This is a genomic window from Saccharicrinis fermentans DSM 9555 = JCM 21142 (assembly GCF_000517085.1).
In the GTDB taxonomy this organism is placed as follows: Bacteria; Bacteroidota; Bacteroidia; order Bacteroidales; family Marinilabiliaceae; genus Saccharicrinis; species Saccharicrinis fermentans.
Genome location: NZ_KI912107.1, coordinates 3,338,475 through 3,396,145, shown reverse-complemented (window position 1 = coordinate 3,396,145; position 57,671 = coordinate 3,338,475). Strand labels below are relative to the sequence as shown.

Sequence of the window (57,671 nt, the reverse complement as noted above, 5' to 3'; positions counted from 1 at the left end):
AAATTAAGTATAACGTTTGATGAAGAGGAAGAACTTCAAGACAATACTACTTATACCTTGGACTTTGCCAATGCCATACAGGATAATAATGAAGGTAACCCTATAGAGTCTTTTGTGTTTTCTTTTTCCACAGGAGAAGTGGTGGATTCATTTGCTATTATGGGTAATTTGTGGGAAGCCAATGACCTGTCGCCAGTGGAAGGTGCTTTGGTAATGGCTCATAAAAACTTGAACGATACAGCCTTTACTCATGATGTGCCGGTGCGTTTGGGGAAGACTGATGAGAAAGGGCATTTTGCAATTCGTAATCTGAGTCCTGGTGAATACCGGGTTTATGCCCTTGAGGATGGTAACCGAAATTATATGTTCGATCAGCCGGGAGAGTACATTGCTTGGTACGATACCGTTGTTTCGCCATCTATGGAGTATGTGCAGATGCCTGATACGGTTGCTGCTGATTCGGTGGTGTTTAATGATGAATTGGTGTATTCCCCCAACGACCTGAAGCTTTTCTTGTTCAAGGAAGAGGGTACTGAGCAGTATCCATTGGGCGAGGAGCGAAAGGATTCCAATACCCTGGCTTTCTTTTTTAACCTGCCTGTTGAGAACTTTAAAGTGGAACCGGTTTCTGAAGAGTCCTTTGATGATGATTGGGCTGTGTTTGAGCCTTCATTGAAAAATGATACTGTGTTTGTTTGGATAGTAGACAGCACCTTGTATAAGAAGGATACACTGACAATGGCCTACTCTTATTTGGGGTTGGATTCATTAAAGAAGCCTGCGACTGTTCAGGATACGATTAAGATGTATTATTTTTCGTTGCCCCAAAAGAAAGAATCGCGACGAAAGAAGAAGAAGGCAAAAGTGGTGGTGAATACTTTAAAAATGAGTAAGTCATCTTCGGCGGTTGATGTATATGATCGTTTTAATTTTATCATGCCAACTCCCATTCAGCAGTTTGATATAAATGGGGTGAATTTATGGGAGAAGGTGGATACGCTGCTGGAAAAAAGAGAGTTTGTGCTCTTGCAGGATTCTTTGTTTAAACGAAGATATTCGGTTCAACCTAAAGATAAATGGATGCCGGGTGCTAATTATTTGTTGACGGTTGATTCGGCAGCAATGAAAGATGTATACGGACTTAGTTGTGATTCTATAGGCAAGCAGTTTAAAGTTAAGGAGCTGGATTCCTATGGTACCATGCTCATTAAAATGGAGCAAATAGGAGAGAACTGGCTGGTGCAATTGATGGATAATTCCGAAAATGTAATACAACAGAAATATGTTCCTAAGTCGGGTAAGTTAGGGTTTCAATATGTGGACCCGGGTACGTATACCTTAAAGTTGGTGGTGGATAAAAATAGAAATGGAATGTGGGATACCGGTCGTTATGCTAAAAAACAGCAACCTGAACAAGTGTTTTATTATCCGGAAAAGATTTCATTAAGAGCAACCTGGGAGCATGTTGTTGAATGGGATTTGGAGGATTTTGATATTTATGATTTTGTAGAAAAAAATAGAAAACCTAAGAGCAGAGCCGATTAATCATTGGCCGATAGTTTGCTTTGGCAAGTTATTGGGGTTGATGGTTGTATACCTGGTGGTCTTTAAAATTTTAATTATGTCAGTACTTGTAAATTTTGCTATGTTCCCCACCGATACGGGAAGTAGTTTAAGCACTCCTGTGAGCAAGGTCATTGAACTCATAAAAAATAGTGGAGTCCAATATCAACTAGGGCCTATGGGAACTACCATTGAAACAGAAGGTATGGAGGAAGCCTTGGATGTCATCAACCAGGCACATACGCTTTTGGCGAAAAATCACGATCGTATTTATACCACTATTACTATAGATGCCCGTAAAGGCGACGTGGGAAGGATGCAGTCAAAGATTCAATCCATTGAGAATAATATTGGCAAGGTTAATACTTGATTTTGTGCTTATGAGATTGAGCTTGAGATGTATGTGGAGAAAGAACCTTATTGTTGTATTGTGTATGTTTTGTGTTGGTTTTACCCAAGGTAAAGCTCAGTGCGATATTGAAAATTATTCTTTTGAAGGGGGTGAAGTGGTTACATATCATGCCTATTATAATTGGCATTTTATTTGGTTGAATGCAGGTATTGTGCATTTTTCTGTAGAAGATAAATCTTATGAGGGTAAGGATACTTGGTTCTTGTCGGCCTATGGGAGGACTTATAGCGGCTATGATAAGTTTATGGAAGTACGGGATACTTTTGAGGCTTATGTAGATAAGGAACGCTTTGATCCTATTTGTTTTAATAGGGTAACAAAGGAGGGCAGTACGGTGGGGCATCATAAATATTGGTTTGATTATGAAAATAAGTTGATAAAGACACAAACTAAAAAAGGTAAAGAAAAGTCTTTTAAGGATAGTGTAATTGTTTTAAAGCCGTGTACAGCCGATCTATTGTCCATGGTATATAAGGCGCGAAATATTGACTATACCAAGTATCAGGTGAATGAGAAAATACCTATTCGAATGATAGTGGATAATAAAATTTACGATTTATATATTCGTTATCAAGGTAAGGAGGTTGTTAAGAATCGTGATGGAAGGAAGTTTCGTTGTTTGAAGTTTTCTCCTTTGTTAGTGCCGGGTACCATTTTTGAATCGGGTGAAGATATGACTGTTTGGGTAACAGACGATTATGCTCGGGTGCCTATAGTGGTTGAGGCAAAGGTTCTGATAGGTTCTGTGAAGGCGGTGTTTGTGGATGCGCTTGGTTTGCGAAACCCGATGACAGCTGAAGTATATGATTAATCTCGGAGCGTTCTATGTGGTCAGTGCAAATAATTAGACACATGGGTAAATAATGGTGTTTTGTACAGGTTAGCAAGGTTTCGCTTATTTTTATATAGTCTTTGCAAGAAAACTCCAAATACTGCGTTGTTCTCATTTTTGAAACAGTCATTTACAATCAGTAAACTCCTTGGTTTCAAAAATATCGAAAGCCTTGTCTTTGAAGCTTTCTTATCAAAGACAGAAAAAACAGTCGTTTTCTTGCAGCCACTATATACAAGCAATTACGCTTACTGTTATATTCCCATAGAGGGTATGGCAACATAAAAGCAGGAACCCTTATCCACTTCCGATTCAGCCCAGATAGTTCCATTCATCAAATGAGTTAGTTTTTTACAAATGGATAATCCCAGTCCTGTTCCTTTTTGCTTGTTTATGCCATCGTGCTGTGCCTGAGTAAACCTGTCAAAGATTGTGTTCATATATTGTTTAGGTATGCCAACTCCATTGTCTTTGACGTAAAAAATAATCTCTGAAGAATCGGTAATGATTCCCACTTCTACGGTTCCTGATTGAGTGAATTTTAAACTGTTGTTAATCAGGTTAGTGAGTATCTGATGGATCTTTGCCGGGTCGCCGCTTAGTACTGCCATATTGCATTTGGCGGTGTTGATTGTTAGTGTGTTGTTGCCTCTTTCGGCTACAGGTTCGAAAAAAGAGACAATTTCTTTAAGCATTGAAGCAATGTCAAAAGGTACTGATTCCACCACTATCTGGCCTGTCTCTATTTTAGATATTTCCAGAACGTCGTTGATGATATTCATTAATTGTAGGCCACTCGATAAAATGATGTTCAAATAATCTTCTCTATGCTTAGGGCTTAAGGTGGTGCTTTTTAATAACTCCGAAAAACCAATTATTCCATTCATGGGTGTTCGAATCTCATGACTCATATTGGCTAGGAACGATGATTTTAGTCTGTCACTCTCTTCTGCTTTCTCTTTTGCCAGCTTTAGTTCTGTGTTTTTTCTTTCTAGATCTTTTTGCGCTTTTTTTCGTTCTCTTAAATCTCTGATGATTGTGAGGTAATAGTTTTTCGATGGTTTGGTGGAATTCATTTCAATAGGAATGCGTTCGTTGTTCTTGCCTATTATATCCCTTTCTAAAATCACCGATTTACCAATGTTCACCATGTCATATTGCAGGGGCTTTTCCTGGAGTGATTCCGGAGCGAAAATATATGATATCTGTCTGTTTAGGAGTTCTTCCTCTGAAAAGCCGGTAATCCTTTCGAAGCTGTTGTTTATTTCAATGATATTACCGTTTTTGTCTCCTATGATGATTCCGTCGCCGGCATTCTCTACCACAGCTTGGTATTTGTTCCCGCTTTCTAGCAATTCTTTGATAGATTTCTTGTAGTCAGATATATCTTTTACCACAATAATTCTTACATCTCGACCTTTAAAAGTATGATTTCTGGAGCTTACTTGAGCATGAAATTGCGAACCATCTTTTTTGACTATGTCTATTTCAAAGGGAGGGTTTCGGGGGTTTTCGATTCTTTCCTGCGCTAGTTCACGATGTTCATCGACTACTACATCTAATGTTGACATGCCCAATAGTTCTTCTTCGGTATAGCCCATCATATCGCACCCCACCTGGTTGGCTTCAATGCAAATGTTTTTTTCTGTAACAAACACCCCTTCTAACACAGTTTCGGTGAGAACCCTGTGTTTTTCTTCCATGGCACAAATGGTTTCTTTTAAACGCACTATTTCTGATAATAGGTGATTGTTACTTTTGTCCATATTAAATATTTCGGTTATGTTTTCTATACTATTTTACCCTCTAATGTGCGTGAATGTTGCCCTCCTTCTACAATATAAATAATTAACTGATCATTTTCCAGTTTTTAAGCTTTGTTGTTTGCTTAAGTTTAAGCCAAGTAAAAGGAGGTAAACTTTGTTTTTAGTTATTAATTAGATAATTTTGCCCCTCTAATTTAGAATTTATCAAAATAGTGTAGTAGATAACAAATTTAAAATATATAACCATGGATAAGAAAACGATTCTTGTTATTCTGGATGGATGGGGGTTTGGAGACAAATCAAAATCCGATGTAATTTCATCTGTAGAAACACCATACTGGGACAGTTTAATTGAAAAATATCCCAATTCGCAGCTTAAAGCTTCCGGAGAATATGTTGGATTGCCAGACGGACAAATGGGTAACTCAGAAGTAGGTCATCTTAATATAGGTGCTGGAAGAGTAGTGTATCAGGATTTAGTGAAGATTAATCGTGCGTGTGCGGATGGGTCTATTGCTAAGAATCCGGAGTTAGAGAAAGCATATAATTATGCCAAGGAAAATGGTAAAAAGGTGCATTTACTTGGATTAGTATCGCAAGGAGGTGTGCATAGTAGTCAGGCACATATTCATAAATTGATTAGTGTTGCGCAAGAATATGGTTTGAGTGATGTCTTTGTGCATGCATTTATGGATGGCCGTGATACGGATCCAAAGAGTGGTAAAGGATTTATGAGTGACCTATTGGCGCATATGGATCAAACAGTTGGTCAGGTAGCCAGTGTTACAGGTCGCTACTATGCCATGGATAGGGATAAACGTTGGGAGCGTATTAAAGTGGCTTATGATGCCATGGTGGCCGGTAAAGGCGAAACAACAACAACAGATGTGTTAGCCGCTATCCAGGCTTCTTATGATGCTGATGTAACCGATGAGTTTATTAAGCCAATTGTTCAGGTGGATGCTGACGGAAATCCAGTGGGTAAAATTGAGGAAGGTGATGTGATTGTGTTCTTTAACTTCCGTAATGATCGCGCCAAGGAATTAACGACTGTGTTAACACAAAAAGACATGCCGGAAGAGGGAATGAAGACTATTCCTCTTTATTACTGTACCATGACCCCTTATGATGCTACTTTTGAAGGAATGCATATTCTTTTTAATAAAGCAAATGTGGAAAATACCATTGGTGAGGTAGTGGCTAATGCCGGACTTAAGCAGTTAAGGATTGCAGAAACAGAAAAATATGCGCACGTAACATTCTTTTTCTCTGGTGGTCGTGAGGCTGTCTTTGAGGGGGAAGATCGTATCTTAGTGAATTCTCCTAAAGTGGCTACCTATGATTTGCAACCTGAAATGAGTGCTTTTGAGGTGAAAGATAAAGTTGTGGCAGAACTAAATGCCAAAAAATACGACTATATTACCTTGAATTTTGCCAATGGAGATATGGTGGGGCATACGGGGGTTTATCCTGCTATTGAAAAAGCGGTTAAAGCTGTAGATGAGTGTTTGGAAGGTGTGATTGAGGCCGCTAAAGCCAATGATTATGAAGCTATTATTATTGCTGATCATGGTAATGCAGATAATGCTGTTAATGCGGATGGTTCACCTAATACCGCTCACTCTTTAAATCCAGTTCCCTTTGTTTGGGTTAGTGAAAGAGCTGGAACAGTTAAAAATGGTGTTTTGGCCGACGTGGCTCCTTCTTTGCTTAAGCTGATGGGAGTTGCGCAACCTGCCGATATGACCGGAGAGTGTTTAATAGATTTGAAGTAATATTTTTAACATAGGATGTAAAGCAGTAATTCTCTGAATTACTGCTTTTTTCTATTTGTAATTTTTTTTTATAATTTCTCGCAACTAGTACTTAATCAAATGATTCAAATTGATGATAAAATAATTAGCTTGGAGCTGTTCACCCAAAAGTTTATTTGCAATATTGCTAAGTGTCACGGTATTTGCTGTGTGGAAGGTGATTCAGGCGCACCGTTGGAAGAGGATGAAGCAAAGATCATCGAAAAAATTTATCCCGACATCAAGCATCTTTTGTCGCCAGAGGCCATTCAAGTTATTGAAGAGGAAGGTACTTCGGTAGTAGATTTTGAAGATGAATTGGTTACTCCAATTGTTCATGGTAAGGAGTGTGTCTATACTTATTTTGATCAAAAGGGAGGGGTGCACTGTGCTATTGAGATGGCTTGGAAACAGGGCTTGGTAGATTTTAGAAAACCTATTTCATGTCATTTATATCCTATACGAACCAAAAAATTAAGTCAGGGAGAAGCGTTAAATTATGATGTTTGGCCTATTTGTAATGATGCTCGTACTCTTGGAGAAAGAGAAGGGGTTTCTGTCTATCGTTTTTTGAAAGAACCGCTTATTAGAAAATATGGTGAGGCATTCTACGAGGAGATGGAAGAGTCGGAAAAAATATTAAATGAGAAAGGTTTGTTGGGTGCTTAGTGTTTTTACAATAGTGATGTTGGCAAGCGAATGGTGTTAAGATAGGCGTGTTTTAAGTGAAAGGATTTACCCAAGCGAAATTATGACTAAAAAGGAACGATTTGAAAAGGTAATTGAGTGGTTTCAGACCAATATGCCGATTGCTGAGACTGAGTTGGATTATTCGAATCCGTACGAATTGTTGGTGGCTGTAATCCTCTCTGCACAATGTACAGATAAAAGGGTGAATATGATTACCCCTGATTTGTTTCAGCGATATCCATCAGCTAAAGAGCTGGCAGAGGCTGAGCCGGCTGAAGTGTTTGACTACATCCGCTCTTGTACTTATCCGAATAATAAAAGCAAACATTTGGTAGGCATGGCCCAAATGCTGATACGTGATTTTGATAATCAGGTGCCCGATGATATCAAAGAACTGCAGAAGCTGCCGGGGGTGGGTAGGAAAACGGCCAATGTGATTGCCAGTGTAGTGTATGAAAAGCCGGCTATGGCTGTGGATACCCATGTTTTTAGAGTGTCGCAACGTATCGGTTTAACAACCAACGCTAAAACTCCGTTGGAGACAGAAAAACAATTGGTAAAGTTTTTTCCGGAAGAATTATTGCCCATTGCTCACCATTGGCTGATACTACATGGGCGCTATGTTTGTATGGCACGATCGCCCAAATGTGCCCGATGTGGGTTACAGGAATACTGCAAATATTATCAAAAGACTAAAATGTCTTCTTGATATCATCAAAAAAGGCTGTCCCCTAAAGAACAGCCTATACACATTATTAATTTATATATGATACGGGAAATTATTTATTTTACTTTTTTAAAATAAACCATACGTCAGGATTGCTAGCACTTGTAAGCTTTACTTCTGTTGGATTATCTTCATCGTCCTGTTCTACTTCGTATGGCGAATTGTCTGTGATTAAATCCAACATAGGCGATAGATGCGTATACCAGCTCCAATTGAAACTAGCACCAACCTTTTGGATATCCAGTTGATTAGATTGACCTGGAACGCCATTGAAGTCTAAGGAGTAAATTGTAATATAAGGGGTTGATGTAAACATAATACCAAAGTAGTTGGAAGTGGCAAGTACACGTCCCATGGTCATTTGCTGAGAGAGTGTTTCTCCATAGGTGTTAAGGTTGGCTGTGTAGGCGCTTACCCATGCGTTCCACGTGGCTTCGGAGGCATTTGCTTCAACACTCACATCTAAAGTCCAAGTGTTTTGATTGAGGTCGATGGGCGGAACTACAATTTGGATTTCCATCTCTCCGTCTACAGCCAGTAATTTGTTGTTTTCCTTATCTAAGGTGAAATCCTGGTATATCTGCCCTAGTATTTCAGTTTGTGCAAGAAATGACAGTCCTTCTGTTGTTATTAAATAAGGTACTGTAAGTACTATTTCTTCATCGCCCTCGGTATACGAAAAAGTAAAATTCCGGTTGGATTCGGATATGCCTACTTCTGTGTCTCCAATGGAACCGACATAGGATCCTCTGCCAATGAAATTAGCATTTTCTTGTATAGTACTGAGGTATGAATGCGCTGGTTGGGTTAATTTAACCATGCGCATGAGGTTGCCCGTTTTGGTTCCCTGAAGGGTAATCGTATCGTTGCTTTCTGACATTAATAAAAACTCATAATCACCTCCTTTGGCATTGTATTCTGAAGAGGATGGAGTTGCATAGTAATGCATAAACGGGTTATAGGTATTAAATGTTAATACGGGTCCTCCGTTTGATATAATATCGTAGAGGGAACTAACGGGTGTAGAAACATCAGAGGCTAGTTCAAAATAGACTGAAACGCTGTCTTTATCATTAAAATCCAGCACGTAGGTATACCCTCCATATGATAAATCCTCGTTGGGAATGTATTTAAAAGCCCAGCCGTATTCAGCGTTTTTAAATGTTTCTTCAAATTCTCCAATCGCAGCTGTTTTTCGCTGTGATGCTGTTTCTTCAAAAAGCATTTCCGCATCATCATCACATGAAAATAAGGTAATGCTTAATAGGCAAGAAACAAGTATTGTATAAATATATTTCTTCATAGCTATTATTCTATTGTAATATTATCTAAATCTTGTTCTGCTAATTTTTCGGCTCGATCAAGGATAGCATCTCTCAATTTGTCGATGTCAATTTCCCATGATTGTAAGAGATAGGACTTGATGATAGCCATTTTTTGATTGAGGATATCGCTGCCGTCTTCACCTGCTTGCTCAAGTATGGCATTCCAGTCGTCAGGAGAGGTGGTAATATAGTGGGCAATTAGTTCAACAAAGTCTTCATTTTCTTCTTTGCTGGAGTAATCACTGATAAAACCTGCCTCAAGAGAAGATGAGTTATCCCATGCGTCATTCCATGCGCCTCCAACATAATCAGTCGATGATATCTTATCAAAATCAGTTGAGTAATCTTTGGTTTGATGTAAGATATGCGAAAATTCGTGAAAGATGGTGCGGAAATAATACTCATACAAGACATCAACATTGGTTACGTCCAGGTTGTTGATGTTATAGAGCGTTATTTTTAGGCCTCCCTCAGCAGTTCCCAGTACAATGGTTCCATTGTTGTTATAGGCTGGAGAACCAACTAACATGATCATTTTAGGAAAATATTTCTCCAGAAAACCATCTGGAGCAACTTCTTCATAGGCATCTAAGCAGAGGTATTTAACCAGATTGGCCATTTTTACTGAGTTCTCATAAAGAGCTGGTACTAATTGATAATCCATGTCTGATTCAATATCTTCGAACCTATACATAAAATTGATGTTGTATGTTTCTCGATATATCAGGTCTAAATAATTATCAAAGGCATTGGATTCGCCTTTTTCTACGGTAATAACACTAGTGCTCATATCTGGTTCTTCATCTTCAGAACAAGCTTCCATTGTGCATATGATCGCAACCGTCATTAGCCAAAGTAAAATTTTGTATTTATTCATTTCATTATAATTTTAACGTTCAACAGTATTCGATGAAACTCCATCAGTTTTCCTTGTGGGTGGAAATGAGAATGAAGTATTCATCCATTAACGCGGATTGGCTTCTATTCCAGCTGAAATAACATCTTTAGGTAGCTGTAGTGCCCTGCGTTCATCGTCTGTACCAAGTACATCGAGCGTTTTTAAGGAACCATTAGGTTGCAGTTGATAGCGAACCACTTCGATTCCATACCTTTTGATGTCGAACCAACGCAATCCTTCATGTATAGTCAATACGCGTCGACATTGTAGTACGTAATGTAAAAGATTCTCCTGTGTTCCGGCTTGAACGGTAAAGGCCGGATTTAGTTTTTTCTTAGAGCTGAAAGTATTTTCTGATGCATAAGGTAGTGCATTGTACAATTCATTAACTTTTTCTAGGGTAGTCTCTGCATAATAATAGGAGTTGTTGCCCTCTCCGTCTTGAGCGATTCCTAAATAAAAATTCCTTGTCCAGTCATTGATGTCATTTAACGCCTCGGTGTTGTTGCCTAGCATTGTGTTGGCTTCTGCTCTAACCAATAATGTTTCATCGGTAGTGAAGGGTATCATGACTGATTTGTGATAACCAATTCCTGCAACGGGATCGGTATATTCAAACATATATGGAATTTTGTATAGTAAAGACTTGTCCAGATTGGTACCTGAATATACAAAAGGTCGGAATAGGTAATTGTTAGTGCTTATGCCAGATTCGTCGTCGTAATCCCATGGCGTTGGGGCCCATAGTGTTTCCGAGGCCACGGCTGCAGAGTGATTAAACCTAGATCCTGTGTAATAGGCACCAAATATTATGCCCAGTGAGGAGGTGGTTGGAATGGCCAGCAGGTTGGCTGGGTCACTAATATATGCATTTGTCACCACATCCGGGTCGCGTGGTAAACTGCCTAGTTCTGACCAGTCTCTTATACTGGATGTAGGATTTGTTGATATTACCTCAGAGGCGTAATCCACTGCTTTTTGCCATTGTTCGTAATATAGGTTAAAGCGTGCTGCAAAAGCATAGGCTGCTTTTTGTGTGAAATAGTAAGAAGCAATTTCGTACATATCGTCACTAATCAATGGCAAAGCAGCTTCAATGTCCGTATTTATTTTTTCATAAACTTCTTTTACCGTCCCCCGTTCGTATTGGGGATTCAGAGACGTTTCTGATTTTTCCATATATGGAATCCCTAAATCGGTGCTACTTGTTGCGGGATCATAATGTTTGCAAAAAACATTTACCAATACAAAATGAGAATAGGCTCGTGTGATGAGGGCTTCGCCCTTTTCGGCCAATAAATTATCTTCGCCTAATTCAGCAATGGCATCAAGTGCTTGATTGGAATGTGCAATAGCACTGTATGCGTTTTCCCAGATGCTTTTTAGATCGTCGTTGTCTGTTTCGGTAACATCTACCCAATTCGCCATTTGTTCTAGGAGGCGATCTGAATATGGATTGGATTCTCCCATGTCCATGATGTTATCGCTGGACAGCTCGCATGCTAGTCCGTAGTTGCCTGTAGGATATGCAGAAACAAGCAATTTTCTGATTTTTGTTTGGCTGTCAACTTCTGCTCTGTTATCAGGTGTCTCGTCTAAAAAGTCATCACAGGATACTGCCAGTAGTGCCAACAAAATGAGATATATGAATTTTATATTTTTCATGCGTTTAATTTTAATTTTAGTTGTAACATATTTTTATGTTATAAGCTTAACCTTAAAGTGAAGGTAAATTGTTTAGGTACAGGTGACGCTACACCTCCAGTGTTAAAGAACTCAGGGTCTTGTCCGTTCAGTTTGTCGTCAGAGTATATCAGAAACAAATTGGTGGCCTGAAGTTTAACGGATAAGGCGCTTACTCCCAGGTTGCTAACTAACTGACTAGGGAAGTCATAGCCCAATGAAATCTCTTTCATACGAATAAAGTCTCCTTTGGCGACTCTTTCTGAAGAGTAATTGTAGGCGTTGTATGCTGTCGCCAAGTCGGATTCTCCAATATTATCTTTTTGCCTAGTGGTGGCAATAACTGGAATATTGGTGTAGGCTTCGTCTCCTGGTCTTACCCAGCGGTTTTTAAACTCACGTGGCAAAGCGGCTAAATCGGAATATTCGCTGCTAAAAAAAGGATCTAAACGCACTACGTTACCAAAGGAATAGGTGACAAATATATTTAGTTTTAAGCCTTTGTAATTGAAGGCATTATTTAAACTACCAATGTCGGTTGGGTCAGCAGAACCAGAATATTCGAGGAAATCAAGGTTGTCACGTTCCTGAAAGTAAATGTCACTAACCGTGATGTCTCCGTTCTGATCCAAAAAAGTAGGTAAGCCTTCGCTGTTGAGGCCTTTAAAAGGGATAGAGAATATGGAGCGTACGGCATAACCTTCGCGGGCAAATCCTGTGCCGCTTACCATGTCAATGACACGTGAAGTGGTTTCTAATTCTGTAATCTCGTTTTTCACTTTTGAATATACAAAATTAGTTGTCCATGAAAAATCTTTGGTTTTTATATTGGTAGAAGACAGGGAGAATTCGAAACCATTGGATTCCATGGAGGCTACATTTCCATATTTAGAGACTTCGCCTCCTAGTCCTTGTGTGTTTACAATGCCAATTAAATCAAAGTTGTCTCTTTTATAAATATCAAAAGTTGTGTTTAACCTATTGTTAAGAAATCCAATCTCAGCACCCAGGTTTATTTCGTGTTTCTTTTCGTAGGTTAACTCACTGTTTTCAAGTGATTCTATTTCGAGAGCACTCTCTTTTACCCCAGCACTGGGTCTCCATGGTGTCGCGCTTCTGATATCTACTAAGGAATTGGTCACATCATAAGGACCGCGATCGGCTGTTAGACTGTAGGATGCTTTCAGTGTGAAGTGGGTCAGTGCTGATCCGAAGTTATCGAAGAAGCCTTCTTCGTGTGCATTCCAAGCACCCGATATATTCCATGTAGGTAACCAGCGTGCACTTGTTGATTTTCCTAATTTATTAGAACCTTCGTAGCGCAAGGTGCCGTTGAGTGTATATTTACCTCTATAAGAATAAGTGGCATTGCCAAAAAAAGCGATATTTCTATAGCGTGTATTGCTCAATTCGTAGTATAGGTTGTTGTCTTCTACCCCTTTCTTAAATAGTTCGTAGGAATAAAAGGGGGTTTCACCCATTGAATATTGCATTCCCCATCCTGTGTTTCTGGTCTTCTTACGATCTGCAGAGTTTACCTCCATACCTCCATATAAGTTAAGTATGTGAGAGTCGTTATACACATCTTTGTAGGAGGCGGTGGTTCTTAAATCATATCCTAACATGGAGTAATCGGTGCGCGTGTAGATGCCGCCCTGAGGTAATACGCTGATAGGTAGTGCGTATGGATCGTCTGGGTCGGTATATAAAAAGGGATTGTTGTCACGAACCGTAACTGTTTCCATGGCACGATATGCGCTAGCTTGGTTTGAGAATTCAGTAACGTGGTGTTCTTGCGAAGTGGATTGATATTTAAGTGCGCCGAGAGCACTTAGTTCTACTTTGGGAACTACTTTCCATTTTAGTTCTGTTTGAAATTTTACATCCACCACATTTAGGTCAATGTAATTTTCATCCAGTTCTTTTTTGATGTTGAATGGCGCATAGTTACGTGTATAGTAATAATCAGGACTCAGGGTTCTGGATGAGTTAAGTGCATAGGAAAATGGATTAATATCAAAGTCACGTTTTACTTCTCCTGTGACCACATCTACATCTTGTGAGAGTGTTCCCGGGGCTTTTTGCTTTCTGTAAGAAGCGTTACTAATGGTGGTGAGGCTTAGGTTGTCGCGAATTTTAAAATTGGTATTAAAGTTAGCGGTATAGCGGTTTACTTTGCTATCTAGCGACCAACCAGGATCTACCATGGCACTCATTGATGCGTAATAGCTGGATCTATCTGTACCTGAGGACATGCTGACGGAGTGATTCTGTACCATGTTCGTATTAAATAATTCATCGAACCAGTCGGTATTGCGATATTCGGCTTCGCGTAAATAAGCAGCTCTGGCCTCCGGTGTGTTGGCCAATAAAAAGTCTCCGTTTTCATCCAGTTGGTTCAGTTGACTGTACATTCTTCCATAGACGCCACTTTCGGCAGCATTGGCAATCTCTGCGTAATTTAACCAGCCTCCTTCTCTCATTTCCTCATAAACTGACATTTGTTCCTGGGAGTTCATGATATTATAATTGGCGTAAGATGGTTTCATGCGATAGGTATATTCTCCTGTATAGGAAATTTGGCTAACACCTGCCTTACCCCTCTTGGTGGTGATCACAATAACACCAGCCATTGCGCGTGCTCCATAAATGGATGTTGCAGAACCATCTTTTAGTATGTCAAAACTCTCAATGTCGTCGGCATTGAGCCCGGCAATAGCAGAACTAATCAAGGTCATGGCATCTCCCGAAGACAGGTCGTCTGAACTCATTTCAATTACGTCTTCCATAATGACTCCATCTACCACCCACAGGGGTTTTGAGTTTCCGTAAATTGAGGTGGCTCCTCTTACGCGGATTTTTGGTGCGGTACCAAAGGTCCCAGAGACGTTTTGTACGGAAACACCGGCTGCTCTTCCTTCAAGTCCTCGACTTACATCTGCTATACCAGCTAGTTTGGCATCTTCTGCCTTGATGCGTTGTGAGGCACCCGTGAAAAGACGCTTGTCGGTTGTGACCATACCTGTAACTACCACTTCTTCAAGATTGGTAAGGTCGTCCTCAAGTACTATTGTTATTTCTGATTTTCCTTCTATATTCACTTCTTTGGGAATCATACCCACAAAGGTGGCTACTAGTACGGAACTGCCTTCAGGTATTTGAATGCTAAATGTTCCTTCTGCATTGGTGGCTGTTCCTATTTGCGTGCCTTTTACCATGATGGCTACCCCAGGTAATGGGTCTCCATTTTTGTCGGTTATCTTACCCGTTACTCTTTGGGTGGCCTGTTGCCCATTTATGGGGCTTGCGATTATTTGTGGCTTGATGACGATATAATCGTCCTTTAGTTCGTAGTCTAAGGCTTCATCCTTTAATATGAGCTGCATTAGTTCGCCCAACTCCATATCGCCTTGTTTTAGATGGATGATGTTGTTTTTGTTTAGCTTATTGTTATTGTAAATAACGGTTAAGCCAGTTTGGTCTTTTACTTCTTTAAAAAGACTTTCTACGTTCCAGTTTTGTTTTTCGATGCGTATGTTTTTTTGCGCAGCAGCTAGTGTTGAAACATTAATTGCTAGTGAGATAACAATCAGTGTCAATAAGCGTTTTAGGGTGTACCTTTCCCAATACCTATTCTTTCTAGGAATAGGCTTAAAATTATTAAGCTTTTTCATTGGCTATATTTAAGTAGAGTAAATAATAGGTTTATTTTTCTTTGATAATTACTTTTGAGTCAGTATAGACAAAATTTAAGTCCGTTGTTTTTTCTAGAATCTTTAAAAAATAATCTATCTGTTGCTCTTTTTTTACCATTCCCGTAAATCGTTGAGACGCCACTTTTTTGTTCTCAAATTCAAAACTTACATCAAACCATTTGGTTAGCCTTAACGCAATGTCGTTAAGTGGCATGTCATTAAATTCAAACAGGCCATCTTTCCATGAAATATAAACCAAGGGATCCACTTGGTTTATTTGAATCTTTCCTCTATCGTCTTGCGTTAGTTGTTCGCCTGGTTTGATTTGGTGTAACTGTCCATCCACATGAACACCTACTTTTCCTTCGAGTAAAGTTACGTAACTACGATTTTCATCATGATAACTACATACGTTGAACTTTGTTCCAGTTACCATTATTTTCGAAGCCTGCGTGGTAACGAAAAAAGGATTTGCAGTGTCAGATTGAACGATGAAGTATGCTTCTCCAATTAAACTTACTTCACGTTTCCCTTTCTTGAAATGATCGGGAAACTTTAGTTCTGAGCATGCATTCATCCATACCTGCGTGCCATCCGAAAGAATGACGTAGTAATCTTTGCCTTTGGGAATTTTTAAAGTATTCCAAATTTGTTTTTCTTCTTTTTCTTCTTTTTCTGCATGTTGAACCTCCAGTTTTAATTTATTTTTGCTTCCAATCATCTTTATATGATTGGATTGTATATTCAAACTCTTTTGTGAAAGATCAAAGGATTGCTTTCCCTTTTTAAGTACAATTGAGTTTATGTGTGACTCATTTTTTTTTATAACCTGAACAATTTTATTGTTGTTTTTATTGGGCAATTGTAAGTATAGCCAGGTGCTAAGGCATAACGTTGCTATTACAATAGCTGCTGTTAGTTGCCTGACAAAACTTCCTTCTGCAAATCTTGACTTATTAATTTTAATATTTATTCGATCCTTTGATGAGATATTTTGAGAAGGGTCTTTTGATCTTTCCCAATTCTCCTTTAGCCACAGATCAACATCTTTGTCTTCTGTAAAATTATCTAGAAAGAAATCGAGTTTCTCAAGCTCTTCTCTTTTTAACCGATTGGAGCCTGTAATTCTCTTTATCTTTTCTATGATAACATGATAATCATCCATACAATAATATAATACGTTTGAGAAATAGATTTCCGTGAACGGAAATTGATTTTTTTTTATTTTTTTTTAAAAGCTGATAATAAATGAGGGTTATAAGAAGAAAATAAAGGAAGAAAACCGAATCAACCCCTCTTTTAAAAAGGTTAATGCTTTTCGAATGTGGGTGTCGACGGTGTTTTCGGATATATCCATTAATGCCGAAATCTCACGGTATGATTTGCCTCCAAAGCGGCTAAGGACAAATGCTTTTCTTCTTCTTTCAGGGAGCATGCCAATGAGCTTTTTAATGGTAGCGTCGGTTTCTCGAAAGTTAACAATATCTTCTAGTTCGTTGTCTTGAAACGAATAGTTTTGGATGATCGATTCAATGTATTTTTTTTCTTGAAGAGTCTTCCTAAGATAATCGTGTATTTTATTTTTAGTGATTGTAAAAACAAATGCTTCAAACGACTTGTTAAGGTTTAAGTTCTCTCTTTCGTTCCAAAGCTTTATAAATACTTCTTGTACAATTTCCTGAACGTCTTCATTGTTGTTGATTGAATACCTGACAAAGCGACATAGTCGTTTTGATAGCATACCATAGATAGTGTCGAATGCTTTTGTATTCCCTGCTTTAAATTGTTCAAGAATACTTTTGCTTATGTTAGAGGTAGGTATATCCATTTATTAAATATCCAAGTATGTGCATATTACAACAAATATGTTATTTATCCCAGTTTTATATAAAAAAACACCCATTTGCGATCCTAAGCTTTGTAATTTATTTAAAGCTATGGCGTAATGAAGAAAGTAAACCATAAAAGTATAAAAAAATAACATATGCCCAAAAAAAATCGACCTATATTGTGGATTGTTCTATGATGTATGTGAAATTGTCTGTTTTTAATGGGGTTGTTTTTTTAAAATATATGGTTTTGTTGTTTGTAACTCTTTTTGTTTTAAGGTTGATTTAAATAATGTATTTATGAACTTGTGTTTATTTGGCTGTTAGGCCGTTCTTGTATGGGTATGCTGAAATAAAATTTGCTACCTATGTCTGGTTTTGATTTAACTTTCAAATCTCCTCCTAATAGATCTACAATTCCTTTGCATATTGCCAAGCCAAGTCCTGTACCTCCAAATGTGGTGTTGGTGCTGTAGTTGATTTGTTTAAAGCGTTCAAATATTTCATCTATTTTATCAGGGTGTATACCGATTCCTTCATCCTTTACAAATATTTCTATCGTTTTATGATGAACGGTATATCCAAATTCTATGATTCCTTTTTTAGAAAATTTTAATGCGTTGTTTAAAAGGTTGCTGATTACTTGATGAAGTCTTTGTGCGTCTGTTAGAATTCGTATGTCTGAATGTTTTTGGGGTATGTTGACTTTGATTTCTAAGTCTGGATTCATGTTGAATTTAAGTTGGTTGTAGCTTGTTTTTAGATCATTCATGATTTTTGCCGGAGACACTGAATCTTTGTTTACCCTTAGGTCGCCGGATTCAATTTTAGCTACGTCTAAAATGTCGTCAATTAGGCTTAAGAGTTGCATTGCATTGATGTTAATTATTTCCAGGTATTTGTGTTTTTCTTGTTGCGATAAATTATCATCTTTTAATAATTCAGAAAAGCCGATTACTCCATTCATGGGGGTTCTGATCTCATGACTCATGTTGGCCAAGAAGTAATTTTTGTGTATGTTGGCTATTTCGGCCTTTTTTTTGGCTAAAATCAGTTCTTGTTCTGTTTTTTTTCTTTCACTGATGTCTTGAGCGGCTCCTCTTAATCCTATTTTGTTGTTGTTTTCGTCTTTTACCAATTCACCGCGAGCCCATATCCATCCATTATGTTTGTATGCTTCTTGCATTTGTAATTCAAGTTCATATGGTATGCCTGTTTGGATAGTATTTTCTAAATGAGAAGTTAGTAGTTGCCAGCTCTCTTCAGTGAACATCCTTTTCTGTTCCGATAGGATAGGTGCAGATACCTTGGAGTCTACTCCCATCATTTGGTAAAGCTCCTGAGTCCAGCTTACTTCCCCTGTTTTAAGATCCAGATACCAACTGCCAGTGTGCGTGATGCTTTGTACTCTGGTTAGTTCAGCTTCGCTTTTTACCAATGCTTCTTCTTTTCTTTTTAATTCTGTTATATCAGCAAAAGTGGCAGCAAATTCTCCTTGACGAGGTGAGAATAAGTGAACATAGAAATGTTTGTCAGGGAAAACAGATTCACTATATATAAACTGTTCTTCGCCAGTGAGCGCTGTGTTGCCAAATGTCTCTATCCAATTTCCTGCATTGCTTTTTAGTTCGGGCTGAATGATGCTTACTCTTTTGCCTTCTATATCTACCGCATGGAGTCCTGTTTGTTTTTCAAAGGCTTTGTTTATGGTTATGTATTCCCAGTCAATTGGCGTGTTGTTTTTGTTCGTTATTATTTTCGCATGAATAAAGCCTTCGTTCATGTTTTCAAATAAATTGTGGTATGTTGCTTCTGTTTCGCTTAATTCTTTTTCTGTTTCTTTTATTCGGTTGATGTTTACCAGTGTAATAACTACTCCGTTAATTTTTTTATCGACCGTTATAAAAGGACTTACTCTTTTTAAGTAATAGTTTCCATCTTTGTCTGTGATTTCCTTTTCGATCGTGATTAGTTTTGTGAGAACGGATTGACAATCGTTTAAAATGGAAGCCCTTATTTGTTCGTTAAAGTTGGATGCAAAACTGGTGATTGATCTGCCATAGTCTGCTTCTTCTAAATTAAAGTGTTGTTGTAATGAAGGGGTGAATTTTCGAATGCGCATGTCGCGGTCCAAAAAGAGTGTTCCTATTTCGGTACTGTCTAGTAGGTTGGTCATGTCGTTGTTGAGGTTGATCAGCTCCTTGTTTTTTTCCTGTAATTCTGTGTTTACAGTGTAAAGTTCTTCATTTACAGATTGTAACTCTTCGTTGGTGCTTTGTAGTTCCTCGTTGGAAGCCATGAGTTCTTCGTTGGACGATTGTAGTTCTTCATTGCTGGTTTCTAGTTCTTCTACCGTGTTTTGTAATTCTGTTTTTACTTCTTTAAGTTCTGTTTCTAGTTCTTCTAATTGTTGTTTTGATGTGTTTTCGCTGTTGGTGTTGTTAACTATTTTTATGCTTTGTGCTTCTTGTACTTCATCTTCGGTAAAGGAGATCAGGTAGGTGTCCTTGAGTTCTATTTCTCCCAAGGGTTTATGGATCGTTAAGTCAAAAGAACGAAGTTCGTTGTTTGTGTCGTGGATGATGTTCTTGATCATTAACTCCTGGTCGTTTTTTTCAATATTTCTGATTCCTCTTCTTAATGCCATGGCTATTTTGGGAGATACCATTTTTAATAAATTGCTCTGAAAAATGCCTTCGGTATGGGATAGTCGTTTTCCGGCATCTCCCTTGATAAAAAGAATATTGAAATTGTTGTCAATGAAAATAGAGGCGGGACTGTATTTCTTGCTTAAATAGCGATGGAAAACGTTCGCGGGACTTTCTTTGTGTGGGTACTCGAACTTGTTGATTGCTTTTGAGGTTTTTTTTAAAGGAGTGACCGGGGTGTTGCTGTCAAAATCAACTTGCGATGGTAGTTGATGGGTGGAGGATGTATTTTGATATATCTTCCATTTGGCATCCATAGTTTCAAAGTGCTCTGCTACATCACCCAGTGATTCGCTGCTACCTAAAAATAAGTATCCGTACTGGTTTAACGCAAACTGAAATTTTTGAAGGGTTCTCTTTTGGATTTTGTTGTCGAAATATATCAGCATGTTGCGACATGAGATTAAATCGATATGGATAAAGGGAGGATCTTTAAATACGTTGTGAACTGAGAATACTATTTTTTCGCGAATGCGTTTTATGATTTGTATTTTATCGCCAGATTTAATGAAGTATTTGTCGATGTATTCTTTTTTTATTTCATTGACGATGTTGTACTGGTAGGATCCTGTGTCTGCTTTTTTGATGGACTGGGCGTCAATGTCTGTGGCAAATATTTTATAAACCAGATTGAGCTTTTGAGTACGGATGTAATCGTCAATTAACATGGCTATGGAGTATACCTCTTCTCCAGTGGAGCAGCCAGGGATCCATATGCGTAATGTTTCGCCTTTGTTTTTGGTATTGCACATGGCTGGTACGATTTGGTGCTCCAACTTATGAAAAGCTTCAGTATCTCTGAAAAAACGTGTTACGCCAATTAAAAAGTCATCTTTCAGTTCTTGTTTTTCTTTATTGCTTTCCAAAAGAAGATGAAGGTAGTCGTGAAGATGTTCTATGTTGTTAATGTTCATTCTCTTTTCAATACGACGTAAGAGGGTGTTTATTTTGTATTCTCTGAAGTCTATGCCAGAGAATTGGTAAACGACTTTTAGTATGTTTTTTATGAGGGAATCTGCTGAGTCTTTGGTGTCTGTCGAAAAATTAACAAGTGGCTTGTTGGAGGGGGGTGTGCTGAATTTTTCTGCAATGAGTTTGGGTGTCAAAATGAAATCTACCAGGTTGGTGGATATAGCAGAGTGGGGCATGCCGTCGAATTGAGCGGATGCAGGATCTTGTACCATGATGGTGCCTCCTCCTTCTTTTATGGTGCGGATACCTCTGGATCCATCAGACCCTGTTCCGGATAGGATTACACCAATGGATTTTTCTTTGAATTCTTCTCCTAGTGTGTGAAAGAAGATGTCTATAGGTAGGTTGAGGTTGTGCTTGGGCCCTTTGTCTAAGAGGTATAGCTTTTTCCCTTTGATGTGGAGATTTTTATGACGGTGGTTTAGGTAAATACAGTTGGGCTCTATGGTCTGTTTGTCTATCGTTGTGTAGATTTTAAGTTTGGTATGTTTGGCCAGTAGTTCGGGCATCAGACTTTTGAAATCGGGTGATAGATGTTGTATGATTACAAAGGCCATCCCTGTGTCTTCTGGGATATTGTCAAATAATTGTTGAATGGCTTCCAGTCCACCGGCTGAAGCACCGATACCTACAACGTAGAAAGCTTGTGTTGTTTTTTGGGGCTTGGGTGTTAGTTGGTTCTTGTTTTCTTTCATCTTTAGGGGATTTAATATGGTTTGTTTGGAATAAAGACAGATACATATAATAGTAGTATAACATGATTTTGGAAAGAAAGGTTCATGAGAGGAGTTTGCCTGGTTAATTGTTCTTTGGCCAGCTTCTTAGTTTATTGATTAATACTTGTGTATTTGGTTGTAAATTGTTTATATACTATGAAATATTGAATGTGATTATGGATAAATTGTAAAGACTTTCGTTATACTTGAAATTAGTATTATAATAGAATATCAATATATTTAATTACAAACTATTAGCTTCTTAACTCACTAACTCCACAATTATAACAACTCGCCATTGTAAAACTGGGGGCATAAAAAAAGCCGATAGAATGATTTCTATCGGCTTTTGTGGGTGGTGCCACCTGGGATCGAACCAGGGACACATGGATTTTCAGTCCATTGCTCTACCTACTGAGCTATGGCACCCCTTGTTTCGAGGTCTGTTTTAATACAGATTTTTATTTTAATGTGGTACCACCTGGGATCGAACCAGGGACACATGGATTTTCAGTCCATTGCTCTACCTACTGAGCTATGGTACCTCATTTTTTTTATCTTTCTACTGCTTTCAATAGAAGTGCCTTTTTGTTTAAGGCGGTGCAAATATACACAAAGATTTTTTTCTGCAAAATCATTTTTAAAAAATATGATTTTATTTTGCTCCAGAGTGTGCTTAAATACGTTGTACTTTAGTACTTTTGCACTCCAATATTTTTTTACATGGAATATTACACACATACATTAAATAACGGAATTAGAATCATTCATAAACCTGAGAATGGAGAAGTGGGTTATTGCGGGGTGATTATAAATGCAGGTTCCAGAGATGAGGATGAAAATGAGCATGGGATGGCGCATTTTATTGAGCATGTTGTATTTAAAGGAACAAAAAAACGTAAGGCTTTTCATGTTTTAAGTCGTTTGGAAGATGTAGGGGGGGAGCTGAATGCATATACTACGAAAGAGGAGACTTGTATTTATGCTACGTACTTAAAGGAGGATTATGAAAGATCGATGGAGCTGATTGCCGATATTACATTTCATTCGGTATTTCCGGATAAGGAATTGGTGAAGGAAAAGGAAGTTATTATTGATGAAATTAATTCATATAAAGACTCCCCTGCTGAATTAATATTTGACGATTTTGAGGAATTGTTGTATCCAAACCATCCCATTGGCCGAAATATATTAGGAACACCCGAGGCATTGAAGTCTTTTACCCGGGAGGATATTTTTCGTTTTATTCAAAGTAATTATCATACTGATCAAATCGTATTTTGTTCTGTAGGACAAAAAGATTTTAAAAAGGTGGTTAAGCTGGCGGAGAAATATTTTGGTGAGATTCCTGAGAATAGACGGGTTGTAAAAAGGAAGCCGGTTTTATCTCATGCCCCTAGAATTGTTCGTATTGATAAGGATACTTACCAGAGTCATGTGGTGATAGGTGGTGTTGTTTATGATTATAATCATCCCAAGCGATTGGGGCTGCATCTGCTGAATAATTTGTTGGGAGGGCCTGGAATGAATAGTCGACTTAATATGTCATTGCGTGAGAAAAGAGGTATCGCCTATAACATAGAGTCGTCGTACACTGCCTTTTATGGTACCGGTATTTTTTCGGTATATTTGGGTACCGATAAGAAAAATGTAGATAAAAGTTTAAAAATTGTGATTGGAGAGTTGAATATGTTGCGTCAAAAAAAGTTAGGGACCCTGCAGCTTCATAAGGCCAAAAGGCAGCTGAAAGGTCAGATTGCAATCTCTTCTGAAAATAAAGAGAATTTGATGCTTAATTTGGGAAAAAGTTACTTGCTGTATGATAAAGTTGATACATTGGAATATGTGTATAACAAGATTGATGAACTTACAGCATCTGATCTTTTGCAGATTTCCAACGAGTGTTTTAATCCCGATGATATGTCACAACTTATATACTTGTAGGCTATGTTCGATCAAAATATAGATCTGGAGAATTATATATTAGCGCATATAAATCAGGAAGATGCGCTTTTGTACGACCTCAATAGAAAAACGCATCTTCATATTTTGCGTCCTCGTATGTTGTCGGGGCATCTACAAGGGCAAATTTTAAAGATGATTTGTCAAATGATCAGACCAAAGAATATTCTTGAAATAGGAACTTTTACAGGGTATTCTTGTATTTGTATGGCTCAAACACTTCCCGAAGATGGTTTTATTGATACCATTGATGTGGATGACGAAATTGAGAGCTTTACGCAGTCTTTCTTTGATAAATCAGGTTTGTCTCATAAAATTAAAATGCATATTGGTGATGCTTTGGATGTGATGCCATCCTTGCATAAAAAATATGACTTGGTATTTATGGATGGCGATAAGAGACAATATCCAAATTACTATAAGCAGGTGTTTGGTATGTTGAATCCCGGAGGATATATTTTAGCAGATAATATTTTGTGGGATGGAAAGGTGGTGGAGCCTTTGGATACAAAAGATACTTATACACAGGGAATAGTTGAGTTTAACCGAATGGTGAAAGAAGATGATCGGGTAGAGAAAGTGATATTCCCGTTTAGGGATGGTATTTTTGTTATACGTAAAAAATAGCGTCTGTTATTTTAAACTTTCCTATTGTCTAGGTGTTTACTCATTCAAAAATAATAAGTTATGATAGGTATTTTTTATGGTTCTTCAGTTGGTAATACACGGTTTGTTGCTGAAAAGTTGGCTCAATTGCTGCCAGATTCTCAATTAAACCCAGTGGAACAAGCTACGCAGCCAGATATTGAAAAATATGATTTTTTGATTCTGGGGACTTCAACCTGGGGGGTGGGTAATTTGCAAGATGATTTTGAGACTTTTGTAGATACGCTATCTCTATGTAATCTGGAGGGTAAAAAGGTGGCGTTGTTTGGTCTTGGAGACCAATTTACATATCCAGATACTTTTTGTAATGGAATGGGTAAGTTGTACGAAATAATAAAAGATAAGGGGTGTGTTTTTGTGGGTGCTTGGCCTTGTGAAGAATACGACTTTTCCGATTCCCTGGCGTTGATAGACGGTAAGTTTATTGGTTTGGCCCTAGATGAGGATAATGAACCGGATTTGACCGATTATCGATTGAAAGAGTGGGTGAAAATACTCTAGTTATACTTTTAGTTGATCCATGTCTTTTTTGTCAAACAGGGTAGGGTAGTCGTCAAGAAAATGTTGTATCACCGTTCGCATTAATGTTTCTCGTATGAACTTTGATTTGTTGTTAATCTTGTTTTTTTTGCAATATGACTCAATGGCTTCTTTTTCTTTTTCGTTGAGCATGAATGAAGTACGGTGTTTTCTGCGAAGTGTTGTTATGCGATCTTTTGTAATCGGTTGATTGTTTTTATTGCGTCCTTTCTTAGCCATTAGCTTAATATATATATAATTAGAGCGCAAAAGTAGTAAAAAATGGAAGGTTTGCTAGTGCATTTGTTTAAAATATAGCTTACTAAGCAAGTGTTTTGCGTACTACTAGTGTAATGAAGGTTTACGTAGGCTTGTTCTGCTTTGATTGTGTGCAGTATCGTTGGTATGGATGGTCTATTGTTTTGTAGTATTTGTGAAGAATTTGATTTTGGTGAAATTTATCAACTTCATGCTTTTGTAAGAATCGGAGGAGTCAAAAAGTATGAGTATGGGAAAATATCATTGAAAAAGGCAATTTTAGTGCTCTTTAGTGGAATTAACAGGCTTTAACTTATTTTGAGGTTCTTTCATTAAACTTTGACTTACATTTGTAATGTAGATTTTTTTTCATAGATTTAGATTTAACAAAGCTGATTTTAAGGGTAAAAGGATAGATGTTTCCATCTATCCTTTTTTTTTGTTAAATTCTCACCTCCTTTGTTGTCCAGTTGATTTTTTGTGGTTATCTTATTGCTAAATTAACCTATTGAATTGTAAGCCCATGGATAATGTTTTTTTAAAGTATATGCGCGAACGGGTTGGTAAGATGGATCAAACGCAATTTGCTGTTTCCGAAGGTCCTGTAATTACTATTTCTCGTGAGTATGGATGTCCCGGTAAAAGAATTGGAGAGCACCTCTCTCATGTTCTTTCAGATAGATTACGGAGAGAAGGTGCTGATGTAAAATGGAGGTGGCTCAGTAAGGAGATTTTGGAAGAGTCGGCCCGAGAATTAAAGTTAACCCCTTCCTTGGTAAAAGATTTGGCTGAATATAAAAACCGGAGTTTTTTTGAGAATATAGCTTTGTTCTTTTCTGAAGCCTATTATCCCAGTGATAGCAAGATTAATAATACCATTGCTAACTTTATTCACACAGCTGCTAGTGAGGGTAATGTAGTTATTGTAGGGAGGGCTGCAGAGGCTATTACCAAAAAGTTTAAGAAATCTTTTCATGTGAAGTTGATCGCTCCTTTGGATTGGAGAGCAGAAGAGGTATGTAAAAATGAAGGGATCACTCTGTCTGAAGCAAAACGTGAATGTCAGGAGATGGATAGAAGAAGAGCTGCGTTTAGAGCCTATTTTGAAAAGGGAGTACCTGATATTCAGTTTTATGATGCTTTTTTTAATTGTAAGGAAATGTGTGATGATGAAATTGTTGAAATGATGGTAGTTATTGCTGAAACAAGAGGTTTTGTGTAAGGGCTGTTGTCTGTGTGTATTTTTTTTAAGCTAGGGAGACTTTTTGTTAGAGGTAAAAATCCATGAGTTGGAGACATTGACGATAGTAGCTGGTGCCAAATAGGTTGAGGTGATTTAGTAAGTGATACAATAGATAAATGTTTTTGCGATATATATAGCCTTCTTTTAATGGAAAAGTTTGCTCATAGCCTTGGTAAAAATCTTGTGAGAAACCTCCAAATAGTTGGGTCATTGCCAAGTCGGCCTCTCTGTGTCCATAGTAGACGGCAGGGTCAATGAGAACGGCCTTGCCTGTATGGTCAATCAGGTAATTGCCACTCCATAGATCTCCATGTAAAAGAGAGGGTTCTTCCTCGGAGCCGGACAGTATTTGGGGCAACTGCTTTTCTATTTTTATGAATTTGTTTCTTAGTTCTGTGTCGGCATATCCATTTGCTTCCGCTAATTTATATTGATATAGTAAACGGTTTTTATGAAAAAAGTCTAACCAATTATCTTCCACTGTGTTTAATTGAGGGGTGGAGCCTATAAAATTATTTTCATAAAAGCCAACATGTTTTCCTGTGTACTGGTGCATTTGGGCATAGGTGCAACCAAAGGAAAACATAGCCTCCTGAGTCTTGAGGCCATGTTCAATGTTTTCTAACAATATAAAGTCTTGGTTAACAGCTATTACTTTGGGGGTTTTGATGGTTGCGGAACGACTTATTTCACGCAGACCATTGGCCTCGCATATAAACATATTGCTTGAGAATCCCTGTTTTAGAAAGTAGATGTTGCCAGAGGCTGTTTTAATGCGCAGAGAATTGGCAATGCAACCTCCAGCTTGTGCTGAGTGGTTGACAATGTCTTCATTGATGATTGCTTTTACTTTATCTAAAACAGATCCATTCACTTTCTAGCTTTTTAATGAGTCCTTCACACGCATCTTCCAATAAATCCAAGACCAATTCAAAGCCAGCTGCACCCCCATAATAGGGATCTGGCACAGAATCGTGTGTGAAGTGAGTACAATAATCAGTCATCTTGCTAAGTTTTTCGCTGTTGAAGTTGTCAGGTGCTAGTGCCGTTAGATCGCTCATGTTTTCTTTGTCCATGGCAATGATATGGTCGTATTTGTAGAAATCTGTAGGTATCTGTATTGGTCGACTGAGGCTGGTTAATAGGTAGCCTCTCTGGAAAGCATGTTGTTGCATGCGATGATCCGCTGGAGACCCTTCGTGGAATCCGGTAATGCCTGCAGAGTCAATCAGATATTTGTCATTAAGTTGATGTTTTTCGAGTTTTGCCTTCATAACTGCCTCGGCACTTGGTGATCGGCAAATATTGCCAAGGCAAACAAATAATATTTTCTTTTTTATCATGCTCATAATTTTTGGAGGAAAATACAAAAATACCGTTGATAAAAAAAAGAAAGCCTGTCTTAGAACAGACAGGCATACGGAAACATTCTAAAAAACTAACCTAAACCTCACACACATTTCGAATGTTCCTATTATTGGGGACCAGGAGAGCATTTTTATTAGTAACAAATTACAACCATATGTGTCAGATGTCAATACTTATTTTGCGCGGAATTACTTTTTTATCATTTTTTAACAATTAACTGAAGTGTGTGTTGTTGTAATGTGTATATAATGAAGTGTATATATTTGTTATGCCTGATTTTTTCGCTTCGTTTATTTAATGCTTGGTGGTGTTTGATGACTGTTGTCATTGAGAATGACCTGATCTACTCTTAATTTTATGAAATAATGAATACCCATTGAAATATATCCCTTTGTATTTGGCAGGGTAGTGTAAGTAATCGTGTTAAATAGAAGGGTTATTAGAAGCATTACCGTTTATCAATGTTTTGTAAAAAGTAAAGACATGCAAAAAATTTTAATTAAGAATATTCAGGAACTTTGCGGAATTGTCATGGAATCAACATTGAAGTTTCGAGCGGGAAAAGATATGGCTGTTTGGGAGCGTATGAAAGATGCATATTTGCTTATTGAAGACGGAAAAATAAAGGATTTTGGTAGTATGGGAGTGCTGCCATCGTATGATGATGCAGAAGTGGTGGATGCGGAAGGTAAAATTATATTGCCAGCCTGGTGTGATTCACATACTCATTTAGTATTTCCTAATACAAGAGAATTAGAATTTATAGATAAAATCCGTGGGTTCTCTTATGAGGAAATTGCCAGGCGTGGAGGAGGTATATTGAACTCATCACTTGCAATGAAAAATATATCCGAAGATCAACTTTTAGAAGAGGCCGAAGGAAGACTTAAAGAAGTGGTTCGGTGGGGAACCGGCGCCATTGAAATAAAGAGTGGTTATGGTCTTTCTACAGAATCAGAACTTAAAATGCTTAGGGTGATAAAAAGGTTGAAAGAGCGTAGTCAGCTTACTATAAAATCTACCTTTTTGGGCGCACATGCCTTGCCGCATAAATATAAAGAAAATAGAGCGGAGTATGTGAAAATGATTATTGAAGAGATGATTCCGAAGGTAGCTGAAGAAAAGTTGGCGGATTATATTGATGTGTTTTGCGACAGAGGTTTTTTTACCGTGGAAGAAACCGAACGGATATTGGAAGCGGGGGCTAAATATAGTATGAAACCCAAGATTCATGCCAATGAACTGGATTATTCGGGTGGGGTGCAAGTGGGTGTGAAATATAATGCTTTATCCGTTGATCACCTGGAGTTTGTGGGTGATGAGGAGATTAGGTCTTTGTTGAATTCAGAAACAATGCCTACTGTTTTGTCGGGGGCGGCTTTCTTTTTAAATATGAAGTATGCACCAGTGCGTAAAATGATTGCCGCTGGTTTGCCGATCGCTTTGGCCAGTGACTTTAATCCGGGTTCATCTCCGTCCGGAAATATGCAGTTTATTATATCAATGGGGAGTATTTTGTATAGAATGTTGCCTGATGAAGTTATGAATGCAGTTACCATCAATGGGGCTTATGCCATGGGGGTTGAAAGTGAGCTAGGATCCATAACAGTTGGTAAAAAGGCCAATTTGATTATGACAAAGAAAATTCCCAATGTGGAGTTTATACCCTATAGCTATGGAGAAAATAAGGTAGATACTGTTATTATTAATGGAAATGTAGTTTAAATCCCTTAAATATGAAGCATATGCAGCAGTTGATAGAGTGTGTTCCTAACTTTAGTGAAGGACGCGATATGAATGTGATTCATCAAATTGCAGATGAGGTAAAGAAAGTAGAAGGTGTTCGTTTAATAGATGTAGATCCTGGTAAGGCGACCAATCGTACTGTTGTTACAATGGTAGGAACGCCTGATGAAGTTTTGGAAGCTGCATTTCGGGCGGTGAAAAAGGCCAAAGAACTTATTGATATGCGTAAGCATAAAGGAGCGCATCCGCGTTTTGGGGCAACGGATGTTTGTCCACTGGTTCCGGTATCTAATATAACTATGGATGAAGTGGTGGTGTATGCTCGCAGGTTGGCCAAGCGATTAGCGGATGAGTTAAATATACCTATTTACTGTTATGAGTATGCAGCGCAAACGAAGGAACGAAGGAATTTGGCGGAATGTAGGAAGGGGGAGTATGAGGCTTTAGGTAAGCGGATTGAAAGCTTGGATTGGAAACCTGATTTTGGTTCTTGTCATTGGGATGAAGAAACACAGAAGTCGGGTGCTACTGCTGTTGGCGCCAGAAATTTTTTGATAGCCTATAATATTAATTTGAATACGACGAGTACGCGAAGAGCCAATGCCGTTGCTTTTGACATGAGAGAGCGGGGGCGGGTGAAACGTGAAGGAGGAAGTTTAAATGGAAAGATCATTAGAGATGAAAAAGGGGATCCGGTGAATGAACCAGGACTGTTAAAATGCGTAAAAGGAATTGGTTGGTATATTGAAGAGTATGGAATCGCCCAAATTTCATTAAACCTTACTGACATTTCAATTACAAGTATGCATAAAGCTTTTGATGTAGCTTGTCAAAGAGCAAGTGCCAGGGGATTGCGCGTGACTGGTTCTGAATTAGTGGGGGTGGTGCCGCTGAAGGCGATCCTGGATGCTGGTAAGTATTTTTTGCGAAAACAAAATCGATCAATAGGTATTGCTGATGAGGAAATTATTAAAATTGCAGTGAAGTCATTAGGCCTGGATGAATTATATCCTTTTGAGCCGGATAAAAAGATTATAGAATATATTCTCCAAAACGAGACAAAACAAAATAGCTTGGTGGATAAAAGTATGGCCGATTTTGTGCATGAGACGGCAAGTGAGTCACCTGCGCCGGGAGGAGGATCTGTATCTGCATATCTGGGTGCATTGGGAAGTGCGCTAGGAACCATGGTTGCTAATCTCTCTTCGCATAAAAGAGGATGGGATAGCCGTGTTCAGGAATTTTCAGATTGGGCAGAGAAAGGAAAGTATTTTCATGATGAGTTATTAAAGATGGTGGATGAAGATACTCATGCTTTTAATAAAATTATGGATGCCCTTCAAATGCCAAAGATGTCGGATGAGGAAAAAAGGATGCGGCAAAAGGCGATTGAGAGCGCCACCAAATATGCGATAGAAGTCCCTTTTAAAACGATGCAATTGTGCTATGATTCGATGGACGTAATGTTGGAGATGGCCAAAGTTGGTAATTCAAACTCTGTTTCTGATGCAGGAGTTGGCGCCTTGTGTGCACGCAGTGGAGTTTTAGGGGCATGGCTTAATGTGAGAATAAATGCTAAGGGCTTGCAGGATAAGGTTTTTGTGGAGGATGTTTTGAAGATGGGACAGGTGGTTGTGGACAAGGCGAAAGAAAAAGAAGTGGAGATTTTGAAATGGGTTGATCATAAAATTGACCAATAGCATAGTATCCCTGATATAGATTCGAGCGCAGTCATCGTTATGCTGCGTTTTTTTATTAAAATTGTAAGTTGTTAAATCACGCGTGAGCTATTCATCAATAATCTAAAGCTTGTGGTGCTTTTATCGAGGGGGTGTTAGATGTAGCTCAAAGAGATTAGATCACCTAGAGCACGAGCAGGTGCAAATACCATTGGCGTTTGTGTAAATTTTAAGATGGATGCGCCAAAGTGTATGCTTTGGTTAGGAGGTGAGCTCATAGGTAGTCGGATTTATTTTTTGAACTTATTTTTTTATATGACAGGTCGGATAAAAAGAGCCGTACAGTTAGTGATTTTTGCGTTGGGCTTGTTGCCTTGTAGTGCATCTCACTCCAGTACTCAGATAGCAAAGGATACCCTTAGATTGCAGTTGAGGTGGAAGCATCAGTTTCAGTTTGCTGGTTTTTATGCTGCCATTGAACAAGGGTATTATAGAGACGAAGGATTGGTGGTGCAATTAAAGGAGGCCTCGGATAATATTAATTTTGCACAAATTGTTTTGGACGGACAGGCTGATTTTGGTGTGGAGAGTACATCTTTGTTGATCTCAAGAAATCAAGGAAAGCCTTTGGTGGTATTGGCTTCCATATTTCAGCACTCACCCGAAGTGTTTATTACCCTGGCAAAGGATAATATTAATAATATAGAAGATTTCTCAGGAAAGACAGCGCTTTTTTCAATACCAGAGTTGCCGGCTACAGGAGGGATTATTGTAAAAGAGAATTTATTGGATAAGGTTGTGTTATCTGAGTCAGATAATAGACTGGAGGGGTTGATAAGTGGGGCGCATCAGATTATTGATGGTTATTCGATTGATATGCCATACTTGTTAACGCAAATGGGCTATCATCCTAAATTAATTTCTCCCATAAATTATGGGGTGGATTTTTATGGTGATTGTATTTTTACAACAGAACATTTTATTGAGCAAAACCCGGATAAAACCGATGCATTTGTCAGGGCCAGTGTAAAAGGATGGAAGTATGCAATGAGGCATAAACGTGAGTTGATTGATATTATTATTGCGAAGTATAATAAGGAGCACACTCCCGAAGATTTGATGTATGAAGCCCGAAAAATGGAGGAGTTGATCCAGCCTCAATTTGTTGAAATTGGATATATGCATAAAGAGCGATGGCAGCATATTGGTGAAGTGTACGTTAGTCTGGGTTTGTTGGATGAGGATTTTAGTCTCGACGGTTTTATGTATTCAGATTATGTGGAACGGCGAGTGGTAAACCAAACACGGATGATCTTAACATTTACGATCCTGATGGTTTTGGCTTTGGGTTTTTTGTTGATTGTGACGATTTTTAATAGGAGGCTTAAACGAGAGGTGGTTAACCAAACGCGTGCTATTCGAATTTCGAATCAACAGTTGAGAATGGAGATAAGTGACAGGGAGGCGATGCATGCTAACCTTGAAATGGCGACGCGGGAGTTGGAACAGAATCAACGTATACTCAAAGTGAATAATGCTACTTTAAGCGAGCGTAATATTATTATTGAACAAATTAATCAGGAATTGGAAAATGCTAAACGGAAAGCAGAAGAAAGTGACCGCTTAAAGTCTGCTTTTATTTCCAATATGTCGCATGAAATTAGAACCCCAATGAATGGTATTATTGGTTTTTCAGAATTGCTGAAGGAACAGGATATTTCGGTGGATGAAAAAGAAAGATATGCTAAGATAATAGACGAGAACTCTACGCAGCTACTTCGTATCATTTCTGATATTGTTGATATTTCTAAGATTGAAGTGGGTGAGATTTCTATCAAGAAAGAAACAGTGCATATTAAAAATTTATTTGAAAATATTTATCATAACTTCTCGTTGAAGACGAAGCAGCTGAGAAAAGGTCAGGTGAATATATGTTTTGAGATTGGTGAAGGTGTGGGAGAAAGCATACAAACAGATCCTGCACGCTTGATGCAGGTGTTGGGTAATTTAATTGAGAATGCCATTAAGTTTACCACGGAAGGTGAAATTCGTTTTTCGGTTGTGAAAAATGCTGACTGGTATGAGTTTTTTGTGTGTGATACGGGTAAAGGAATTTCAAAGGAGACCGTGGAAATGGTGTTTGAGCGTTTCTTTAAGGATAATGACCAGTATTATGCAGATATGGGAGGCACCGGTTTGGGATTGTCCATTGCGAAAAATATGGTGGAACTGCTGGGAGGGCGTATTCGCTTAAAAAGTGAACTTGGTGTCGGTTCTCAATTTTCTTTTACGCATCCTGTATAATGGTGTTTTATGGAAATGACCGTGTTGGGTGTTTTCTTTTGCTGGCATTGTAGCTAGCTTATGGGGCCATAATTCTGCAGGAAATATGACCCCATAAGTCTTTTTGATTTTTATTTCGATTCAAAGTCCTGGCAGGCTGCTAATATCCCATCAAATAGTTCTTGGGCATCGGATGCGGCCATTGCCGAAAAGGCTACACGTAGTATATTGTTAAGGTTGATGATGCCAATACTGTATTTTTTAATCAAAATATCTCTGATGGCCTCACCATCCAATCCACCTCTTAGTTTGATACACATGAAGTATCCTGAATTATAAGGTAATGGAGTAAAATAGTCCCTGTACTTGTTGTTCGTTAACACATCTTTTATTGCCCAATAGCGGGTTTTTAAAATTGTGAATTTGGCATGTTTCTGTGCTCCGTATTCGGGCGATTCGAATGCATGCAATAATAAGGATTGGCTTAGATTGGATGAGTTGGATATGTTTCCGCGTACAGCTCCGGCAGTCTTCATTTCAAGTGCGTGGAACAAATCCATATCAGCACCTTTGATGGCGTAGGTGATGAAGCCTACACGAAACCCCCATGCATAATCTTCTTTGGTGGCACCGTCTACTTTTACTGCCAGTACATTTTCGTGTAAATCGGCTAAGTATGCAAAGATAGATTCTTTGGCAACTTCTTCTTCGAAGACAAGACCGAAATAGGCGTCATCGGTGATGACTACTATTTTTTTCCCTGCTTCTGCTGCATCTTTGATGGTGGATGTAATGGCATCCATTTCTTTGAATGTAGGAGTGTAACCGGTTGGATTGTTCGGAAAGTTTAGAACCAAAACTTTTTTCTCACCTTCCGACATCAGACTATTCTTCAGTGCATCGACGTCAAAGTGTTCATCTTTAAATAAGTTAAATTTTTTAAGCTTAGCACCATAGGCATTGGTTAGAGCAAGGTTGTAGTTACCCCAAAATAGATCGGGCACAATTACTTCCTGACCTTCGTCAATGAATAGATAGCCAGTCATGCTAATGCCGTGCGTTAAGGCACAGGTTACCACTGGCAGACTGATGGCTTTGTCCTTGAGGGAATTGTTTTTTTCGTAAATCATTTTTTTCCATCGACTTCGTAAATCTGGACGACCAAAGCTTGGTGCATAAGGGAAGGATAGTGATGGATCCAAATCAATTTTTGATGCGATAGATTCTAAGCGCATTGGCGAGCCGTCATCTTCAATGGCTGCTCCAATGGTTGCATTAATTCTGGTGCCCTTGGCTTCTGCTGTCTGCCCCAAAATTCCTTTTTTCGGAAAAAAGATGTTTTTCCCTTTTTGGGATAGTAAGTCAAATACAACAGGGTTTTTTGAGATAATAACTTCGTTCAATTCTTGTGCTTGCGGATTCATCGGTACAGTTACAATTTGTGTGAATATTTTTTTGCCAACAATCATTATTACGTATTGCAAATTTGCTAAAAAAAGAGGAGTTTATTAACAAATTGTTATCAGAAAGCTGGAAAAAGACGAATTATTATTGTTGTTCGTCTGAATTTCGTGATACATCACATGTTCCAATGTGCTTTGATGATCTTTTTTATAGATTCGGCACCTATGGCGTTCCAATCAATATTTTCTTTGTTGACGAACTGAATATCCGAGATGTCATCGTGGATATGTACTTGATTCCAACCTTGCACTTTGCACCGGAAAGCCAGGTCGCAGGTGTATACTGTATATCCCGAATAAACATATTGGTTGGGGAATGAACCCAGGTAATGTGCTTCTTTGATGTCTAGGTTTAGTTCTTCTTTGATTTCTCGGTTCAGGGCATCTTCAGCAGATTCATTGGGATCCACAAAGCCCCCGGGTAGATCTAACATCCCTTTGTTGGGATGAAATGCCCGAACAGTTAAAAGTAGTTCATCTTTTTCATTTTCAATGAGTGCGGCCACTGCTGCTGATCCGTTGATGAAAAAATGAAATTTGCACGAATTGCATAGAAAGGAGCGTTCTCCTTCGAAATGAAATGCCGAGGAACCACACTTAGGGCAAAATTTTAATACGTTTTCGGGTCTTGTCATCATTTGTGTTTATGGGGCAATGGAGCATCGGTCAAGAGGATTATGTCCTTTTTGACCGATGTCTATTGTATATTTATTATTTCCACAGATGGGTGGGGTATATGCCTTTGTCGATGAGTGTTTGTAAGCTTTTCTGAACAATGGGTTTGTCCTCCTGATATGTTACACCAAACCATTGGGCATCACTAGAGAGTACTTTAGTTGTGGCTCTTCCTGCTTTTATCATGGTGTCAACTAGCGCGTTGAAATAAAATTCTGATTTCATTTCATGACCTTTTTCTTCCAGAAAAGCTTGAAAGCCTTCTTCCAGAGCTGAGAAAAAAGTGTTTTTAAACGCCCAAAAGTTCATGGATACAGGTTCTTTGCCTGTTAGTTCGGTGGTTTTATCGCCTTCGTAATAGACCACTTTGTTATTCAGATAGCCAATCTTGGTACGTTCTACGATGTTTTCTAAATTATTGATAGCATCTGTTTCGCATACGCCACGTGATACGGTTCCGTATTTGGAGAGTGTGTTGTGTAATGCGTATCCTACCATTGCGTATTCTGTGTCTTTTGTGCTGTTTTCGAGAAATTGAATAACTGTTTGGTAGGCTTCACGACCATAAAAGTCGTCGGCATTGATTATGGCAAAAGGGCCCTGAATAGCCTCTTTGGCCATCAGCATGGCATGTCCGGTACCCCATGGTTTTTCTCTTCCTTCTGGTACTGTATAGCCTTGTGGTAGCTTGTCTAATTCCTGATATACATATTCAACTTCAATTTTTCCGTCTAATTTGGGATCAAATCGTTCTTTAAACTGATCGGCAAAGGAGTGACGTATCACAAATACTACCTTGCTGAACCCGGCTTGGATAGCATCGTAAACGGAATAGTCTATAATAGATTCTCCGTTGGGTCCTAGGGCGTCCAGTTGTTTTAGTCCGCCATATCGACTGCCCATTCCGGCAGCAAGTACTAAAAGTGTGGGCTTCATATCAATTATTGTTTAGTGTTTTGTAGAATTTTATTCAAAGATAAAAGCTTCATGTTATATATGGGTGTATATCACTTAATTTAATTTTTTTTGTTTCTGGGTGTTAAAATCATTCAGTAAACCTTCATACATCCAGTTGGCCAAGGCTTGTCTATTGTTCTGGATGATAAAACGTTGTTGGTCTCGATAATTTCGTATGTTGCCCAATTCTACAAATACGGCCGTAGGATAGGTTTTTCGTAAGAGGTATAGATTGCGACTGTTCACTATACCAGAGTATCCGCGAGAGGGTTGATGTTCCTTGTATTTCTTGTCAAATACCTGAAGGATAGATTGGGCTGCTGCTTTGCCGGATTTACTTTTGGGGGCATGATAAAAAAATACGTCAATTTCTTTTCCTCTGCTCCTTGAGTCCACATGGATAACCACGCATCTTTGGTAGCTGCCCTTGAATTGAAGGTAGAGCTTGTTAACCGCATCTGTACGTTGTTGTAGTCGGTCTATCTGCTTTAAAGGAATGGCTTGACCCATGCATGTTTCGTCTTTGTCTGACTCGAGATAGGAGTGGTCACGAATGCCGTCGTTTTTGTCTTCGATGATCATGTGAACCGTAGCGCCGTTTTCTTGTAGTTTCTTTGCGAGCCGTAATGTTATATCGTAAGCGTATTCATCTTCTGATAAGGTTTTGTTGCCATATTTTCCCAATGCACCCGGGTCAGGCCCTCCGTGTCCGCTTACCAAATGGAATACAGCTCCTTTAAGTGTGTTAGACTCTAGTTCGAAATGCGCTCTTTCTTTGCCGTATAAAGGTTCATGAAGGATGGTGCTTGTTTCGGGTATTAAATATTTTACACCCATCAATAGGCTGTTGTTTTTGCCTAGATTGCTTTGGTTTAATTTTAAAAATTGTGCCCTTAATTCATCAGAATGGAGGCCATTGCGTTTAAAAAAAGCATGCAATCCTTCCCCGTTTTTGGGGGTGGAGAATGTTATGTTGGTCGCTTCTTGTGCCTGAACCTGAAGAAACGTTGATGTGATTAGTAATAGCAATAATCTTTTTATCATCATTCATCTGTTGCGGTAAAAGATATTTCCTGTTGTGCAAAAATAATTCTTTTATTCGTTTATAAAAGCTTGTTTTCAGTGACTTTTGGATTCTATCTGAATTTTATTTAGAATTATTCTAAAAAAACTTGTAAGATAAGTTAAGTGTGCTTAACTTTGTTTTAAAGTTAACTGAGATATGAATTCAACTTCGGTAGAGAATTTTTTGAAAAGTATTTTTACTTTACGGCATGATGAAGGCGAAAAGTCGTCTACAACAAACATGGCGATGCGATTGGGTATTTCGGGGCCGGCAGTAACCGATATGGCCAAGAAGTTGTCGGTAAAAGGTCTTGTTGTTTATGCTCCATACAAGGAGCTGGAATTAACGCCTGCAGGATTAAGTTTGGCGGTGAAGGTGATTCGTCGGCATCGGCTATGGGAAATGTTTTTATACCGGGTTTTAAAAATGGATTTGGGGGAAGTGCACCGGGAGGCTGAAATATTAGAGCATCAAACCTCAGATAGCTTGCTGGAGAAGATTGATGATTATCTGGGTAGACCTAAGTTTGACCCGCATGGGGATCCTATCCCAGGGGTAGATGGGTTTATACAGAAGCACCAAGGGGCGTTTAAATTAAATGAATGTGTAGAAGGGAAACGGTATCGTATTGTTCGGTTGATTTATGGAGAAAGTGAAGTACAGCAGTTGTTTAAGCATTATCAGGTAGAGACAGGAAAGGGATTTGAAGTTATTAAATTGTTTTCTCTGGATGGATCAATGGAAGTGGAAATGGAGGGACGTAGGGTGCTTTTGTCAGCTGTTATTCAAAAGAGAGTCTATTGTATTTCTGTTAATGGTTAAAGAGAGTAATATCATTGTATTGGAAGATTGGTAAATATTATTGGAGAATAAAATGGAGAATGTAGAGTTTCAACACATTTTGATGGCTTTTGGCCTAACGCTTTTTGCGGGGTTGGCTACTGGAATTGGTAGTGCCATGGCATTTTTTGCCAAAAGAACTAATACGAAATTTTTATCGCTTTCGCTGGGGTTTTCAGCAGGGGTTATGATTTATGTTTCTTTTGTTGAGATATTTTTTAAGGCTAAGGATAGTTTGACGGAAGCTTATGGTGTTGTATCCGGAACGTGGGCAACGGTGCTTTCTTTTTTGGGGGGTATTGCATTGATAGCATTGATTGATAGATTTATTCCTTCGGCAGAGAATCCGCATGAGGTGGAAAAGATTGAGGATATGACCGAAGAGAAACGGAAAAAGAGTACGCACTTAATGCGGATGGGACTCTTTACTGCTTTGGCTATTGCTATTCATAACTTTCCTGAAGGATTAGCGACATTTACGGCAGCATTAACAGATCCGAACTTAGGCGTTGCTATTGCTGTTGCTATTGCTATTCATAATATTCCGGAAGGAATTGCTGTTTCGGTACCCGTATACTATGCTACAGGAAGCAGACGTAAGGCCTTTCGCCTGAGCTTTCTTTCTGGTTTGGCTGAACCAGTGGGTGCCTTGGTAGGTTACCTTATCTTGATGCCTTTTTTATCGCCAACTTTGTTTGGGATTATTTTTGCCGGAGTGGCTGGTATTATGGTATTTATTAGTTTGGATGAGCTTTTGCCGGCTGCGCAAAAATATGGCGAACACCACTTGTCTATCTATGGTTTAATAGCGGGAATGGCGGTGATGGCGATTAGTTTGTTGTTGTTTTTGTAGTCTTTAAACCTTGGAATTGAAAAGTACATTTAATTAGAGTATATGAAAAAACAAATAGTAGTGTTGCTGGGATTGCTTTGTGTATTGAAAGGTTATGGCCAACATACTGATGCTAATATATTTGGAGATGTTAAAAGTAATGGTGAACATCTCCCTTATGTGAGCGTATATGTTAAGGGAAGTAATAAAGGAACGGCTACTGATTTGTCGGGACATTATATGTTGATTGATCTGAAACCGGGGAGGCATGTTGTTGTTGCGAATAGTGTGGGTTATAAACCTGTTGAAAAGGAGGTTGTAGTGAACGAAGCGCAGAGTGTTGAGGTTAATTTTGTGTTGGAAGAACAAATAATGGCCATTGATGATGTGGTGATTACCGGAACTAAAACTTTTAAGCGAAAGACTGACTCGCCCGTTATTGTTAATGTGATGGAAGGGAAAATGTTGGAATTGGTACAGGCCAGTACTTTGTCGGAAGGATTGGTGTTTCAGCCAGGAATAAGAATGGAGACAGATTGCCAGACTTGTAATTATACGCAATTGCGAATGAATGGACTTGGAGGTGGTTATTCTCAAATATTAATTAATAGCAGGCCGGTATTTAGTCCGCTGACAGGACTGTATGGTTTGGAGCAGATACCTGCAAATATGATTGAGCGAATTGAGGTGGTGCGAGGGGGAGCTTCTGCTTTGTATGGTGCCGGTGCTATTGGGGGAACTGTAAATGTGATTACTCGTTTGCCTGATAGGGATGGGTATGCTGTAAATGCAAATGTGGCAAGTGTGAATGGTAAGTCAAATGATTTTATGGTGAATGCAAATGTGAGTGCAGTCTCTGATAGAAGGAACTCAGGTTTGACTCTCTTTGCTTCGCATCGAAAAAGAGAGTCATATGATCATAATGGAGATGGCTATAGTGAAATGGCTCAGCTTAAAAATAATTCTTTTGGTGTGAATACTTACCTTTTGCCTGCCCCTAATCATAAAATAGAATTGAATTTTTCTTCTATGTATGAATATCGTTACGGAGGAAATAAAGAGGAGGAGCCTGCTTTTTTGGCTGATCAAAGTGAAGAGCGTGTGCATCATGTGCTGATGGGTGGATTGGATTATAGTGTTAGCTTTAATGAAAATCTATCTTCGTTTGGGGCTTTTTTGGCTATGCAACGTACCGATAGAGATCATTATACGGGAATACTACCCGATATGGAAGAGGTGAATAGTGAGGGTGAAAACCTTTATGAAAAGCATTTGGTAGCACCTCCTTATGGTGTGACGGATAATCAGACATATGTGGGAGGTGTTCAGTTAAACCATATGTTGTTGAATTTTGTTTCGGGGCGTAATAATTTAACAATGGGAATGGAATATAACTATGATATGGTGGATGATGAAATTAGTGCTTATCAGTATGTTGTTGATCAAAAAACCAGAAACTTTGGTGCTTTTTTGCAGAGCGATTGGGCAATTAATAGGAAGTTGACCTTATTGGCTGGGATTCGATCCGATAAGCATAATATGGTAGACAATGTGATAGTGAGTCCTCGCTTTTCTTTGTTGTACAAATATTCGAATTGGCAGTTTAGAACTAGTTGGTCGACCGGTTTTAGGGCACCCCAAGCTTTCGATGCAGATTTGCATATTGCATTTGCTGGTGGAGGTATACAGAAGGTTCAGTTGGCTTCCGATTTAAAAGAAGAACATTCTGAGAGTTGGAGTGCATCTGTTAACTATGACTATCCAAATGAGCATTTTATTTTTGGCTTTACTGCCGAAGGTTTTTATACAGAATTAAAAGATGCATTTGTTTTGGAAGAAATAGGTGATGGGGCATCGGTAAATTCTATACTGGAAAAACGAAATGGTGGTGGGTCTGTTGTGAAAGGGGCGACAATTGAGGTACGAGGAAATTATAATCGAAGGGTGCAGTTGGAGGCGGGTTTGACTGTGCAGAACAGCAGATATGATCGGGCGATCATGTGGTCGGAAGAATTGCCGGGAAGTAAGAAGTATCTGCGAACGCCCGAAGAATATGGGTATTTTACCATTGCCTATACTGCTGTATCTGGCTTTAAGGTTGCTTTGTCTGGTGTTTATACAGGAGAAATGTTGGTGCCTCACTTTGGATTAGCGGAAGATTCGGGGACGCCGGAAAAAGATGTTTTGAAGAATTCATCTTCTTTTTGGGACAATAATGTAAAGTTATCTTATCTATTTAGTTGGCTTGAGAAAGGAATTGGTTTGGAAGTGTCAGGGGGTGTTCAGAATGTTTTGAATGCTTACCAGGATGATTTTGACACAGGTAAATATAGGGATAGTGGATATATTTATGGGCCTTCGCGTCCGAGGACCGTTTTTCTTGGATTGAAGCTTTTAAGTTTGTAGGGCTGATATATTTCATAATATGTTATGGGGTACTTTTGTATCTTGTGTTTTTTTAAATAATTTGAATATGGAAGGATTAAAAGGTTATATAAGTGAAAATAAAAAGCGTTTCTTGTCGGAGCTGTTTGAATTGCTTCGGATACCATCGATCAGTAGTATAGAATCGCATAAGGGAGATATGTATAAGGCCGCAGAAATGTGGAAGAAGATTTTGTTAGATGGGGGTGTGGATCGTGCAGAAATATATGAAACCGCTGGTAATCCAATTACCTATGGTGAAAAGATAATAGATGATAAATTACCGACTGTTATGGTCTATGGTCATATGGATGTGATGCCGGTAGATCCAATTGATCTTTGGGATACAGATCCTTTTGAACCAGTTGTGAAAGATGGAAATATCTACGGACGGGGTGCTGATGACGATAAGGGGCAGAGTTTTATGCATGCCAAGGCTTTTGAATTTATGGTGAAGACAAAACAGTTGCCTTGTAATGTGAAATTTTTGATTGAAGGTGAAGAGGAGGTTGGGTCGGTTCATTTGCCTGCGTTCTGCAAGGAGCATAAGGATATGTTGAAGGCGGATGTGATATTGGTATCGGATACCTCTATGATTGCTCCGGGTATACCTTCAATTACGACAGGACTTCGCGGCCTGGCCTATTGGGAAGTGGAAGTTACCGGTCCTAATAGAGATTTGCACTCCGGTTTGTTTGGAGGGGCGGTAGCTAATCCAATTAATGTGTTGGCACAAATGATTGCCCAGATGACCGATGAAAATGGTAAAATTACGATCCCTGGATTTTATGACGATGTAGTAGAGGTTAGCTTAGAAGAACGAAATAGGATGGCGCAAGCTCCTTTTGATGTAGATACATATAAAGAGGCGTTGGGTATTCGTGAGTTGGATGGAGAGGTTGGATATTCTACCAGTGAGCGAACAGGTATTCGTCCTTCGTTTGATGTTTGTGGTATTTGGGGAGGTTATACGGGTGAAGGTGCAAAAACTGTTCTGCCATCAAAAGCATTTGCTAAGATTTCTTCTCGTTTGGTGCCTAATCAGGATCATCGTAAAATAGCTGAGATGTTTAAAAATCACTTTGAAGCTATTGCGCCTGCAAGTGTTCAGGTGGAAGTGAGAAGCTTGCATGGTGGACAGGGATATGTATGTCCTATTGATATGCCAGAATATCAGGCTGCCGAACAGGCTTATGAAAAAGTGTTTAGTCGCAAGCCTGTGCCTGTTCGTAGTGGTGGCTCTATTCCAATTATTTCTACTTTTGAAGATATTCTGGGTGTTAAGTCTATATTGATGGGTTTTGGTCTGGAGTCGGATGCAATTCATTCTCCCAATGAAAATTATCCTTTGGAGCAGTTTTTTACAGGAATTGAGGCCATTCCTTATTTTTACGAAAGATATGTGGCTTTGAAAAAATAGTTGTCGTATTGCCTTATTGTATATGTGAATGCCGATTTGTTTAATCGGCATTTGTGATTTCTGGGTGTGTAAGCCTGGGCCTTGGGGTGGGTGTGAAAGTGAAATGTTTTAAATTGGTGTATGGGTGCTTTTAAATTGTAAGTAAAAATACCATATGTGCTTTCAGTTTCTGATTAGTGTTGGGGTCTTTGAATTTGTAATTGAATATTAATTCCGAAAAAACATTGATTTTTTGTAAAAAATATACTGTAGATGCCTAAAAAAAGGGGTTTTTGTTGTTTGAAAGTTAATTTTGATGAAAAAAATCATATTTTTTAAAGGTTTTAATTTAGAATTGTATATTTTTGTTCAGCTAACTCGAAAGAATAATAAATTATTAATAAAATTATGGCTACATTAAGATTTCATGCATTAAGTGAGTTGCTTTCCAGAGCACCGAAACAGGTAAAGTTACCTTCGAATAAGGTAACGGATTATTATGCCGATATGGTATTTAATACGGATTCGATGCGAAAGTATCTTTCTAAAGATTCATTTGCAGCAGTAAAAGCTGCCAATGCAAAAGGAGGAACAATCGATCGTAAAATGGCCGACGGTATTGCTTCTGGTATGAAAGCATGGGCGATTGAAAAGGGTGCTACTCACTATACGCACTGGTTTCAACCATTGACCGATGGAACAGCAGAAAAACATGATGGTTTTATCGATTATGGTGATGATGGTAGTATCATCGAGAATTTCTCTGGTAAATTATTGGCTCAGCAAGAGCCAGATGCTTCTTCTTTTCCATCTGGAGGTATTCGTCAAACTTTTGAAGCACGTGGTTATACTGCCTGGGATACATCTTCTCCTGCTTTTATTGTTGGAACTACACTGTGTATTCCTACTGTATTTATTTCGTATACAGGCGAGGCCTTGGATTATAAAACACCTTTATTGAAGGCCTTAGCGGCAGTTGATGAGGCTGCCACTGCTGTTTGTCAGTATTTTGATAAGAATGTGACCAAGGTTCATACCAATATGGGTTGGGAGCAAGAGTACTTCTTGATTGATGAGGCTCTTTATCAGGCTCGTCCTGACCTTGTTTTAACCGGTCGCACTCTAATGGGGCATTCGTCTTCAAAGGATCAGCAACTGGATGACCATTACTTTGGTTCTATTCCAGAACGTGTGGGAAGTTTTATGGTGGATTTGGAATTAGAGGCACATAAATTAGGTATGCCTATTAAAACGCGTCATAATGAGGTGGCTCCTTCTCAGTTTGAGGTGGCACCTATTTATGAAGAGGCTAACTTGGGTAATGATCATAACCAAATTATGATGGACTTGATGAAACGTGTTTCGCGTCGTCATAAATTTCGTGTGTTATTTCATGAAAAACCATTTGCTGGAATCAATGGGTCAGGTAAGCATAATAACTGGTCTTTGGGTACTGATACGGGCGTTGTTTTATATGCACCGGGAAAAAACCCAAAAACGAATCTGCAGTTCTTAACATTTGTGGTGAACACCTTGATGGCTGTATATAAAAATCAGGATTTATTACGTGCTTCTATTCTTACAGCTTCCAATAGTCACCGTTTAGGTGCAAATGAGGCTCCTCCGGCTATTATCTCGGCTTTCTTAGGAACGGAAGTTTCAGCTATGTTGGATAAGATTGTGGCCGAAGTGCCTGATCATAAGATGACACCTGATGAAAAAACAGCACTTAAATTAGGTATTGGCCGTATTCCTGAAATTATTTTAGATAACACCGACCGTAACCGTACTTCTCCGTTTGCTTTTACTGGTAACCGTTTTGAGTTCCGTGCAGTAGGATCTTCAGCTAATGCTGCTGTGTCTACTACCGTATTAAGTGCTGCAGTGGCTACTCAATTGAGAGAGTTTAAAGCAGAAGTGGATGGACTCATCGAAACGGGTGTTAAGAAGGATGAAGCGATCTTTCAGGTGTTAAAAAGACTTATTCTTGCCTGTGAACCTATTCGTTTTAATGGTGATGGGTATTCTGAGGACTGGAAAGTGGAGGCTGCCAAACGTGGTTTGACCAATATTACTAGTGTACCGGAATCGTTGAGCAAATACTTGGAAGAGCCATCTAAAAAAGTGCTGGTTGAAGGAGGTATTATGGGCGAGAAAGAGTTGGAAGCTCGTGTGGAGGTTGAGTTGGAGAAATTTGTGTACAAGATTCAAATAGAATCGCGTGTGCTCGCTGATTTAGCCATTAATCACATTGTTCCTACAGCTATTAAATACCAAACCAAGTTGATTCAAAACGTTCAAGGTTTGAAAGAATTATTTCCTGAAGAGGAATACGAAACCTTGGCGGGTAGTCGATTGGAACTAATCAAAGAGATTTCTCTTCGTACTGCTGCTATTAAGTCTAAGCGAAAAGAAATGATTCAAGCTCGTAAGGATTGTAATGTAATGGATGATGGATTTGATAAAGCTTATGCTTACGATCAGAAAGTGCGTCCTTACTTGGATGATATTCGTTATCATATTGATAAGTTAGAGTTGATCGTTGACGATGAAATGTGGCCCTTGCCAAAATATCGTGAGTTATTATTTAACTGCTAGTATTGGTCAACTAGATATAAAAAGAGGGGTTCGGCATTGTCGAACCCCTCTTTTCTATTTGGCAGCAATGTTGTCTGCGTTGTATTTTTACTATTTGCTTCTTCTAATCTGTTTAAAACTAATGCCCAGTGTTTTTTCAAACCATCTGATTTGTTTGATTTCGCTAGAGGTAATCAATGCCAGTGAAATACCCTTATTACCGGCACGGGCTGTTCTTCCGCTTCGGTGTGTATAGTATTCATCTTTGTCAGGCAGTTGGTAATGAACAACAAAGGATAATCCTGCAATATCAATTCCGCGTGCTGCCAGGTCGGTTGCGATTAATATGCGTAGGGATTCGTTTTTGAAGGCTCGCATTACCTTATCTCGTTCTACTTGTTTTAAGTCGCCTTGTATGGCATCTGTGGCAATGTTTTTGGCTATAAGCTGTTTGGCAAGTGTTTGGGCTGCAGATTTTGTTTTGCAGAAAACAACGCCTCTGGAATGTGGATCGGCATTTAACATTTGCAGTAGTACATGCAATTTTTCTCCCTCTTCGCATACCAAGAACTGGTGATCGATATTTTTATTGACCTGTCGCTTTTTGTTGACTTCTATTTTGACAGCTTTGCCAGAAAGGTGGCGTTTGACCATTTTCTTGATGCCATCGGGCATCGTGGCAGAAAAAAGCCATTTGTTCTCTACGGAAGGAAGCATGGTTAGAATCTCGTCTAGTTCCTTCTTGAAACCCATGCTGAGCATTTCATCAGCTTCGTCAAGGATGACGGTCTTTACTTTGCGAAGATCCACAGCCTTGCGTTTTACCAAGTCGATGAGTCTGCCTGGAGTGGCTACCACAATGTGGGTGGGTCGACGTAAGGCACTTATTTGGGGTTCTATCTGGGCACCACCAAAAACTGCCTCGGTAAATATCTTGTCGGAATATTTGGTGAATTTAAATAGTTGTTTGGCAATCTGTTGCCCTAATTCCCTGGTGGGACATAGGATTAAGCCTTGTATCTCTTTTCTTTTTGCGTCTACCCGATGTAATAAGGGCAAGCCAAAGGCTGCCGTTTTACCTGTGCCTGTTTGTGCTTGGGCAATCAAATCGGTATTGTTTTGCAGCAACAAGGGGATTACTTGCGCCTGTATGTTCGTAGGTGTAACAATGTTCATTTCGTTAATAGCCTTAACGAATGGTTTCTTAATACCTAGTTGTTCAAAATTTTCCATGGTTATTCCGTGCTATTTGAGTTCTAAAAGTACTACGTTTTCAACATGATGGGTATGTGGAAACATATCAACAGGTTGTATTTTTAATACTTTATATTTTTGATCTAAAATTTGTAGGTCTCTGGCTTGTGTAGCCGAATTACAACTTACATAAACAATGCGTGGGGCATTGGTTTTAAGAATGGTGTGTACCACATCTTCGTGCATGCCCGCTCTTGGTGGGTCTGCGATGATAACATCAGGGGCGCCATTTTCTTCTATAAAAATGGGGTTTAATACATCCTTCATGTCTCCGGCATAAAAGATGGTATTGTCTATTTGGTTATTATTGGAGTTGATTACGGCATCTTCAATGGCTTCGGGAACGTATTCAATACCAACTACTTTCTTTGCTTTGGAGGCTACGAAATTAGCGATGGTACCGGTTCCTGTATATAGGTCGTATACTACCTCGTTGCCTGTAAGTCCGGCAAAGTCTCGGGTTACTTTATATAGTTCATAGGCTTGTTCTGAATTGGTTTGATAGAACGATTTGGGGCCAATTCTAAATCGAAGGCCTTCCATCTTTTCTTCGATATATTCACGTCCGCTATAGCAAAGTACTTCTTGGTCACCAATGGTATCGTTGGCTTTTTCATTAATCACATATAGCAGAGAGGTGATCTGTGGAAATGTCTCTTTCAGATGATTTAGCAGTCCTTCTCTCTTTTGGCTGTCTTCGTGATAAAAAACAACAATAACCATTACTTCTCCGGTTGTGGAGGTTCGGATGATCAAGGTGCGCAGGAAGCCTTCTTGATTGCGAATATCAAAAAATGTGAGCTCATTGTCCAGTGCATATTTTTTTATGGCCAAACGGATGCTGTTGGAAGGCTCATCTTGTAAGTAGCATTTTTTTATGTCAATTACCTTATCGAACATGCGCGGTATATGAAAGCCTAAGCCGTAGCGTTCAGTGGACTCTTGTGCAATATCCATCTCATGTTCTTCTACCCATCTTTTATTGGAAAAGGTGTATTCTAGTTTGTTGCGGTAATAACGGTCTTTTTGAGAAGCTATAATAGGCATGACCTCGGGGAGATCTATTTTGCCAATTCGTTGCAGATTGTTGGCTACCTCACGTTGCTTGTATTTTAATTGTTCGGTGTAGGGGAGGGCTTGCCATTTGCATCCACCACATGTGCCAAAATGCGAACAGAAGGGTTCTACCCTAATGTCTGATAATTTATGATATTGGGTAACATATCCTTCATAAAAACTTTTTCTTTTTTTATTTACCTGTACATCTACGATGTCACCGGGTACAGCATTCTGTACAAATAAAATTTTATCTTCAATTTTGGCCAAGGCTTTTCCTTCGGCAGCCACATCAATTATTTCAACTTGTTCAAACAGAGGTTTCCTCTTTCTGGATCTTCCCACAATATTTATCTTTATACATGCATTAAAATAACCAGGCTTTATGGTTGTAAATCCTTGGTTGTTATTTTTTTGTGATAGTATGCTGGTATACGATACATATACCATTCTATCAGGCAGCAAAGATAAAAAAAAGACCATCATTAATGGATGGTCTTTGTATTTTATTCCCCAAAGGGATTTTCGTCAAAACTATTGGGTTGAGGGCTATCCTCTGCCGGGCTTGCTGCCTCAGAATCTAGTGGAAAAGGCGGACCGTCGGGATCCGTATAGGTCATCATAACCAAGGAAATCTCGTGATCTATGGAATGAGCAGTGACAGTGGGTTTATTATATGTTTTCTTATTAATTGTTTTCATTGTTGCAAAAATAATTGAAAGAATTAAAACTCACTAATTAATGACTACTTTTTTTGATGTAACAAAGCCATCGCCTATTACTTTAACAATAAATATCCCTTTTTGACCATTCATCTCAATGTGGTTTAACGATTGTGGATTTAATCGATCCATGTCAATTAACTTTCCATCGATGTTGTATAGTGTGTATTCGGGATTTTTGATATTGTCTACTTTAATATATAGGGTGCTTTCTATACTATATATATTGATTGATTTATCATCTGTTGCGGGTGTGTCAACATCAGTGCTGACATCGCCTATTAGTTGAATGCTGAAACGGTCATCGGAGCTTGTTGCTTCCGAAGTGAATTCATAGGAGCCTTCCGAATTAAGATCGATAACTGTATTTTCAAGATGGTCGGTTAATAATACTTGCAAGCCATCTTCCATTTTGGTCATGTTATTTATTCGAATGGTAAAAGTACCCGACGAGCGCGTCTTATAACCCAGAGGAATGACCATGTTATTGATTAGTTCCGGGTAGGAGTTAATTGCTAATTTTTTGTCTTCAACAATCGAATACAACTCGATGGCATCTGGGCTAAATCCAAAGAAGCGAGGTGTATCGTAGTCGTCATAAAACTCGGAGGCATTGGGCGTAAAGCCAATGGCCTTTTCACATTGAACCCCATTGTGGATTCCAGCCAGTTTAATGTGTGGAATGGCTTCGTTAGCGCTGCTTCCTGATTTTAAATAGGAAGTTTCATTGTGAGCCAAGTAGGTTTCATTTACAGAAAGGGTACCAGTAACGGTTTCCCCTTCACTCCAGTTGGCTTGAATCCAAAAGGCATGTCCACTAGGGATGAGGGAAGCATCACCTTCTAAATCGGTATCTATTCCAGTGCTTACATCATGGTTGGCATAGATACCATCTTTGTATATCCAGAATTTATCTTTGATATTAAATTTATCTTCTGAAGCGATCAAATCCCAATCAATAGATGCTGTGTAAGGGTTTCCTGCTAAAGTAAAACCTGAATTTTTCGGAGTCCCCTTTGCGTCGATAGAAAAGGAACCTCTGTTAAGTGCTCCGTTGTATAATAAGTCATTGGAGCTTTTAAGAATATATCCACTCATGGGATTTAAACTGGCATCTGTAGTTTGAGAGTCCCAATTTCCTGTTTGGTTATTCCAGGAATATATGGCACCGTCTGCACCTATGCTTGCATGCGTGGCACCCTGTACGGGAGGACTGACAAATTCATACTGGCTGGCATCTGTGATATTTTGTTGGATGTTGATTTTAGAGCTGCTTACTGATAGCGTTCCATCAATAATGAGTGAACCGCTGCCGGAGGCATCGCTGATGATGGTTAGTTCGTCACTTAAGGTAACTGTTGTGCCCGATGCTATGGTAACCTTAGCTAATGGTTCAATGATTAAATGGGGTATGTTAGCATCATCACTGATGATCATTAAAGGTTCATTGGCTGCCACTAAAACACCAGCTCCATACGTATAGCCTATTTCATAGTTGGCTGAGTTGGAGAAGTCATTATCACCTGCGTTGCCGTTCCAAATATTGAACTTGGCAGTCGTAAAGGTGATGGAGCTGCTCGCTATTTGCTCATTGCCTGAATAGTCTTCCACAGGATCGATGGTAATTGTATATTCTGTTTCTGAGCTTAAGTATGGATAGGGATATATTAAAATTCCATCATTGCTAGCATTGATGGTAGCTGTAAATGTGGCTGCCGGACTGAAAGTAATGATGCTCTCCAGATCAGTATTACTGATTGGGGTGTTGTCCAGTTTTCTGACAGATTCGTTAAAGCTTATCTCCAATGGTGCACCAATTGATACGTTTGTGTCATCATTTTGCGGATCAACAAAGGTGGTTGTAGGAGGTGTTGTGTCTTCTGTGGTAAAGGTTGTGTTTGAAGTGCTCCGTAAATTTCCATCTGCATCTTGCAAATCGGATAGTTCTATGTTATATAGTTGTAGTTCTTTTAAATTATCCGTGGGGTCAATGGTGATAACATAATTGATTTCGTCATAACTTATAGTGGCAGCAACCGGCGTTCCTCCTGAGTTGGATTCGGTAAAACTAATAATGGAAGATATGTTGCTGTTTGTGATTAATTCGTCTGTGGTGTTATAAATAGCTTCTGTAAATGTGATCGTGATGGTCTTGTCCAGGGCAATATCCACTGATGCATTCACCGGATCAAATATTGCAGAGGGAGGCGTAACATCAGCAGTAGAGAACAGAATCGCTGTAGGTGATGTTGTCTCAATGTAGTTGCTGTTGTTGTCACAGCTTACGATATAGGCGATGTAACTGGTTTCGGAGGTGTAACTATTGGTTACTACCTGTTCCAGGTCGTTGGCTGTTAATCCCCTGTTGCCAGAAGAGCTTACTGGTGCGTCATCTGCATCGCTCCCACTCAGAACCTGCGCAATGGAAGGAGCGGTGGCGCCTTCAGGTAGAATGACCCAATAGGTTCTTCCATCCTCATTGGTCTGAACCTCAAGAGTTGCTGTTATCCCCGTAATATTTGTTATCTGAGGGGTAGATGCAGTGTAAAAAGGGGCAGTGGTATCCAATTGAGTAAAGGCTAGCTGAGAAATAGCTGAATAGTGGCCAAAGGTATCTTCCACCACTATATAAACCCAATAATCGGTTTCTGAAGTTAATGTGGATATGTCCAGGTTGGCAACAAATTCGGTGTCGGATGAAATAGCTGCGTTTGCGGTGATAAGGGCGGCATCTCCCAATTCATCCAAACCGGATTTTATTTGTGCTTCGGTAGGTACTGTACTGCTGGCTGTTACCACTAGGTAATAACTACCGCTGCCATCTGCCTGACCATATATATCCATGTCTGTTTTGGTCTGGTTTTGAATGTTCGGATAGGTTTCAGACCATGCCGTTTGAAGCGTGGTAAACGTCATAGATTCCACTGTTGAAAATAGATCGGTGCTTGTTTCTACTACCACATAAATCCAATATTGTGTTTCGGTCGCTAAGGCCGAAATGTCAATGGAAGGACTGAAGGTTTCGGCGGTGTTAACCGCTGCTGTACCTGATAAAAGGGCTAGGGCATCATTTTCGTCATTCCCTAGTTTTAATTGTGCTGCAGATGGGGCTGTGTTACTTTGGGTAACAATATAGTAGTAGGTTCCGGATCGGTCTACTTGCCCGTTGAAAACTACATTTTCTCTACTTGGACTATCTATACTAGGGAAACCTGAGTTCCATTGTGCACCTCTGGTTTCTGTGGTGAATGTCCAGTCGGTAGGATCCTCTAACCCATAAAATTCTGCTTCGGTAGATGCTGACTCCAAGAATCCATCGTCGATGATCACATAGTAAGATGTGTTCTCTTCAAAATCCGTTAGGTGACTGATTGTTAATGTGGCATTGCTGATTGATACCTGACCACTGGATATACCATAGGAAATAAATTCAGAGTCGTCACTTGCGCGTAATATGTATACCCTGGCTGAAGAACCTGAAATAAATTGTATGTTCTGATTAAAAGTTATTTGCAGACTTTGGTTAATGGCTACATTTGTGCTGTTTTGGGTAGGTAAATAAGCTGTAACCTCAGGGGCAGCATAGGGTGTGGTAAATGCAATGGCCGTAGGTGTACTTGTTTCAATAGGATTTGAATTGGCATCCTGAGAAACAATATAAACCACATAATCGGTATTTTCGCTTAATCCGGATACCGGATAGGAGCTTACAATATCATCAAATAACGGTCCGTTGCCTGAAAGTGTGACAAATACATCACTGGCATCCGTTCCGCTAATTACTTGATTGGTACTAGGCGTTGTTTCACCAGGTGGTAATATAACATAGTAAAACTGACCTTCTTCACTGGTTTGAATATTTAAAAAAATAGAAGCTTCGTCAAGTATTTGTACACTTGGATAAGAAGCTATGTAGCTAGGTGCTTCTGTATCAAGGGTTGTGAAAGAGAATGATTCAATGCTGGAATAGCTAGAGCCGTCATTTGCAACAGTGTGCACATAGTAAAGTGTTTCTGAAGAAAGGGATGAGATGTCCAATGTTCCCGAGAATAATACATCCGCATCTGTTGCGCCTGATATGTAGGGAACTGTGGTGTCTGTTTCATCTGTCCCAGCCACTATTTGTGCCTCACTGGGTACGGTAGGACTGGAGGTAACCACCGCATAAAAAGTACCCGATTTATCCACAGTACCTGAAACAGTCAAGTCTGTCTTGCTTAAGCCATTGTTGTAAGCAACCGTCGTCCATTGTGGAGCGGCAGAAATTGTAGAAAAGTCATATTCAGTTGGTGACGTATCTTCAATTCCCGATCCCGCGGTATAGCTGCCGTCTGTGGTAACGCAATAGAGGGTATAGTTCGTATTTCCTACTAAGTTAGTAACTTCAGATGTTTTATCTGCATTTGCACTTCCCCTTCCAGAAACCGCAATTTCACCATAAGTACCTTCTGTTAAGGTTCCTCCCTTGCCATTGTAAGCCCAGTCTATAACCTCTTGTATGGTGGGTGTTGGTTCTGTTGCCTCTAAAATAATAAAATTAGTATAGTAACCTGTTAAGGTTATGTTAGTAACCACTGTGGCGGTAGTTTCGTCTATACCTGTAACTGTTGGATATCCTTCATTGTATGCTTGTCCGTGAGCAAGCGTACCTAAAAAAAGAATAAAAAATAATGAAAATAACTTTTTCATTTTACTAATATTTTAAAACCACCTTTATAAAATAAAAGTGGAGGTGGTTGGTTTAACAATTAATGGGTTGTTGGATAAATGTGTGTGCTAAATAATTAGCAAGGTTAAAAGTACATTTATTTTTTATTATTAAAACAAATACTTTGCGAAGTCAGTATATGTTTTGAGTAAATCATATTATTCAATGGTGAGTCTAGCGAGGTAATCATAGTGTAGACCATCGGCTATCTTTTCCATTTTAAAACCATTTTTCTCTGCATAGAATTTTAGCAGTTCGTCATCAATAAAAAGCCATTTAAATGATTTTCCTTTTATGTCTTTATAATGCATTTTATAGGTAATTTCTCCGTAATAGGATCCGTTTAAGTTGATCAAGATACTGCCGTCATCGTCTTCAAATAAATACCTGATGTCCGAACTGTCTATTAGTAGACTGCCGTTTGGTGCCAGTAGCGCTTTTATTTTGGTAAAAAAGGTTTTTAACTTGGCTGTTTCCTGTGCTATTCCGATGCCATTCATTAGCATTAATATGGTATCGTATTTTTCTGTCTCGGGAAGCTCAAAAAAATCTTGTTCTATGATGTTCTTTACACCGCGTTGGTGCATCACCGAACAGGCTGTGTGGCTTATTTCATTGGCAAAAACTTCTTTATTACTTTGTTGAAGGTATAAGGCGTGACTGCCTGCGCCTGCGCCTACATCGAGAATTTTTCCTTGACTTAGGGTTAGTGCCTTTTTTTCCAGATCAGGCATTTCGTTGAATGATCTAAAAAGGTACTCTACTGGAAGTACATCGTCTTCTGCTATATTAGATTCAACTGTTATTTCAGCATTTTTTGCACCGCTAATAAAGTCTAGGCAAGCGTTTCCTAATGGATCAGTAATTATGTTCAAAGCATTTGTTTTTTTGGTACCATATAATTTCTACAAAAATACAAAATCAAATTTGTTATTACGTTGTAATGTAATATTTTGTAACTTTGTGGTTCAAAATCCGCTATCTGGGAAATAGACTAATTCTTTTTAGGCAGTTTTTGCGGATCTGCTTTTTTCTTTTTATGTTCTTGAATTCTTCTATTTATTTGGCTCCATTACAAAGTTTTACAACAGTGCCTTATTGTATGGCCTTCGCAAAAGTGGTGGGTGGGGTTGATAAATATTTTACGCCTTTTTATAGAGCAGATAGGGCGGGTAATTTTTCCTTGGAGAAATATTTATTGAGTCGACCACATCTTAATATTGTTCCGCAAGTTTTAAGCAATCGTGCTGGGGAGTTAGTGCTCTTTACTCATCTGATGTTAGAGCGTGGATTTGATGAGGTAAATCTTAATTTGGGGTGTCCGTTTCCTATGGTGGTGAAGCGTAGATTAGGCGCCGGTTTGTTGCCTTACCCCAAGGATGTAGATCAAATGTTGTCGCTTTTTTTTCAGAAGAAAATACCCGTTCGCTTGTCTGTTAAACTTAGGTTGGGCTTGCATGATGTCAATGAGGTAACTGCAGTACTCGATGTATTAAAGCAATATCCTTTAGCGGAAGTTATTATGCATCCTCGATTGGGAGTGCAGAGATACAAGGGAAATCCGGATTGGGATGCCTTTGCTCAATTGAGTAAAGATTATCATTTAGTGGCTAATGGTGATATTATTACAGCGAGGGGATTGGAGGCTATGCAGCAACGTTTTACTGATGTGCAGGCATGGATGATAGGTAGGGGGCTGTTGATGAATCCTTGTATGCTCAAGGTTGACTTGGATTGGAAAGACTGTGTAAATAAACTTCATGATCTGTTTTTGGATTATTTAAGGGAATTTGGTTTCTCGGAGCCTCAGATACTTAACCAACTGAAGTGTTTCTGGGAGTATCCTTCGAAATTTCGTGAAGGAGGTTCCCGGGTTTTTCGTAAGATGAAAAAAGTAGGGCATTTTGATGATTATCAGGTGCTGAAAAATAGACTTTTAGACTTGGAATAGAATCGATATTCACCTACGGCTGTTATGATAGGTACATAATGTTATTGCTTGTCTATTATTGGGTTTCGTCTTTTTGTAATTATCTTTTTATGGAGGTGCTGAAGCCAGGGGGGACGTAGTTATCTTGTCTTTTACATACTTCAGAAGAGAATTGGATGCCTTGTTGGATCAAAAAGTCCCAGTCCTGTTCTTTTAATGACTGCAAGTCGTTTTTTGTAATATGGCTGATCAGTATTCCATGAATGATTCCTGCATTGAAATTATCGCCGGCACCAATGGTACTAACAGGTTTTAAAGGCGGAACTGGGTAGTGTTTTTGCATATGACCACTGTGCATGAATACTCCATGTGCATGGGCTGTATAGATGAGGTGAGCACACTGCTTTTGGATCTTTAAATAAGTTTGTTCGGATGATGCTGCTTGATAAATATTGTCAAAATCTTCATTGCTGCCTCTTATGATACTTGCTAAACTTATATTCTCTTGGATATATTGAAGATATAAATCCTTATGGCTGTCGTGTTTTTTTCGAAAATTAGGGTCGTATAGTAGGATGCAATTTTTTTTGTTTGCCTGGTCTAAGATAGGGTGCACTTGCGTTCTGATGTCAGGAGAGACGGCATAGGAGGATCCAAAGAGAACGATGTCTCCTTCTTTGAAATCGGGCTGCGATAGCCTGCGCCTTTCCTGTGGGTAATTTTTGTAGAAGTCGTAGCTAGCATTGTTGTTTTTATCGAGAAAGGCCAGTGCTAGGGCGCTTTGACCTTCGTTATGCCGCTTTATGTATTGTGTGTTAATTTTGTTTTTATGCAGGAAGTCTAGGATGATATCACCTACTTTGTCGTTACCTATTTCTGAGATGAAATAGCATGTGTGTCCCATTCTGGCTAAGGAAACCAATGCATTTAAAACGGAACCGCCAGCTTTGGCAGACAAGGCTTGTTCTTCTTTGAATACCACGTCTAATACTGTTTCTCCCAACCCAAAAATTCTACGCATTTTATTTTGTTGAATGAGTGTTAAATAAGAGACCTTAGATTAATGCTAACTCAGTAAGAAGAGTTGGTGTCTTGATATGTGTTTACAAAATACTTGTCTGTGAAGAAATATCCCAATGCGAACACCTTATTTATCTTTTTAACGTATAGCAATGTGGCCTAAGCTCCCTTATTTAAGTTCTCCTATTTATTTTATTTTACTAATTTAGAGATAGCCTTAAAGGTATCGCTACCTGCATGACGACATAGCTCAAAAAGAATCGATTCATAGCTGCTTACCAGTACGCCTTCTTGTAACATACGACTAATAGCTATTCTTTTGTTTTCTGGGTTTCTGGATCCGACACAATCTTCAATGATGACTGGTTGAAATCCTCTTTCTTTTAAATCGATCGCTGTTTGTAACAGGCAGATGTGGGCTTCTATACCAAATAAAATTACATACCTTTTATGACTGCCTTCTTCCATTTTATGCATGAAGGAGGCGTCATCGCAGCAGCTAAAAGCAGTCTTTTCAAAAGTAGGGCAATCTTCTACTTTTGCTTTGATGTTTTCGATGGTATCTCCTAAGCCTTTTTTATATTGCTCTGTCACCATCATAGGAATGCCTAAGGCTTTTAGTCCATCCACTAAAATCTCAGTGTTTTTGTTGAGTTGTTCGTGCTCATGGATGTGAGGAAACAGTCTTTCCTGAATGTCTACTGCTATTGCAATTGCTTCGTCTTTTAGAATTCTCATTGTATTATCGTTTTAAATTTTATTCGTCCTGAAGTGTTACTAGTTCAGCTGCATCATATCTTGATGTTAGGTTGATGTCATATTTGTCAGCCAAGTGTTCAAAGGCCTCCATCGCAATATCTCCTCGGTTGTTGTCTTCGGATATATGGGATAAGTAAATGGTCTTTAGTTTTTTTGAGGCGTGATTTTCTATCAGTTCAACGGCCTGTTTATTGGATAGGTGACCTTGATTGCCGGCAACCCTTTGCTTTAGATAAGCGGGGTATTTTCCGTTTTCTAGCATGTCCTCGTCATAGTTTGCTTCCAGAAAAAGAAAGTCGCATTGGCTTAAGTGGGACTTGACATTTTCGCAAGCCTCACCAATATCTGTAAAAATACCTATGTTAAGCTCGTTGATTTGTACTCTAAAGCTACATGGGTCGGCCGCATCGTGGTTCTTGGAAAAAGAATGAACCGTAAAAGGACCAATTTGCATGGTATCACCCGGACTAAATGTCTTGATGTGGGGTGGACGCATGGTGTAATGACTGCGGTTTAATGTTTGTTCCGAAATGTAAAAGGGGATCTCTTCTTTTTTACTTAAAATCTTGGCTCCACGGTAATGATCCTGGTGTTCATGTGTGATAAAGCCCGCTTTTAACTTAGTGGGGTCGATACCTCTGGACTTCATCCGTTCC

General features: G+C 39.0%; 42 protein-coding genes and 2 tRNA genes (2 of these 44 cut by a window edge). 19 read left to right on the top strand and 25 right to left on the bottom strand.

The features are described 5' to 3' along the window. From CYTFE_RS0113825 to CYTFE_RS0113815, 3 genes are all read left to right on the top strand, one after another. Positions 1-1,545: the 3' portion of an Ig-like domain-containing protein gene (locus CYTFE_RS0113825; RefSeq protein ID WP_027472266.1), read on the top strand. 258 nt of this gene lie to the left of the window's left edge; the window shows 1,545 of its 1,803 coding nt (coding positions 259-1,803); the start codon falls outside the window, past its left edge; the stop codon is at positions 1,543-1,545. Between the two features lie 76 nt (positions 1,546-1,621). Continuing rightward, positions 1,622-1,933 carry an MTH1187 family thiamine-binding protein gene (locus CYTFE_RS0113820; protein WP_027472265.1) on the top strand — a complete coding sequence of 104 codons (312 nt, stop codon included), beginning with the start codon at positions 1,622-1,624 and terminating at the stop codon, positions 1,931-1,933. Between the two features lie 31 nt (positions 1,934-1,964). After that, positions 1,965-2,786 carry a DUF3108 domain-containing protein gene (locus CYTFE_RS0113815; RefSeq protein WP_235208324.1) on the top strand — a complete coding sequence of 274 codons (822 nt, stop codon included), beginning with the start codon at positions 1,965-1,967 and terminating at the stop codon, positions 2,784-2,786. 275 nt (positions 2,787-3,061) lie between these two features. Here CYTFE_RS0113815 and CYTFE_RS28805 read toward each other — a convergent pair whose 3' ends face one another. Beyond that, the gene (locus tag CYTFE_RS28805) at positions 3,062-4,573 is read right to left on the bottom strand and encodes a PAS domain-containing hybrid sensor histidine kinase/response regulator (RefSeq protein WP_052343200.1); all 1,512 of its coding nucleotides are present in this window, start codon (positions 4,571-4,573) and stop codon (positions 3,062-3,064) included. Positions 4,574-4,818: 245 nt separating this feature from the next. Between CYTFE_RS28805 and gpmI the strand changes: the two genes are divergently transcribed. The 3 genes from gpmI to nth all read left to right on the top strand — a co-directional run bounded on the left by gpmI (position 4,819) and on the right by nth (position 7,765). After that, positions 4,819-6,348, top strand: coding sequence for a 2,3-bisphosphoglycerate-independent phosphoglycerate mutase (gene gpmI, locus CYTFE_RS0113805; RefSeq protein WP_027472263.1), 1,530 nt, complete (start codon positions 4,819-4,821; stop codon positions 6,346-6,348). Positions 6,349-6,447: 99 nt separating this feature from the next. After that, the gene (locus CYTFE_RS0113800) at positions 6,448-7,035 is read left to right on the top strand and encodes a DUF3109 family protein (protein WP_027472262.1); all 588 of its coding nucleotides are present in this window, start codon (positions 6,448-6,450) and stop codon (positions 7,033-7,035) included. An 82-nt stretch (positions 7,036-7,117) separates the two neighbouring features. Next, positions 7,118-7,765 carry an endonuclease III gene (nth, locus tag CYTFE_RS0113795; protein ID WP_027472261.1) on the top strand — a complete coding sequence of 216 codons (648 nt, stop codon included), beginning with the start codon at positions 7,118-7,120 and terminating at the stop codon, positions 7,763-7,765. A 79-nt stretch (positions 7,766-7,844) separates the two neighbouring features. Here the strand turns inward: nth and CYTFE_RS0113790 are convergent, their stop codons facing one another. From CYTFE_RS0113790 to CYTFE_RS0113750, 9 genes are all read right to left on the bottom strand, one after another. Beyond that, the gene (locus CYTFE_RS0113790) at positions 7,845-9,086 is read right to left on the bottom strand and encodes a DUF4302 domain-containing protein (protein WP_027472260.1); all 1,242 of its coding nucleotides are present in this window, start codon (positions 9,084-9,086) and stop codon (positions 7,845-7,847) included. A gap of 5 nt (positions 9,087-9,091) precedes the next feature. Beyond that, positions 9,092-9,985, bottom strand: a complete 894-nt coding sequence (locus CYTFE_RS0113785) for a zinc-binding metallopeptidase (RefSeq protein WP_027472259.1) — start codon at positions 9,983-9,985, stop codon at positions 9,092-9,094. An 87-nt stretch (positions 9,986-10,072) separates the two neighbouring features. Then, positions 10,073-11,671, bottom strand: a complete 1,599-nt coding sequence (locus CYTFE_RS0113780) for a RagB/SusD family nutrient uptake outer membrane protein (protein ID WP_027472258.1) — start codon at positions 11,669-11,671, stop codon at positions 10,073-10,075. A 38-nt stretch (positions 11,672-11,709) separates the two neighbouring features. After that, positions 11,710-15,363: a SusC/RagA family TonB-linked outer membrane protein gene (locus CYTFE_RS0113775; RefSeq protein WP_081735995.1), complete on the bottom strand. Its 3,654-nt coding sequence runs from the start codon at positions 15,361-15,363 to the stop codon at positions 11,710-11,712. Between the two features lie 31 nt (positions 15,364-15,394). After that, complete coding sequence (locus CYTFE_RS28800; protein ID WP_027472256.1) at positions 15,395-16,549, bottom strand: FecR family protein; 1,155 nt, start codon at positions 16,547-16,549, stop codon at positions 15,395-15,397. A 90-nt stretch (positions 16,550-16,639) separates the two neighbouring features. Further along, positions 16,640-17,212: an RNA polymerase sigma factor gene (locus CYTFE_RS0113765; protein ID WP_027472255.1), complete on the bottom strand. Its 573-nt coding sequence runs from the start codon at positions 17,210-17,212 to the stop codon at positions 16,640-16,642. 299 nt (positions 17,213-17,511) lie between these two features. Continuing rightward, complete coding sequence (locus tag CYTFE_RS28795; RefSeq protein WP_052343199.1) at positions 17,512-21,588, bottom strand: CheR family methyltransferase; 4,077 nt, start codon at positions 21,586-21,588, stop codon at positions 17,512-17,514. 377 nt (positions 21,589-21,965) lie between these two features. Beyond that, a tRNA-Phe gene (locus tag CYTFE_RS0113755) sits at positions 21,966-22,038 on the bottom strand. A gap of 43 nt (positions 22,039-22,081) precedes the next feature. Then, positions 22,082-22,154: transfer RNA gene (locus tag CYTFE_RS0113750), tRNA-Phe, on the bottom strand. A gap of 178 nt (positions 22,155-22,332) precedes the next feature. On the opposite strand from CYTFE_RS0113750, the gene CYTFE_RS0113745 reads away from it, so the two are divergent. From CYTFE_RS0113745 to CYTFE_RS0113735, 3 genes are read left to right on the top strand one after another with little or no spacing between them, the layout of a single operon-like run. Beyond that, positions 22,333-23,553: a M16 family metallopeptidase gene (locus tag CYTFE_RS0113745; protein ID WP_027472254.1), complete on the top strand. Its 1,221-nt coding sequence runs from the start codon at positions 22,333-22,335 to the stop codon at positions 23,551-23,553. 3 nt (positions 23,554-23,556) lie between these two features. Beyond that, positions 23,557-24,198, top strand: coding sequence for an O-methyltransferase (locus CYTFE_RS0113740; protein WP_027472253.1), 642 nt, complete (start codon positions 23,557-23,559; stop codon positions 24,196-24,198). A gap of 60 nt (positions 24,199-24,258) precedes the next feature. Beyond that, a complete protein-coding gene (locus CYTFE_RS0113735) occupies positions 24,259-24,738 on the top strand; it encodes a flavodoxin (protein WP_027472252.1) in 480 nt (159 codons plus the stop codon). Here the strand turns inward: CYTFE_RS0113735 and CYTFE_RS0113730 are convergent, their stop codons facing one another. After that, on the bottom strand, positions 24,739-24,996 hold the full coding sequence (locus CYTFE_RS0113730) for a hypothetical protein (protein ID WP_044213250.1): 258 nt from the start codon (positions 24,994-24,996) through the stop codon (positions 24,739-24,741). 541 nt (positions 24,997-25,537) lie between these two features. Here CYTFE_RS0113730 and CYTFE_RS0113720 point away from each other — a divergent pair. Next, positions 25,538-26,236, top strand: coding sequence for a cytidylate kinase-like family protein (locus CYTFE_RS0113720; protein WP_027472250.1), 699 nt, complete (start codon positions 25,538-25,540; stop codon positions 26,234-26,236). A gap of 46 nt (positions 26,237-26,282) precedes the next feature. Here CYTFE_RS0113720 and CYTFE_RS0113715 read toward each other — a convergent pair whose 3' ends face one another. Both CYTFE_RS0113715 and CYTFE_RS0113710 read right to left on the bottom strand, forming a co-directional pair. Further along, complete coding sequence (locus CYTFE_RS0113715; RefSeq protein WP_027472249.1) at positions 26,283-27,131, bottom strand: fructosamine kinase family protein; 849 nt, start codon at positions 27,129-27,131, stop codon at positions 26,283-26,285. Beyond that, positions 27,109-27,600 (bottom strand): low molecular weight protein-tyrosine-phosphatase, encoded by a 492-nt coding sequence (locus tag CYTFE_RS0113710; RefSeq protein WP_027472248.1) that lies wholly within the window; start codon positions 27,598-27,600, stop codon positions 27,109-27,111. The genes CYTFE_RS0113715 and CYTFE_RS0113710 overlap by 23 nt, the downstream gene beginning before the upstream one ends. Positions 27,601-28,108: 508 nt before the next feature. Here CYTFE_RS0113710 and hutI point away from each other — a divergent pair. From hutI to CYTFE_RS0113695, 3 genes are all read left to right on the top strand, one after another. Beyond that, a complete protein-coding gene (hutI, locus tag CYTFE_RS0113705) occupies positions 28,109-29,350 on the top strand; it encodes an imidazolonepropionase (protein WP_027472247.1) in 1,242 nt (413 codons plus the stop codon). Between the two features lie 11 nt (positions 29,351-29,361). Beyond that, complete coding sequence (ftcD, locus tag CYTFE_RS0113700; protein ID WP_027472246.1) at positions 29,362-31,071, top strand: glutamate formimidoyltransferase; 1,710 nt, start codon at positions 29,362-29,364, stop codon at positions 31,069-31,071. 213 nt (positions 31,072-31,284) lie between these two features. Next, a complete protein-coding gene (locus CYTFE_RS0113695; protein WP_027472245.1) occupies positions 31,285-33,354 on the top strand; it encodes an ABC transporter substrate-binding protein in 2,070 nt (689 codons plus the stop codon). A 110-nt stretch (positions 33,355-33,464) separates the two neighbouring features. Here CYTFE_RS0113695 and CYTFE_RS0113690 read toward each other — a convergent pair whose 3' ends face one another. From CYTFE_RS0113690 to CYTFE_RS0113675, 4 genes are all read right to left on the bottom strand, one after another. Then, positions 33,465-34,802: an aminotransferase class I/II-fold pyridoxal phosphate-dependent enzyme gene (locus CYTFE_RS0113690; RefSeq protein ID WP_211238179.1), complete on the bottom strand. Its 1,338-nt coding sequence runs from the start codon at positions 34,800-34,802 to the stop codon at positions 33,465-33,467. 110 nt (positions 34,803-34,912) lie between these two features. After that, positions 34,913-35,434 (bottom strand): NUDIX domain-containing protein, encoded by a 522-nt coding sequence (locus CYTFE_RS0113685; RefSeq protein ID WP_235208191.1) that lies wholly within the window; start codon positions 35,432-35,434, stop codon positions 34,913-34,915. A 73-nt stretch (positions 35,435-35,507) separates the two neighbouring features. Continuing rightward, positions 35,508-36,407 carry a nucleotidyltransferase family protein gene (locus tag CYTFE_RS0113680; protein WP_027472242.1) on the bottom strand — a complete coding sequence of 300 codons (900 nt, stop codon included), beginning with the start codon at positions 36,405-36,407 and terminating at the stop codon, positions 35,508-35,510. Between the two features lie 75 nt (positions 36,408-36,482). Then, positions 36,483-37,475, bottom strand: a complete 993-nt coding sequence (locus tag CYTFE_RS0113675) for an N-acetylmuramoyl-L-alanine amidase family protein (RefSeq protein WP_027472241.1) — start codon at positions 37,473-37,475, stop codon at positions 36,483-36,485. A 175-nt stretch (positions 37,476-37,650) separates the two neighbouring features. Between CYTFE_RS0113675 and CYTFE_RS0113670 the strand changes: the two genes are divergently transcribed. The 5 genes from CYTFE_RS0113670 to CYTFE_RS0113650 all read left to right on the top strand — a co-directional run bounded on the left by CYTFE_RS0113670 (position 37,651) and on the right by CYTFE_RS0113650 (position 45,587). Further along, on the top strand, positions 37,651-38,316 hold the full coding sequence (locus CYTFE_RS0113670) for a metal-dependent transcriptional regulator (protein WP_027472240.1): 666 nt from the start codon (positions 37,651-37,653) through the stop codon (positions 38,314-38,316). Between the two features lie 52 nt (positions 38,317-38,368). After that, complete coding sequence (gene zupT / locus CYTFE_RS0113665; protein ID WP_027472239.1) at positions 38,369-39,187, top strand: zinc transporter ZupT; 819 nt, start codon at positions 38,369-38,371, stop codon at positions 39,185-39,187. 42 nt (positions 39,188-39,229) lie between these two features. After that, positions 39,230-41,572, top strand: a complete 2,343-nt coding sequence (locus tag CYTFE_RS0113660) for a TonB-dependent receptor (RefSeq protein WP_027472238.1) — start codon at positions 39,230-39,232, stop codon at positions 41,570-41,572. A 67-nt stretch (positions 41,573-41,639) separates the two neighbouring features. Then, entirely contained in the window at positions 41,640-43,010 is a 1,371-nt protein-coding gene (locus CYTFE_RS0113655; RefSeq protein WP_027472237.1) for a dipeptidase, read from the top strand. A 387-nt stretch (positions 43,011-43,397) separates the two neighbouring features. Beyond that, complete coding sequence (locus tag CYTFE_RS0113650) at positions 43,398-45,587, top strand: glutamine synthetase III family protein (RefSeq protein ID WP_027472236.1); 2,190 nt, start codon at positions 43,398-43,400, stop codon at positions 45,585-45,587. 90 nt (positions 45,588-45,677) lie between these two features. On the opposite strand, the gene CYTFE_RS0113645 is transcribed toward CYTFE_RS0113650, so the two are convergent. The 5 genes from CYTFE_RS0113645 to CYTFE_RS0113625 form a co-directional block, all read right to left on the bottom strand. Beyond that, positions 45,678-46,799: a DEAD/DEAH box helicase gene (locus CYTFE_RS0113645; protein ID WP_027472235.1), complete on the bottom strand. Its 1,122-nt coding sequence runs from the start codon at positions 46,797-46,799 to the stop codon at positions 45,678-45,680. 12 nt (positions 46,800-46,811) lie between these two features. Further along, a complete protein-coding gene (gene rlmD, locus CYTFE_RS0113640; RefSeq protein WP_235208193.1) occupies positions 46,812-48,362 on the bottom strand; it encodes a 23S rRNA (uracil(1939)-C(5))-methyltransferase RlmD in 1,551 nt (516 codons plus the stop codon). 20 nt (positions 48,363-48,382) lie between these two features. After that, positions 48,383-48,577 carry a hypothetical protein gene (locus tag CYTFE_RS0113635; RefSeq protein ID WP_027472233.1) on the bottom strand — a complete coding sequence of 65 codons (195 nt, stop codon included), beginning with the start codon at positions 48,575-48,577 and terminating at the stop codon, positions 48,383-48,385. A gap of 33 nt (positions 48,578-48,610) precedes the next feature. Then, on the bottom strand, positions 48,611-53,287 hold the full coding sequence (locus CYTFE_RS0113630) for an Ig-like domain-containing protein (protein ID WP_027472232.1): 4,677 nt from the start codon (positions 53,285-53,287) through the stop codon (positions 48,611-48,613). A 177-nt stretch (positions 53,288-53,464) separates the two neighbouring features. Beyond that, a complete protein-coding gene (locus tag CYTFE_RS0113625; protein ID WP_027472231.1) occupies positions 53,465-54,181 on the bottom strand; it encodes a class I SAM-dependent methyltransferase in 717 nt (238 codons plus the stop codon). A gap of 227 nt (positions 54,182-54,408) precedes the next feature. Between CYTFE_RS0113625 and CYTFE_RS0113620 the strand changes: the two genes are divergently transcribed. Continuing rightward, complete coding sequence (locus CYTFE_RS0113620) at positions 54,409-55,257, top strand: tRNA-dihydrouridine synthase family protein (RefSeq protein WP_044262808.1); 849 nt, start codon at positions 54,409-54,411, stop codon at positions 55,255-55,257. Between the two features lie 79 nt (positions 55,258-55,336). On the opposite strand, the gene CYTFE_RS0113615 is transcribed toward CYTFE_RS0113620, so the two are convergent. The 3 genes from CYTFE_RS0113615 to CYTFE_RS0113605 all read right to left on the bottom strand — a co-directional run. Next, positions 55,337-56,257, bottom strand: coding sequence for a PfkB family carbohydrate kinase (locus tag CYTFE_RS0113615; RefSeq protein ID WP_027472229.1), 921 nt, complete (start codon positions 56,255-56,257; stop codon positions 55,337-55,339). Between the two features lie 191 nt (positions 56,258-56,448). Further along, positions 56,449-56,994 (bottom strand): hydrolase, encoded by a 546-nt coding sequence (locus CYTFE_RS0113610; protein ID WP_027472228.1) that lies wholly within the window; start codon positions 56,992-56,994, stop codon positions 56,449-56,451. A gap of 19 nt (positions 56,995-57,013) precedes the next feature. Then, positions 57,014-57,671, bottom strand: the 3' portion of a protein-coding gene (locus CYTFE_RS0113605; RefSeq protein WP_027472227.1) for an MBL fold metallo-hydrolase. It continues 110 nt past the right edge of the window; only the last 658 of its 768 coding nucleotides appear in the window; its start codon lies off the right edge, out of view; its stop codon occupies positions 57,014-57,016.

What these genes read in the sequence shown, in the direction of transcription:
- CYTFE_RS0113820 (WP_027472265.1), top strand. Translation starts at nt 1,622, where the DNA reads ATGTCAGTACTTGTAAATTTTGCTATGTTCCCCACCGATACGGGAAGT.
- CYTFE_RS0113815 (WP_235208324.1), top strand. Translation starts at nt 1,965, where the DNA reads ATGTGGAGAAAGAACCTTATTGTTGTATTGTGTATGTTTTGTGTTGGT.
- CYTFE_RS28805 (WP_052343200.1), bottom strand. Translation starts at nt 4,573, where the DNA reads ATGGACAAAAGTAACAATCACCTATTATCAGAAATAGTGCGTTTAAAA.
- gpmI (WP_027472263.1), top strand. Translation starts at nt 4,819, where the DNA reads ATGGATAAGAAAACGATTCTTGTTATTCTGGATGGATGGGGGTTTGGA.
- CYTFE_RS0113800 (WP_027472262.1), top strand. Translation starts at nt 6,448, where the DNA reads ATGATTCAAATTGATGATAAAATAATTAGCTTGGAGCTGTTCACCCAA.
- nth (WP_027472261.1), top strand. Translation starts at nt 7,118, where the DNA reads ATGACTAAAAAGGAACGATTTGAAAAGGTAATTGAGTGGTTTCAGACC.
- CYTFE_RS0113790 (WP_027472260.1), bottom strand. Translation starts at nt 9,086, where the DNA reads ATGAAGAAATATATTTATACAATACTTGTTTCTTGCCTATTAAGCATT.
- CYTFE_RS0113785 (WP_027472259.1), bottom strand. Translation starts at nt 9,985, where the DNA reads ATGAATAAATACAAAATTTTACTTTGGCTAATGACGGTTGCGATCATA.
- CYTFE_RS0113780 (WP_027472258.1), bottom strand. Translation starts at nt 11,671, where the DNA reads ATGAAAAATATAAAATTCATATATCTCATTTTGTTGGCACTACTGGCA.
- CYTFE_RS0113775 (WP_081735995.1), bottom strand. Translation starts at nt 15,363, where the DNA reads ATGAAAAAGCTTAATAATTTTAAGCCTATTCCTAGAAAGAATAGGTAT.
- CYTFE_RS28800 (WP_027472256.1), bottom strand. Translation starts at nt 16,549, where the DNA reads ATGGATGATTATCATGTTATCATAGAAAAGATAAAGAGAATTACAGGC.
- CYTFE_RS0113765 (WP_027472255.1), bottom strand. Translation starts at nt 17,212, where the DNA reads ATGGATATACCTACCTCTAACATAAGCAAAAGTATTCTTGAACAATTT.
- CYTFE_RS28795 (WP_052343199.1), bottom strand. Translation starts at nt 21,588, where the DNA reads ATGAAAGAAAACAAGAACCAACTAACACCCAAGCCCCAAAAAACAACA.
- CYTFE_RS0113745 (WP_027472254.1), top strand. Translation starts at nt 22,333, where the DNA reads ATGGAATATTACACACATACATTAAATAACGGAATTAGAATCATTCAT.
- CYTFE_RS0113740 (WP_027472253.1), top strand. Translation starts at nt 23,557, where the DNA reads ATGTTCGATCAAAATATAGATCTGGAGAATTATATATTAGCGCATATA.
- CYTFE_RS0113735 (WP_027472252.1), top strand. Translation starts at nt 24,259, where the DNA reads ATGATAGGTATTTTTTATGGTTCTTCAGTTGGTAATACACGGTTTGTT.
- CYTFE_RS0113730 (WP_044213250.1), bottom strand. Translation starts at nt 24,996, where the DNA reads ATGGCTAAGAAAGGACGCAATAAAAACAATCAACCGATTACAAAAGAT.
- CYTFE_RS0113720 (WP_027472250.1), top strand. Translation starts at nt 25,538, where the DNA reads ATGGATAATGTTTTTTTAAAGTATATGCGCGAACGGGTTGGTAAGATG.
- CYTFE_RS0113710 (WP_027472248.1), bottom strand. Translation starts at nt 27,600, where the DNA reads ATGATAAAAAAGAAAATATTATTTGTTTGCCTTGGCAATATTTGCCGA.
- hutI (WP_027472247.1), top strand. Translation starts at nt 28,109, where the DNA reads ATGCAAAAAATTTTAATTAAGAATATTCAGGAACTTTGCGGAATTGTC.
- ftcD (WP_027472246.1), top strand. Translation starts at nt 29,362, where the DNA reads ATGAAGCATATGCAGCAGTTGATAGAGTGTGTTCCTAACTTTAGTGAA.
- CYTFE_RS0113695 (WP_027472245.1), top strand. Translation starts at nt 31,285, where the DNA reads ATGGATGCGCCAAAGTGTATGCTTTGGTTAGGAGGTGAGCTCATAGGT.
- CYTFE_RS0113690 (WP_211238179.1), bottom strand. Translation starts at nt 34,802, where the DNA reads ATGATTGTTGGCAAAAAAATATTCACACAAATTGTAACTGTACCGATG.
- CYTFE_RS0113685 (WP_235208191.1), bottom strand. Translation starts at nt 35,434, where the DNA reads ATGATGACAAGACCCGAAAACGTATTAAAATTTTGCCCTAAGTGTGGT.
- CYTFE_RS0113680 (WP_027472242.1), bottom strand. Translation starts at nt 36,407, where the DNA reads ATGAAGCCCACACTTTTAGTACTTGCTGCCGGAATGGGCAGTCGATAT.
- CYTFE_RS0113675 (WP_027472241.1), bottom strand. Translation starts at nt 37,475, where the DNA reads ATGATGATAAAAAGATTATTGCTATTACTAATCACATCAACGTTTCTT.
- CYTFE_RS0113670 (WP_027472240.1), top strand. Translation starts at nt 37,651, where the DNA reads ATGAATTCAACTTCGGTAGAGAATTTTTTGAAAAGTATTTTTACTTTA.
- zupT (WP_027472239.1), top strand. Translation starts at nt 38,369, where the DNA reads ATGGAGAATGTAGAGTTTCAACACATTTTGATGGCTTTTGGCCTAACG.
- CYTFE_RS0113660 (WP_027472238.1), top strand. Translation starts at nt 39,230, where the DNA reads ATGAAAAAACAAATAGTAGTGTTGCTGGGATTGCTTTGTGTATTGAAA.
- CYTFE_RS0113655 (WP_027472237.1), top strand. Translation starts at nt 41,640, where the DNA reads ATGGAAGGATTAAAAGGTTATATAAGTGAAAATAAAAAGCGTTTCTTG.
- CYTFE_RS0113650 (WP_027472236.1), top strand. Translation starts at nt 43,398, where the DNA reads ATGGCTACATTAAGATTTCATGCATTAAGTGAGTTGCTTTCCAGAGCA.
- CYTFE_RS0113645 (WP_027472235.1), bottom strand. Translation starts at nt 46,799, where the DNA reads ATGGAAAATTTTGAACAACTAGGTATTAAGAAACCATTCGTTAAGGCT.
- rlmD (WP_235208193.1), bottom strand. Translation starts at nt 48,362, where the DNA reads ATGATGGTCTTTTTTTTATCTTTGCTGCCTGATAGAATGGTATATGTA.
- CYTFE_RS0113635 (WP_027472233.1), bottom strand. Translation starts at nt 48,577, where the DNA reads ATGAAAACAATTAATAAGAAAACATATAATAAACCCACTGTCACTGCT.
- CYTFE_RS0113630 (WP_027472232.1), bottom strand. Translation starts at nt 53,287, where the DNA reads ATGAAAAAGTTATTTTCATTATTTTTTATTCTTTTTTTAGGTACGCTT.
- CYTFE_RS0113620 (WP_044262808.1), top strand. Translation starts at nt 54,409, where the DNA reads ATGGCCTTCGCAAAAGTGGTGGGTGGGGTTGATAAATATTTTACGCCT.
- CYTFE_RS0113615 (WP_027472229.1), bottom strand. Translation starts at nt 56,257, where the DNA reads ATGCGTAGAATTTTTGGGTTGGGAGAAACAGTATTAGACGTGGTATTC.
- CYTFE_RS0113610 (WP_027472228.1), bottom strand. Translation starts at nt 56,994, where the DNA reads ATGAGAATTCTAAAAGACGAAGCAATTGCAATAGCAGTAGACATTCAG.